The organism is Teichococcus vastitatis, from assembly GCF_003604215.1.
GTDB classification, from domain to species: domain Bacteria; phylum Pseudomonadota; class Alphaproteobacteria; order Acetobacterales; family Acetobacteraceae; genus Pseudoroseomonas; species Pseudoroseomonas vastitatis.
In genome coordinates this window covers 723,874-766,364 of sequence record NZ_QXGS01000001.1, presented here as the reverse complement: position 1 = coordinate 766,364, position 42,491 = coordinate 723,874, and the positions used below count along the sequence as shown (strand labels likewise).

Sequence of the window (42,491 nt, the reverse complement as noted above, 5' to 3'; positions counted from 1 at the left end):
GCGTGATTGAAAAAGGCTGGCCGGGTGACGTTCCGTCCCCACCGCCGGCACACGAGGCCTGAGGAAATCCCCATGAACCTGACACAGATCTTGGATGCCTCGGCGCTGGCGGTGCTAGCCGCCCAGGCGGGCTGGATTGGACTGCTGTACCGCCGAATGGGCCGGTTGCGCACCTCGCTGGAAAGCGCTGGTGCCGTGGTCGGCCAGCTCGACGCTGCCTCCCGCCGGCTGGATGACTCCGCTGGCGGCGTTGTGCAGAAGGTGCGCGATGGCCTCGCCGAGGTGGACAGCAAGATCGGCGCTTGTCGCCGCCTCTCCCAGGAGCTGACCACCGCCTCGCGCCATGCAGAGGAAGTGGCAACGCGGCTTGACCAGGCATTACGTCAGAACCGCAAGCTACAGAGCGCCCGTGCGGCGGCGCCGCCACGGGAGCTCGTGGAGCCGATTGGTCTGGCCGAGCGCTTGGCAGGGCGACCGGCCATTTCGCACGATGCCATACCCGATGCCCTAGCCGCAGCGTTGCCTACGCCAGCCATGTTCCCCATTCTCGATATCGTTGCCGAGCCCGAGCCCGAGCCAGAGCCCAAGCTGGTCGCTGCGAGCTCTAGCGAGTCCGAAACGGAGGTTACCATGGCAGAGCCGGTGTCACTCCTGAGGACACTGGTTTCGATGGAACCGCCGCTTGGCAGCTTGCCGCCGCCTCTTGGCAACGTTTTAGCGGCCGAGCTTTTGTTTGCAGAGCGGCCAGTCAGGCCTTTTCAGGAACCGGGTTCTGACGGTGGGCCACGCACCATTCGCGTCAAGCTGGACTGAATCATGACGAGGCCAATTGCTTCTTTATCTATAACAGCCCCACGTAGTCTGGGTCGAGCTTTCGGCCCACGGCTGGGCCTGCCAGTGATGCTGCTAGGGCTCATTGCCCTAGTGCCCGGCCGGCTGGAGTCCCTGATGTCAACCGAGGTGTCCGCCTCAGCGATGACGGCGCCGGGTGATATTCATTTCCAACCGGTAACGCTTCGCGAGGGCATGGTAGCGCGGCCGGTCGTGGCACCGGTCCTGGCCGGTCCGCTGACCACCTCGGCTCCCGTCATACCCGTGCGCGCTAGCCCAATTGGTGACGAACGACCTGGCGACGGCCGCCTACTGCTAGAGGTGGCGCGCCGCCAAGCGGAAATGGATCGTCGTGAGCGGGCTTTGGAGGCGCGCGAGGCACAGTTGCAAGCGGCAGAAGCTATGACCCGCGGCCAAATCAGTGAACTGACTCGCCTGCGCGAAGAAATTGAACGGCTGGTTAGCAAAGAAAGCGTTAGCGCCGACAGCGATCTCGATGCGCTGGTGTCACTCTATGTCAACATGCGGCCGCAGCAGGCAGCTAAAGTGCTGGAGCGACTTGAAGCGCCGCGTGCTGCAGTCATCCTGCTGAAGATCCCTGAGCGTATGGCTGGGCCAATCCTGGCACAGATGGAGCCGCCAGCCGCCCTGGCTGTGACACAGGAGATCGCCGGACGTCGCGAGGCTTTCCGCAATCCGGTCCCCTAAATTATCTCCTGTGACATGAAGAAGGGGAGGAGCCTTCGGCTCCTCCCCTTTCTCGTATCGATTACACTGTTATCAGCCAGCTGCGTTGTGGAGCCGCCCAGCTTCATCCAACAGGGCATCAACCGTGGGCGGCGACAAGGCCCGGCACCCGGTTTCGTCATGCAGGGCATATCCCCCTTCGGCCAGAGCAGTGATTCGTTGCTGCAATCCAGGCAAAGAAAACTCCATATCGCAGCCTAGCAGTCGTGCTGCCTCGCGCAGCGCCAGATCTGTGCCAGCCTCAGCACTCTCTCGAGTGGCATAAAGTCGACGGGAGGCAGTCAACGCCGCATCGAAGCTCGCCGCATGTGCCAGCGATAGCGAAGGCTCCCGCCATTGCGCATGACGCACTTCCAGCCGCCAAGGCAGATCAGCTGGCCCTGATGCATCAATCTCTAGGCACCATTCACCGCGTCGGGCACACCAAGCCAATGGCGCGGCACTCATGAAGTGCAACACATCGTCCAGCGTCTGCGGATCTGGCAGAGGCCGCAGCGTCAGACTAAGAGCAGGCGGGCAGCGTGCTGCCCTGCGCCAGAGCGCCCAGGTCGATCCTGCTGCTCCTAGCAGTGCCATGACGCCCCAGCCGGACGGCGTGGACAATTCAGGGAAAGCACCCAGGTGGACGCCCAATCCGGCACTGGCCATCACTGCTACGGCAGGCAAGCGATTAAAGGGGAAACGCGGCATAATGGGTTCTCCCAAGCTTCAGCGGGATACCCAACTTAGCGACTAAGTAATAATTTTTCGCAAAGCCGTCATTGGGCATGGAACTGCGGGCAACGCTTAGTTTTTCAGAGCCATGCGAAAAATTCTTGATCTCAAAAGGCTAGATTCGCCATTATGGCGTTGAAGCTTCCCCCTGCTTCTTCTTTATGGATTGGATCTATCATGAGCTTTCCCCCCGTCGCCGATCCTGTGAGCTTCGATGAGTCCACTCTAGACCGTGCCACGGCACTGGGCCGCCGCGACGGTCTCGTCGGGCAGCGGCGCGACATTGTTTTAGAAGGGTTTGTTCAGGATGTTCTGGGGCAGCAAATCTCCCCTGCCGACCACATCCTTGGCGCCGCATTTCGCCATTGTTATGCCGCCGGCCATCGGCATGGTGCTGAGGTTCGGCGCGAGAATGAGGCGCGTCGACGCCGGGCAGAGGCGCCGATTCTAAGTTTGGTTCCCGGTTCGCAGAACCCTATTCCTTTCCGACTGCTGCCGAGCGCATCTGCCTGGACTAGGCACCCAGTCCAGGCTGCGTTGGCTCAGGCTGCGCCGTAAGCCTTGCGGGCCTCAGCGCCGCTGTCAGTCTGCCGAAGGGCTTCTAATACCCCGGTCGGCAGGGCATGGCCTTCTTCACCTAGGCTGCGCTGCGCCCCTGCCTTGTTCATGCGGGTGAAGACCTCCATGAGCGTCGATAGCATCGCCTGCTCCGGCACATGCGCCACACGTGCCGGCGCGCCGCTGCCCCACCACATGGGCTCACTGCTGGCCACAGCCTCGCCAGATTTCGGCGCCTGTAGTGCGGCGTTTAGCGTGACCGGTCCGTTAGGAGGCGTCAGGCCAAGCTGCGCATAGGTCTGGTTGACCCGACCGCGCAGCTTGTCCATCACTTGCTTGATTGAGAGTGGAGCACCATCGCTCCCGCGAAAAATAGATGGATTGGCACGGGCAGCTTCGGGCAGCACTTGGCTCGCGGCCATCTCTGGATCACTTGATCCCTTCGCTATCAGTGCCTTAGCGCCACCAAGTCCCAGAAAATGTCCTAGATACAATTCCGTGGCGTCAGGGCGGTGGCCAATCGCAGTAGTCAAAGAGTCTGACAGGTCACGCAAATGCTCAGCACCCAAGCGGGCTGAGATATCCGGGTTATCACGCAGTGCCAGGATTCGATTTCGCATTGCAGGATCAGAGACGGACAAGCGGCTGCCGGTACGGGTGATCGCTGCCGCCTCATCGGCTAGGCCATGTTGCGCACCATGCTCTTGCACTACACTGAGCCAAGTCTGGTCAATAAACTGGAATAGGCCACGGGCAGAAGAGGTAGAGGCCTGCGCATCGGCCCGGAAGCCACTTTCCATCGCAGCCTTAGCAGCCAAAACATCAAAACTAACCCCGGTGGCCTCTGCAGCGTTACGCAACGCTCCCGTAACCGAGGCATCCACCGTGTAGCGGCCTAGTGTCTCAGCTCGGCTGCGAAGACTAGCAGCGGCTTGGCCGGCTGCGGTGGTGGCTTTGTCCACAGCGGTGGCCAGTTTTAGGGGGGCTGGCATGGCAACTCCGTCGCTTTGCGAAAAATGCTCGTAGCACATCGCCATGCGAAATGGTAAGAGAATGGCATGGCCGGAGTTCTGGCCCTTTGTCGCAACAGCGGGACTGCGCCACGCAATGATCCAGATCGCCGGAATCTTCGGAGTCTTCTTGGCCGTTTTCGGCGGGTACCTGATCGCCGGTGGCAAGATGGGCGTGATCCTGCATGCCCTTGGGCCAGAGATGATGATCATTGGCGGCAGCGGCTTCATGACCCTGCTGATTGCCGGCGATGGCGCACTGCTGAGCAAGACGCTCAAGGCTTTCGGCAAGGTGTTCAAGGGGTCGAGCTGGAACAAGACGGATTTCAGCGATCTGCTCTGCCTGCTCTACCTTCTGCTGCGCACCCATCAGAAGGAAGGTGCGGCGAAGCTCGAAAAACATATTGAGACGCCGGAAAGCTCACCGATCTTCTCTCGCTATCCACGATTGATCCAGGATCCCGCACTGCGGAGCCTAGTCTGCGACACGCTGCGCTCGGTGACACTGAACAACAAGGATCCGCATCGCATCGGTGAGATGATGGAAACCACCATCGATAAGCGCCATGCGGAAAACCTGAAGCCTGCCAAGGCAATCCAAACGATGGCCGATGCCTTCCCGGCGCTTGGCATCGTGGCCGCGGTGCTCGGAGTCATCAAGGCCATGGGCGCGATCAGCGAAAGCCCCGAGGTACTGGGCCGGATGATTGGTTCGGCACTGGTTGGCACCTTTCTTGGCGTGTTCCTGTCCTATGGGCTGGTTGGCCCGATGGCTGGCCGCCTCAAGGCGATCTTCGAGGAAGAGAAGCGGATGGCTGATGTCGCCCGCTCCGTGATCACCAGCTACCTCGAGAACCTGTCGCCGCAGATTTGCGTCGAGATCGGTCGTCAGGCAATTCCCACCAAGTTGCAGCCCAGCTTCGATGATATGGAAACGCAGCTGCGCGATGCCGGCCGCATGAAGACTGAGGGTGGGGAGTAACTTCAATGCGCCGCGCCCTGCTGCTGGCCGGCCTCGCCCTGCCGCCGCTGCTAACGCAGCCGGCGATAGCGCAACGGCCGGATAATGCTTCCCCTGCTTTACAGACTGCCGCGCCGATTGGTGACGGCGCTGTGCGTGTGCGCACCGGGCAGCACAATGACCGTGGCCGCGTGGTGCTGCATCTCGGCACGCTGCCAGCCTATGAGCTGCGCCGTAGTGGCCAGGACCATGAACTGTGGTTGCGTGGCCGCTATCAGCTGAACCTCACCGGACAGCGCCCGTTGTCTGAGTTAACTGGCATGGAGGTGCGGCAGGAAGGCGCCTTCACTGTGCTGCGCCTGCGCCCTGCTTGTGACTGTGTGGCTGAAACCGGCGCCTTTGATGGCATGCTGTACGTGGATCTGCGCCCGTCCCGCACCGCGCGTGAGCCTGCTAGCCCTGCACAGTTGGCTGCCGCTCGGCGACGCCTTTTGGATGACGCCGTACGGCTTGGTCTACTGGGGCAGGAACAAGCTATTGCCTTGCTGCGCGGCGGCCGTTTACCGGAGCCTGCTGCGGAAGCTTCTCCGGCAGTCGCGTCCAGTCCAATGCCAAACCCGGCTCCTTCGCCTTCAGTGCCTATGGCAGCCGCCATGCCGCTTAAACTACCTTCTGAGCCGGTCGTTTCATCCCGGATTACCTCTGCGGTCCCTTCGACCAGCGAGCCACCGCGGGATGAAATGGCGCGCCTGCGGGAAACGCTGGTCAGCCGACTGGCCATCCTCAATGGCACTTCAGCGCCCCCCGCCGTCGGTTCGCCTGTGCTTTCTTCACCTGGTCCTGCTGCTGCAGCACCTCAGCCTATTGCTGCTACTGCTACTGCTGCTGCCGCGCCGCCGTTACCCAATCCGAGCTTTCCGCCTCCGCCAGAAACGGCCCACAAACCGGTTTGCACCGCATCAAGCTTCAGCTTAGCTGGGTGGGCTGGCACCCAATCCTTTACCGAAGACTTGGTAGCAGTGCGCAACCTGCTGGCAGAATCGGATCAAGGCGCTCTTGAGACAGCCGCCCTGGCAGAGTTCTATGTTGGGCGCGAACTGCCACGCGAGGCCTTGGAGGTCCTATCGAACCGGCCTTCAGAGTGGCCGGCTGGCGAGGTGCGCGAGCGGCTGGAGCGCGTTCGCGACGTAGCACGCCTGCTCGGTCGCCAGCCAGTGGATGTCAGCTCCCCCTTGCTCATGGATGCCGCCGATTGCGCCCGGCCAGATCTGCCGCTCTGGCGCGGCCTGCAAGCTGCCGTGCAGGGCAATGCCACGATGCTGGCACAGATTGCTCCGCGCATCCGGGCTGCGCTGCGCGAGGTGCCCGCCGAGCTGCGCCTAGCCTTTGTCGGTATTCTCGCTGATGCAGTGGATGAAGATGCCGAAAGCATGCGCACCCTGCTGGGTGCGCTACGTGGCCCAGGCGGCGCGATCACCCAGCCACGTCCCGACCAGTTGGCAGCGCGCGCGCTGCTGCTGGCGCGGTTGGCGCGTACGGAGGGCAACCGGGCCGAAGAGCTGCAGCAGCTCGAGGCCGCCGTGGCACAGGGCGGCCACTCCTTGCCTGCATTGCAGGCCCGCATCCGCTTGGCGGCCCTACAGTTCGGCCGCCCTGGGACAGAAGGTCGTCAAGCCGAGCTGACGCTGCTGGATGCCAGCCGCACCTATCGCTTTGACAGCCTGGGTGAGGAAGCCGCCGTGCTCTACGCGCAGCGCCTACTGGAGCGGGGCGACGCGGCCAGTGCACTTGCGGTTGCTGACGGTGCTAGCCAAGCGGCACTGCGCCCTAGCACCGAAAGCCGTGGCGCCCGGTTGGCTGCGCAGGCACTGCGCCTGCTGTTAGTCGACGCCAAAGGTATGGCGCTGCCACCACCTGGTGAGCGGCTGGCGCTGTTTTGGCAGTACGAGGGCTATGCCACGCCAGGAGAGCGCGGCGATGACATCAGGCAGGGCATGGTGCGGCTGCTGTTGTCGGAAGGATTGTCTGATGCCGCGTTGGATGTTGCGCGCCAGCTTACCCCCGCGACGCTGCAACAACCTGCCGGCGCGCTGCTAGTCGCACGTGCCGAAGCGCTAGCGCAAGAAGGCGATGCGCGTCGCGCCATGGCGCTGCTACGCAGCCTACCCCCCTCACCCGAAATGCACCGCGCCGCCAGCGTGGCCTTGGCCCGACTTGGCCAGCCCCGCGAGGCAGCCCAGGAACTCTCCGGCCTTGACGTCCTGGCTGACCGACAGCGCCGCGCTGGACTGCTGTTCCAGGCTCAGGCCTGGTCAGAGGCCGCATCCGCTTATGCTGAGTTGCTGCGCGATCCAACCTTGGAATCAGCGGTGCGCACCGAGGCGACACATCGCCTAGCCGCCGCGGCCGCTCTGGCAGGTGGCAAGCCGGATGTACCGGCCGACCTTCTGGCGGCCGACCCTGGCATCAAGGCATTGCTACAGCTGAGTGGGAACGCTCAAGCCTCACCCCGTGGCGTCACCGGTGCCCGCGCTGCTATCGCGCGCAGCCGTGAAGTAGAAAAGCTTCTTTCAGCTACGGGGAGCAATTGAAATGGACAGCCCCAGCATTGTGGGTCTTTCGGGCCAGCTCGCACTGCGCCAACAAATGGATGTCACTGCCAACAACCTCGCAAATACCAACACCACGGGCTTTCGTGGTGACCGCACCTTGTTCCAGAGCCACGTTAGCCGCTTGGCCGTACCGGGACGCGAAATCGCCTTCGTGCAGGATCGCGCGACCTATCTCGATGTGCGTCAGGGCTCACTCAGCACAACAGGGAATCCGCTCGACATCGCCATCGATGGTGAAGCGTTTCTTGCCGTCGAACGGCCGAATGGTGGCCGCGGCTATACACGTGATGGTCGGCTGCGTGTCGATGCCGGCAGCACATTGGTCGATGCAAGTGGTCGTGCCGTGCTGGACGAGGGTGGCGGCCGAATGCAGTTGCCGGACCGAGTGACAGCGGTCGAAATTCGCGGCGATGGCACACTGGTTGCAACCGTAGATGGTCGAGCGGAACAAGTAGGCCGCATTGGCCTGTTTCGCGGCGGCGATTTGCGCGCCATCCGCAAGGGTGGTGATGGACTTCTGGAAATTCCAGCAGCCGATGTACAGCCGGTACCGCCCAACACACCGGGTGTTCGAATGGTTCAGGGCTCACTGGAAGCCTCTACTGTGCAGCCTGTGCTGGAACTCACCAACATGACCACCGTACAGCGGGCTTATGAAAATTTGCAGCGCATCGTATCGGATGATGATTCCAGAGTGCGGAAGATGATCGACGCACTCGGTCGACCGAACTGATTTTCTTCTGCTGACGACATTTTTGACTGGCCTTCCCCGCTCTAGAAAGGACCCCCCTTATGCGCGCCATGAGCATCGCGGCCACCGGTATGCAGGCCCAGCAGACTAACGTCGAGGTGATCGCCAACAACATTGCCAACGTCTCAACCACTGCCTTTACGCGTCGCAAGGCAGAGTTCCAGGATCTGATCTACCAGTCTACCGAGCGCGTTGGTTCCGCCTCCTCGGAGGCGGGAACGCTGCTGCCGGTTGGTACCCAGATCGGACTCGGGGTGCGCAATTCCGCAGTGAACCGCATCACCTTGCAGGGCTCACTGACGGACACAGGCAATCGGTATGACTTGGCGCTTGAGGGGCGTGGCTATTTCGGTGTGACGCTGCCGGATGGCACCGTCTCCTACACTCGTGATGGCTCATTCAAGCTTTCTGCCGAGGGCCAGCTGGTGACCAGTGAAGGCTATCCGATCGAGCCCGCCATCAATGTTCCGGTGGATGCTAAAGACGTTACCATCAACCAAGCTGGTGAGGTGATCGTCACCCAGGCTAGTGGCCAACAGCAGAATGCCGGCCGACTAAACCTCTACATGTTCCCCAACGAGGCGGGCCTGGAGGCAATCGGTGGCAACAAGTTCCTAGAAACCGAGGGCTCAGGTCAGCCCAACACCGGCCTTCCATCCGATCCTGGCTTTGCCAAGATCCGTCAAGGCTACCTGGAAGCCTCGAATGTCAACGTGGTGCAGGAGATCACCCAACTGATCGCCGCTCAGCGTGCTTACGAGATGAACTCGAAGGTGATCGAGGCAACCGACCAGATGCTACAGACCGCTAACAACGTCCGCTGAGGCAGTCAGCTATGCGCACCTTGTCAGCCTTTTCCATGCTCGTTCCATTGCTCGCCTGCGGTCTGCCTGCTGCTCCCCTGTCGGCACGCGAGGTCTGGCATGCCGCGGCCACTTTGGAACCCGGCGACCGTTTGCGGCCGCAAGACGTCACCTCCGCTGTGCCACGCTATGATCGCCCCTTCTACGTCGACAGCACCGACAGTGTCGATGGCCTGGAGGTGCGGCGCCGCATCCGTGCCGATGCACCGATCAGCAGTCGCGACATTGGCCCGCCGCTCGCGGTACGACCAAGCCAAGCTGTGCGGGTAATATGGAAAAGCGCCGGCGCCACCCTGGAGATGGAGGGCCGCGCCATGGAAGGCGGAGCCCTAGGTGAGGAGATCCGGGTGCATAACCCGGCCAGCAGCCGCACTATTCGCGCCCGTGTGGTGGCAGAGGGCACGGCCGAAATTGGAGGCACACCATGAAGCGCACGAATCGCACGACTGCCGCGGCGCTGCTGCTACTCGGCCTAACCGGATGCGACACCTTCGGCCACATCCAGCGGCCGCCGCCGATCTCGGCTCCGGGAGAGTTGGACGGCATCCCGATCGGTGCCGAGGCCGCCAATCCCTTGGAAGTCGCCATGCAGCCACAGCTTGCTGGCACTGGCCCGGCCATGCCAGGTTCCCTATGGCGGCCGGGCAGCCGCACATTCTTTCGGGACCAGCGCGCCCGCGGCATTGGCGATCTGCTGACAGTAGAGATCGAGATCGACGACAGCGCTCAATTCGACAACAGAACCGAATTGGATCGCAAATCGAGCCAGGACTTCAAGGTGCCTTTCCTGTTTGGGCTCCAGGGCGTGCTCGGCAAGGCATTCGGCGGTGGTCTCGATCCAGCGCTGGAGCTGGGCGGCGACAGCACCAGCCAAGGTGCCGGCAGGATCCGCCGCAATGAGAAGATCCGCCTCCAGGTAGCGGCCACCGTAGTGCGCGTGCTACCGAGCGGTAACCTGGAGATTGCCGGCTCCCAGGAGATCCGCGTCAACAACGAGTTGCGCGAGCTGCAGTTGCGCGGGCTGGTGCGGCCAGAGGATATCCGCCCCAACAATCGTATTGCTTCGGAGAAGATTGCCGAGGCGCGCATTGCTTATGGCGGACGCGGTGTATCGAGTGACCTGCAACGGCCGCGCTGGGGTCAGCAAATCTTCGATCGGGTGTTACCCTACTAAGGCAGGGCTTCTGACGTCAGAACATCGCCGGCACTGCGCGGTGCATGCTGTAACAATGCCTTGCGCAGCGACTCGGCCACTTCGGCGCCAAGCGCCGGCGTCAGCGCCAGGGCTGCACTGCCGTCGGAGGGTTCCAGCAGCAACCTAGCAGACACGGCGCCCTGCTGCGCAGCAATGCCGGCTGCCAAGCCATAGATACCAGCTGTTGCCTGAGTGGATTTCGGTTTCTCTAGCCGCAGCTTCCGGATAGCGCTCCAGGGCAATGCTCCACCGGTCCAGGACAGGCCGTCCGAACTAACACGGATCTGCTGAACATGGCGTGCGTGCCGTGCGCGCAGGAAAGCCGCTCCGGCGAGAGCCGCAATCAAGAGCCCTGCCACCGCTGCAGCTAGAGAAGCGGAATCGTGACGCTTAGGCGACAGCAGCACTGCCAACGTTGGTAAACCAAACAACATCCCTAGCAGCAGAGATGCAGCAAGATAGGCAAGGGCGGCCTGTGCTGGCCGAATGTAGAACACTGCCACATCTTGTTGCTGCGATACCGTGAAAGCGCCAGGATCTGGCATGCGGATCTCCCGGCGGGTGCCGAAGCATACTGGATGCCCTATGCCTTGGAAGCACAGGGACACTCGGCCGTAGATTAGCGCCGTTTCTACATGGCTTCCACAACATCACGAATGTGGAAGAGAAGCTTAAACTTCGTGGCTAAGGAAAGGAGCAGAGAGCAGCCTGTAGACTATCTCTGTGTCCTCTTCTTCATCATTCTCTTCTGCATCTAGGGAAGCGCGCATGCGCTGCACGACCTCTTCGAGTGTTTCGGCTTTCCAATCGGAGATGTTGCGCAGCCAGGTTCCGTTCAGGAAGGCCCGGGCGCGGCATTCACCCTGCAGCACAAAGGTCTTGATAGTGTAGGGACCATGGTTGAACTCGGCTGATCGCATGGTGCGGTCCGGCAGTTAGAGACAAGAGAGAAAAGAAAGCATCAGGCCGCCAGACGAGACATTGGCAGGCCGACTCTGCTGCACCAGGGCATCTCTGGCGTCTCGGCCCTGACATCCCGCAGCAAGTAGCCACGGCCCCAAATCGTGCTGACCAGATCACTGGCGCCAGCATCAGCGAGCTTCTTGCGCAGCTTGCAAACAAAGACGTCGATGATCTTAGCGTCGGGTTCGTCAATACCGCCGTAGAGATGGTTAAGAAAGGCTTCCTTGCTCACGGCCTGTCCTTTGCGTAGGGTCATCAGCTCCAGAATGGCGTATTCCTTGCGCGTCAGGTGCAGCGCCTGGTCGTGAATGCGGGCCTCCTGGACACTGATGTCGAGGCTCAGCGGCCCGACCAGCAGGACGGATTTGCTAAAGCCCCGGGCGCGCCGAACAATGGCTTGCACGCGGGCCACCAGCTCCTGCTGGTCAAAGGGCTTGGTGATGACGTCATCGGCGCCCGTGGCCAGCGCCTGGATCCGGGGCTGCGCGCCGGCCAAGCCGGAGAGCACCAAAACGGGTGTTTCGATGCGGGCACCGCGTAGACGACGGAGGACGTCATAGCCCTCCATGTCCGGCAGCATGAGGTTGAGCAGCACGATGTCGTAATCGTAGAGGGCAGCGAGTTCCAGCGCCTCTTCACCCCTGGTCGTGGCATCCGTGACGATGCCGCTCGCGCGCAGCATCATACTAATGTCATGGGTGGTGCGAGCGTCATCCTCGACCAGAAGAACGCGCATGGGGGGAAATCCTGCGGAAAGGAGAAAAGGGGAAGGCAGTCAAGCAACAACGGATGTGTATCGGCGCCGCGTCTTCACCACTCGCTTATCATCTTCACGCATAAAGCCATGGATCATGAGTTTGGCAGAAGCCATTGCCTGGAGATGGGGCATGCAGCTGACCGAGATCGATCTCGAATACCTGGCAGAAGTGCTGGCGACCACGGCCACCATGCCTCTAAACCTGGCACGGCAGTACCGGAGCGTGCTGTGCCAGGCTGTGCTGCGAAACACTGATGACGCCTGGCTGCGGGAGGTGGAGCAGCATTTCCGGCCCACAGAGGAAGCGGTGCATGGGCAGGTCGTGCGGCTGCGCCGTGGCGAGTGGCTGGCGGAGGAGCAACAGTTCTGCCGTGCCTTGCTGACATCGACCCAGCCGGCGGCTGCATGACCCTTCTGGCGCATCCGCTGTTCTGCCGCAGCCCTGGGGGCTGAGCTGCGGCAGACAGAAGCAGCTGGAGATGAGCAAAGGGTCACCGGGGGGAGCAGCGCCGGGGAATGATGGATCAGGAATGCAGAACTAGGCCTTCTTCGCCCATCAGGTTGCCGAGATCCGACATCATGGCGTCGTAGGCTGCGTGGTCCTCAGCATCAGTACCGACCGCCCCCAACTCGGGAGAGGAGTCGAGCACGTCCTGCAGATAATCAGCCGCCATGAACAGGACCTTGGAGCAGGGCTCTCCCTCGTAGGCGGCCACAGCACCAAGATGCTGCAGCAGATTGATGGCGGCTTCGACTTTGGACGAGGACCGAGGGGCGCGCAGAAGCATCGGGGGGATCCATCAGAGAGCGTCGATCACGATACCGTGAACACCGCGGTTTTGAACCAGAAGAACGCTCTGTAGCAACATGATTTTGCAGGAGATTTTCTAGGTGCAGCGGCGGCTTTGTTCGCGGCGTACATCAAGCAAAAGTTACTCGTGGTTGAAAATGAACGATTCAGATGAATCTTTTGGTTATCTCTTCTGCCGATTCATGGAGAATAATTAATCTTTAGGTGCAGCAGCTCAATGGATGCCTCGAAGTACCCGGCGTGGGGCAGCCTCCGCGAGCAGGATTGCCGCCTCAGGTCGTGACGCGCCCCTGCTGATGGGGTCGGATGATCGGACGCCTCGAATTACCGGCTGCTGCGCGGCCCGGCGAGCAGGACCATTGCCTCAGGCTGTGACGTGCCTTTGCTGACAGGGTCGGATCAGCGGCTTTGAGCGACGGGTGCGGCTTTTTGCGGGCGCCGAGGGGTTATGCGGGCGCAGCTCGGGCGCTGAGCCAGGCGAGGCGGGTGAAGTTATAGGCCAGGTTGGCCATGCCGATCTTCACCTGCGCCCTGTCCAGGCCGATGGTGCGGACGAACAGCGCCATGCGGTGCTTCTGGACGGCAAAAACATGCTCGATGCCCGAGCGGATCCGGGCGCGGGTAGCATTGGCCTTGGCCTGCGGCTCAGAGAGTTCGCGCCGCGGAGCTCTGCGGAACTGGATGCGCTCGCTCAGCCCGCGGCGTTCCAGGACCTCCAGATTGCGCTTTGTCCGGTAGGCGGTGTCAGCCCAGACGCGGCTGGCCGTGTTCTCGGGATCCAGCAGGCCAGCAAAGCTGCGGCTATCATGCTGGGCGGCATCGGTGACCGTCGAGCGGCGGATCAACCCATGCCGCCGATCGATGCCGATGTGGCTCTTGTAGCCGAAAATGGGCACCGCGATCTGGATGGCTTGGCACTGATTACCCTCGGGCTTGGGTTTGGCTCTGCCGCGCTTGAGCGTCCAGCGGGCATCCCGGTCCTTCTGCACCCGCTTGGCCGGGGACCAGTTTTCTGGCGTGTCGCCATCGCGGATGGTGGCCTTCTCCTCGAGGGTGAACTTCTGGCGCGGTGCGGCGATGATCGTCGCGTCGATGATCTGCCCGCCCATGGCAAGGAAGCCTTTGCTGACCAGCATTTAGTCGAAGCGGCGGAACAGGCCCTCGATGGCACCCGCCTGCTTGAGCTGTTCGCGATAAAGCCAGATCGTCTTGGCATCGGGCACCGCCTGGTGCAGGGCGAGACCAGCAAAGCGCATGAACGATAACCGATCCCGCAATTGGAACTCCGCCTGCTCATCCGAGAGGCTGTGGAGCGCCTGCAGCACCAGGATGCGAAACATCAGCACCGCGTCATAGGGCGGGCGTCCGCCGCGGCTGCGATCCGACCGCGCCAGGGCTGCATCCAGCACCGGGCGGAAGATCTCGAAGTCGACCAAGGCTGCAAGCCGCTCAAGTGGGTCGCCCGCGGCGGACAGGGCCGCATACCGCTCCTCGACATCGAAGAAGCCAGGCTGTCCCGCCCTGATCGCCGCCTCCGCTGCCGGGGGTCAGTGAATCAGGTCAACGCCTCAGCCGCGAGGTTTTTCGAAGTGTCCAGCCGGTAGTTTGAGATGCCCACGTGGCCCTGCCCTGCAAGAAAGACCTACTTGCAGAAAATACTAGATTGTGCCTTATAGTTGTATGGATGAATAACTTTCAATTTCTAGGCTTGGCCATGTTCATTACGTAGACTTTTCATAGGGGATAGCAATGGAGCAGTGTGCTCGTGCAGATTATTCCTATGTTGTCGGATGCCTGACGCAGGTCATGCTGGATAAGATATCAGAAATTATCTGCGCGAGTGCAGTACGGCATCACGCTTTCCTCAAGATAGATATCCTTCATCGAGCTAGTGTTCGGATTGAAGCGCCTCTTGCTCCAACAGGCCGGCTTTCTGCTCTTGTAGAGCACAGCCTTATGCTGTGCCGTCCAGCCCCTCCAACAGTCGATTTGGGGGATACTATCCTGCTCCTTAGCAGGCAGCGAGATCGACCTCTTGATTGACGTCATGCTAGCTGGCCCTCGGATCGATCCTATAGCAAATGTACCGCAGGGCAGGCTCACGCCTTGCGCGGAGCAGGTGACAACAAGGTTCTCCGCATCCTCAGTCATATGCCACCCAGTCAGTTCCTTGAGGAATTCATTTTACAACCTGAGCGCCGCTTCCGCGGTCATCTTTGGGCCCAACTGGGCTACTCTACGCTTCATAAAGGATCGTAAAATGCCAAAAGGCACCTCAAACCCAATAGCCCGTAATTTTCCGAATCTTATTTGCATGACTTCGTTCTGCATTATTCCGGCCGTCGCTGAGGCTCAGACGCGTTTCGACGGGTTCCGCACCGGCATTGAAGTTGTGTACTCTGAAACTACTCTCGAAACGGACATCTCTGCGCCTAGGCAACAGGCTCTTGATGCTGCAAATCAAAGGCTAACTCAGGGAGAGGCTGAGCTCTCGTCTGCCTCACAGCGGCTTAGTGAGGAGCGCCAGAGGCTAGACACTGCTCAATCAGAACTCCTAACTTATCGCTCTCAGCTCTCGCAGCTGGAACAATCAGCGGCAGCTAACCCAGCCTTCGCTGCTGCACTAGCGCCAGAAATCGCTTCACGAAGGCAAGCTATCAACGGAGTTGAGCTGGCGCTGAGTCAAAGGGAGTTAGAGCTACAGTACGCTTCCGCATCAGTTCAATCTGGCTACAGCCTTTTGGATGCCGGTCGTGCTGACTATGCTGCACAGAGTAACACTCCAAGCCTTTCAACTTTGACCCTTGATGGCGTCACGGCCCGCTTCAGTTTGGGTTGGGGCACAAGCTTTCAAACTGCCATTGCTCCCCTGCACATCGGCATTGAGATTGACGGTGCACCAGGCACTGGTGAAGGACTTCTTGTTGTCCCTGGAAGATACGATACGCGCATAAAAGGTGGAGCAGTTTTCGGTGCGTCAGTGAAGCTAGGCATCGTGCCGATCCGGTGGCTGATGCCCTACATTAGTGCGGGCGTAGAGACACAAGAATTTTCTATTCTGCGGAGAGGTGACCGCGAAACCTATCAGGCCACAGGCTTCCGCGGAGGTGTAGGATTTGAATTTTCGGTGACAGATAACAACATCATCCGGCTTGGTTATGAGCGTACAATTTTGCCTGATATTACCTTCGCAGGAGCGAGGATAGAGCCATCGAGAGATGCCTTTAAGGTTGGCTACATTCGACGTTTCTAAACCTGCTCGCATATTTCGATGGCTGCTTGGAGGATGACTGTGGATGGGCGATTCGCCTACAGACATCACTCAGCCTCCGCTCCCGCAGAGGCCAAGTGAATCACCTCAGCCCATAATCCGCAACTGTAGTACTAGGTTGAAAACCCAATCAGGAATGGCGGCTGCGGCTCAGGCGGATATCCACCTCGCGGTCCACAAAGGCCCATTCGGTGCTCTGCCGCAACCGGCGGACCAGCTCCTCAAAATCCGCCGCGTGCTCTGGCGCGTACTCGAACCAGGTTAGAAAGTCGAAAGGTTCGCCTAGCTCACGGCTGTGGTGCAGGCGGCGGGCAACGGCCGGCAGGTATTCCAGACCAATGCTGATATGCCGCGACTGCTCCTCCAAGATCGCCCGGCGCTCATCCTGCGCCAGCGCCCACCAAGCCTCGGTCTTACGGATCGGGATCAGCGCGGCGCGGGTCGCTTGCGGTCGCAGCAGTCCCTGCTGCGCCGCACCCAGTGCGTTTAGCTCTGCCCGGTTGGTGTAACGCGGATTGCTGGTCACGCCGCGCAGAGCCCAGACGAACTCTGGTCGCAATGCGGCGTCGGCGCCTTCCAGCACGGCCAGCCGGGCAGTCATGGGCAGCATCTCGCCGATGACTGGGCTGACGCGATCGACCTGCCACGTGCCGGTGGTGCCGGCAATGAAGGTGACGAGAAGTGGTGGCGGCATGGAGCATGCCTATTGTCGCCCCTTGCTGCGCGTCAAGCAGTAACCGGCAATACCGTGCAGACCGGACGACGATCCTGCACAGCTAAAGGTAATTCTAAGAACCTTTAAGCGGTAACGCACTGACAACAACGAGGGTAGGAGTTTACCAGGGGAGGTCTGCTTCCACCCAACTCGGCCATTCCTGATTGGGTTTTCACCCTAGTCGTCGGTGTTCATGAGCACATGAGCTTCGGTAGCGCGGCACTGCTCTTCCTCGGCCTCATTGCGCTGGCGCAGCTCGCGCAGCACTTCCTCGAACTCAGCGCCGGTCATCCAGCTAACTGAGCTTTTCAGCACTTCATCTGAACACATGCAGCGGGTTTCGACGAGAACTTGCAGCATCGGGCGATCTCCTGTTTCGCCCGCTCTTAGAAGACATCAAGCACACCAGAAGTCATCCAAAATCCCACCAAAGAACCACTTGATTTGGTGCCACACAAATACGACAACAACCGTGTTCTGCTTGCGACACCAGAAAGAACACCAGAGTAGCCACTCTTCGGTTGCTCTATGGATCAACTGACGCTCGATTGAGTCAGGCGTAGGAGTGCTGCGCTCGTTCTTTAAAAAGGCAGATCGGATGCTTACTGGACTCAAAATCGCAACCGTTGCGCGTCCTCAGGTGGGTGCGAATAGCCCCGTGGGGCGTGTGCGTGCCAAGCTGCTCAGCAGCATCAACACGCAGATCGAGAGCGTCACAGCGCTGCTTGAGGGCAAGAAAGACCCCCATGCGGATAAGCGCAACAAGCCCTGGTTCTTCGCAGCAAACGGGCTGCACTACACTGTGCTCAAGTACGGCACGTCCCCGATCCCGCTGGGCGAGGGCAACGTCATTGAGGCGGGCAAGGAACTGAAAGACCTGCTGCCCGTGTATGAGGCGGTCAAGCAGGGGGTTAACTCCGGCGAGCTTGACGAGGTGCTGCTCAAGCTGAGCGTCGAGCGGGGCCGCAGTCGGAAGGGCAAGTCAGATGATCAACAAGAGTTGATCGAGCCTAACACTCAGCCGGACACTGCGCAACCGGCCTCAGCTAGGCCACGTTCCCGGCGCTGAAATGGTCAACTGACCATCTTTCCGGCGAGGGGTCGCACTACGGTGCGGCCCTTTTTCCGTTCAGCTACACCCGAGCCAACTTTGGTGCACCAAGTGCTCAAGCTTGGGCAAAAAAGAAGGGGGCCGAAGAACGGCCCCCTTTTTGAGTTATCGACGCAAGAACGTCGAGTTCAGGGAGAGAGAACGGACATGCAAAGTTGCACAACACGTTCTTAGTTCAACTGAGCTAATCACGCAACCGTGATCTTCCTTAAGAAAGCCGAAAATGCGCCTGCCCTGATCGCCGTTGGGCTGGTGTCTTCACACTCTGGTTGAGCACTCCATCAGATCAGTCGCACGTCTGTTCTTGTTCCTCATTCGTTCTCTAGGTTAGCTCATGAGGAGTAAGCCTATGGAGGAGTCGGTGAGCAGCACTACAGCCATGTCAGCCAAGGAATTTCGGATCTGCCTTGAGACACTCAGGTGGACTCAGGCTGAGTTGGCGCGCGTGGTCGATCAGGACGTTGTGCGAATTCGCCGCATGGCGCGAGGCGAAGCTGTGATCCCGGAGAAGCTGGGTGCATGGCTCGTGGCACTTACCGCCGAAGTAGCAGAGGTCTATTCGCGCCATAGGCCACCCGGTGTCTAAGCAGCCACGTGAAGGTACCTTCGCCCACAATGCTGCCGATGGGCTGTTCTACAGCGTGCAGTGCAGGAAGTGCCGCAATCACAGATACGTGAGCGCTAAGTGCCTAGTTGAAGCTGGGTTTGGCCATCAGCAGGTAGTGGGCAGTCAGGACCGCTGGCGCTGTCCGCAGTGCAACAACAGAGGTGCGTCACTCACCATCCATGGATCGTGGACTGCCATCGAGAGCCTGCGACCTGCCGACTACGCGGACACGGTGGAGGACCGGATACCCAAACTGCCGCCCGAATAGGGTCTGCTAGGGGCCGCAGCGGGTTCTAGACCGAAACAGCAGTTACAGCGCTCTAGCGCTCTGTCCCTGTGTGACCTTTGTAGGGTGTCCGGTTTAGCAGCTCTGCTTCTATAAACTGCATACAACAAGGTGGTGGAGCTGGTGTTGAAGAACGCCTCCATCGCCGTGACCGGCATCTGGCAGGCTGAGGATGACGGCGTGCTGAACCCGGCCACGGTGCGGCTGGTTCCCGGCGCCATCATCCCCAAGGCGCCGGGCTCCGCCGGACTGACGCCGCTGGCAGCGCCAGGCAATTTCGATGTGTCGCAGTTGATGCTGGACGACCTGCGCGGCCGCATCCGGCATGCGCTGCTGGCGGACCGGCTGGCGGCCCCGCGCGGCGGACAGATGACGGCGACCGAGGTGCTGGAGCGCAGCGCCGAGACGGCACGGCTGCTCGGCGCCACCTATGGCCGGTTGCAATCCGAATTGCTGACGCCGCTGATCGGCCGCTGTCTGGCCATTCTGCGGCGCCGCGGCGAAGTGCCGCCGATCCTGCTCGACGGGCGCGAGGTCCGGCTGACCTACCAGTCGCCACTCGCGCGCGTCCAGGGGCGCGCCGATGCCGCCAACACCCTGCTGTTCCTGCAGGCGGTGGCGGCGCTCGGCCCGCAGGCTGCGGCGCAGCTCGATATTCCGGCCGCCACGCAATACCTGGCCCGCGCGCTGTCCGCGCCGGCCGGAATCCTGAACCCGATCCAGGAGTCATGATCCCGCATGTCCGAGAACCTGCTGGACGCCGCGATGGAACCGGTGGCGTCATCCGCCGACGACATCCCCGAGAAGTTCCGGGATGTCGAGACGGGCAAGCTGCGCGTTGACGCGTTGCTGAAATCCTATCGCGAACTGGAAAAGCGCCTATCGCAGCGCTTCGCCCCGCCGGGCGCCGACGCGCCGGAGGAGGAGCGCATACGATTCCGCCGCGCCATCGGCGTGCCCGACAGTCCCGAAGAATACGCTGTCGAGGCCAAGCATGAGATGTGCGGCGCCGATCCCGCCATTAACGCGAAGCTGCACGCGGCCGGATTCACCTGCGAGCAGGTGCAGCTGGTGTACGACCTGGCCGCCGAGCGGCTGCTTCCGCTGATCGCCGAGGCCGCGGCCGATTACGAGGCGCAGAAGCAGGTGGCGAAGCTGGCACAAGAATTCGGCGGGGACGAGCAGTTCCGCCGCATCGCGCCGCAGATCGCCGCCTGGGGCCGCGCCAATCTGGCGCCGCCGGTGTATGAGGCACTGTCCACCACGGCCGAAGGCGTGCTGGCCCTGCACCGCATGATGGCCAAGGGTGAGCCCAGCCTGGTGCGCGAGGCCGATGCGCCGGACGCCGTGGACGAGGCGGCGCTGCGCAAGATGATGCGCGACCCGCGCTACTGGCGTTCCCGCGAGCCGGAATACGTCAAGCGCGTCACCGACGGCTTCAAGCGGCTGTTCGGCCAGGGCTGAGCCCCGGCCGCTTCCGACAGGTTTCCGCCCAGGACCAACCCGGCCCGCCCGACGCGCGCCGGGCGCCTCGGCGTGCCCGCCTTTCCGGCCCCGCGCGGCAAACCGGTGAGGTGGGCGGCTTCCCTCCTTTCCTGATCTCTTGCTTGAGGAATTCGGCATGTCCGCTTCCATCGACCAGGTCTTCGCGAAGCAGTTCCAGTCCGAAGTGCACGATGCCTATCAGCGGCAAGGCAGCAAGCTTCGCCCGACGGTGCGCAGCAAGAGCGGCGTGCGCGGCGCCTCCACCGTGTTTCCGATCGTCGGCCGCGGCATCGCGGCGGCGAAGGCCCGCAACGGTTCCGTGCCCGTGATGAACCTGTCGCATTCCAATGTCGAATGCTACCTGCAGGATTACTATGCGGGCGAGTGGATCGACCGCCTGGACGAGCTGAAGACCAACATCGACGAGCGCCAGGTTGTCGCGAATGCGGGTGCCTATGCGCTCGGCCGCAAGACCGACGAACTGATCATCGCGGCGCTCGACACGGCCACCAATGAGGCGGTCGGCACCGCCGCCGGCACCGGCGACACCGATGGCCTGACCAAGGCGAAGGTGCTGAAGGCGTTCGAGATGCTGGGCGCCGCCGACGTGCCGGATGACGGCAATCGCTTCGCCATTGTCGGATGGAAGCAGTGGAGCGACCTGCTGCAGATCCAGGAGTTTGCCAACTCCAACTATGTCGGCGATGACGAGCTGCCCTGGAAGGGCACGCAGGTGAAGCGCTGGTTGGGTGCGACCTGGATGCCGCATTCGGGTCTCACCAAGAGCGGCAGCTTGCGCTTCTGCTACTTCTATCACAAGACGGCCATCGGCCATGCCGTGGCTCAGGATGTCTCCTCCGACATCACTTGGCATGGCGATCGTGCCGCCTTCTTTGTCAACAACATGATGAGCCAGGGTGCATCGCTGATCGACCCGGCCGGCGTCGTGCGCATGCGCGCCGCGGAATAAGGCGCATCGCAGGGGGAGGGAACTCCTCCTGCAACCCCCTTCCTCCTTCTGCCTGTTCGTGGCAGCGCCTCGATTTCCCGCAGGCAGACGGATGATGGGGGCCTGACAACAGCGCTTTCCCGCTTTCTCCTTTCACGCAATCCGGGAGTCCCCCATGGCGCTCTCCGCCCTTGTGCTTTGCTCGCGCGCATTGCTGAAGATCGGCGCCCAGCCCATCGCTTCCTTGGACGAAGGAACCGCCGAGGCCGAGGTGGCGGTGCATCTTTACCCGGCGGTGCGCGACGCGCTGCTGTCGGCGCATCCCTGGTCCTTCGCCACGGGGCAGATGGAGCTGCCGCGGCTGCTCGCAACGCCGCGTGCCGATTACGCCCATGCATTCCAGCTGCCCGCGGATTTCCTTCGGGTTCTTTCGGCCGGGGGCGCCCGCCGCGGGCAGGGGCTGAACTACCGGATCCATGAGAGTCGGCTGCACGCCGACGCGGCGCAAGTCACCCTGACCTATCTGTTCCGTCCTTCGGAGAGTGCCTTTCCTGCCTTCTTCGCCAGCGCGCTCGTGGCGCGGCTCGCCGCGGAATTCTGCATCCCGCTGACCGAGAGCACCTCGCGGGCCGACATGCTTCAGCGCTTAGCCGACAGCGAATTCCGCCATGCACGGCTGGTCGACAGCCAGCAGGACACGCCGCGTGCGTTGACCGACTTTCCGTTGATCACCGCGAGGGGATGAGATCATGGCCGGTGGCCGCAGCACCAAGACCAGCTTCACCGCGGGCGAACTCGGCGACCATCTGCTGGGACGCGGCGACCTGCGTGCTTACGAGAATGGCGCGCGGCGCCTGCGCAACGTCTTCATCCAACCCACCGGTGGCGTCACGCGTCGCCCCGGCCTGCGCCACGTCGCGATGCTGCCGGGCGCTGCGAAGCTGATCGGCTTCGAGTTCAACACCGAGCAGACCTACCTTCTGGTGCTGACGGATCGACGGCTGCAGGTTTTCATGGGGGATGCGGAGGTCGCAAGCCTCCCTGCGCCCTGGACGGCGGCGATGCTGGACCAGATCGCCTGGACACAGAGCGCCGATACGCTGCTGTTGCTGCACCCCGCCATGCCGCCGCAGCGCGTGACGCGCAGCAGCCACGTCGCCTGGTCGATCGGTGCCTGGAACTGGGTGGCCGAGCCGTTCCACCGCTTCGCTTCGCCGGACGTCACGCTGGTCGCCAGCGCCACCAGCGGCAGCGTGACATTGACCAGCAATGCGTCGGTTTTCGCCGCCGGCCATGTCGGTGCCCGCTTCCGCATCGGATTGAAGCGGGTGGTGGTCACCGCCGTGATCTCCGCGACGAGTGCGAGGGCGCAGGTGGAGGAGACACTGCCCGGCACCGTCGCCACGACGGATTGGGATGAGGCCGCGTTCGGCGCCGCCCATGGATGGCCGGTTTGCGCTTGCTTTCACCAGGATCGCTTGGTGCTGGGCGGTTCCCGTGACCTGCCGAACCACCTCTGGCTGTCACGCTCGGGAGATCTGTTCAACTTCGACCTGGGCAGTGGCCTGGACGATCAGGCGATCGAGTTCGGCCTGCTCTCCGATCAGGTCAACGCCATCCGCGCGGTGTTCTCGGGCCGTCACCTACAGGTGTTCACCTCCGGCGCGGAATGGATGGTGACCGGCGATCCGATGACCCCGGCCTCGATCCAGCTGCACCGGCAGACCCGCATCGGCTCGCCAGTGGATCGCGTGCTGCAGCCCGTCGACGTGGATGGCAGCACCATTTTCGTCGGGCGGACAGGACAGGCGGTGTTCGAATACGCCTATACGGATGTGCAGCAGGCCTACCAGGCCGATGACCTGGCGCTGGTGGCGCGGCATCTGATCAGCCATCCGGTATCTCTGGCCTATGACCCGTTGCGGCGGTTGCTGCATGCGGCGATGCGTGACGGCTCGATCGCGACGCTGACGCTGTACCGCACCGAGCAGGTGACCGCCTGGACCCGTCAGGAAACCGACGGCGCTTTTCGCGCCCTGGCCGAGGTCGACGGCACCATCTGGTGCGTCGTGGAGCGTGACGGCACGGTGCGGCTTGAACGTTTCGACGACATGTTGTGGGTGGATGCCGGGCTGAGCGGCGGCGACGTGGTGGAGCGCCTTCACTGGAGCGGGCTGCAGCACCTGCATGATCGCATCGTGCAGGTGGTCGCCGGTGGCGCGCCGCGAGGCACGCTGCCCGTGCGGAATGGCGCGGTGGAGCTGCAGGAGGGTGCCAGGACGGTGCAGGTGGGCCTTGGCTTCCGGCACTCGATCGAGCCGCTGCCGCCGCAGATCGCCGCGGCCGGCGGCGCACCGGACGCACCGTTGCGGCTGGTGCGTGTGACCTATCGCCTGCTGCAGACGGCGGCTCTGGAGGTAGATCTAGGCCGCGGCGCGCAGCCGGTACCCTTCCGTCGCTTGGACACTCCGCTGCTGGATGCCGGTCCGCCGGTGTTCACCGGTGACGTTGCGCTGCGCGGACTCGGCTGGCGGCGCGACACGCTGGCGCCGTTGTGGCGCATCACGGGCGACACGCCGCTACCCCTGACCCTGCTTTCCGTGACCACCGAAACGAGGATGACCAACTGATGGCCCAGCTTGCCCCCATCGCCACGCTGGTCGGCACCGGCGCCTCGCTCTATGGCACGGTGCGCCAGGGGCAGGCGCAGGCGGCGCAGGCCAAGGCGCAGCAGCAGCAGGAGGCTGCCAATCTTGCGGCACGGCAGCAGCAGTTGGCCGCGGCTCAGCAGGCTGATGCGAGAGGCCGCCAGGACCAGCTCGACCGCACCATGGCCTCGACCCGTGCCCGCCTGGCGGCATCCGGCGTAAACCCTGACCAGGGTTCGGCGGGCGCCATCACCGCCGGCCTGCAACAGGACGCCGCCGAAGCGGCAGCCACCAGCGGAGACACCTACGCCGCGCGCATGGCGGCGGGCCGTTCCTCCCTGCTCAACAGCGATGGATCGCTGACCACCTGGCTGCGGGCCGGCAACAGTTTTGGCGGCGCCATCCGCTCCCTGCTGGACTGACGCCAACCGCCATCACCCGTCGCAAGGCGGCGCGTGGCCATTCCGTTCCCCCTTCGCATGAGAGATCCGCATGGCCGAGCACATCCGCATCGGCGACGTCGCGCCGCGTGCCCATTACGCGGCGGATGGCGCGCAGACCGCCTTCATCTTTCCCTTTCCGATCTTCGAGAATGACGATCTGGAAGTCCGTCTGGACGGCCTGGTGCAGTCGGAGGGCTTCACCATCCAGGGTGCGGGCGAGTCCGGCGGCGGCGTGGTGCTGTTCAGCGTACCGCCGGCCGCTGGCCGGCAGGTGCTGTTGCGCCGCGTCATGGTTATCGAACGTGTGACCGACTTCCAAGCCAACGGCGTGCTGCGCGCCCGCACGCTGAACGATGAACTGGATCGCCAGGTCGCGTCGCTTCAGGAAGTGCGCGAGGAATTGCGCGGTGCCGTCCGCGCCGACCCGGGCGACGTGCCGGCCGCACTGACACTGCCTCTGCGCGACGGGCGCGCGAACCGCCTGCTCGCCTTCGACAGCGTCGGCGCGATCACCACCGTGTCCCGCGATCCCGTGCTTCTGGCACCATTCGGCGGCGCCATCCCGCGTACCATCGAGGACAAGCTGGCGGAGCGGCTGTCGGCGCGCGACTTCGGTGCCACCGGCAATGGCGTTGCCGATGACGGCCCCGCGCTGCAGGCGGCGATGAACGCGGCTGCCGCATCAGGCAAGCATCTGGAGATCGGGGAGGGTACGCATCGCACGGCCATTCCGCTGGTGCTCCCGGGCGCGGCCTCTGGCCTGACGATGCGCGGCAGCATCCTGTATGCCGGTCCCGCGGGCGAGACGGCACTGACGGTGGGGGAGGGGGCCGCAGCCCGCAACCAGGCCAAGACCTATCAGGGGCTGCGGGTGCTGCGGGCCACCGTATCGGATTGGCTGGACGAGCGCGACATCGGCATCGCGCTGCGCAATCTCGATGCCTGTCAGGTGGAGATCCGCCAGGTGGAAGGCTTCACCATCGGCGTGCGCACGATGGGTGTGGAACTCGGCTTTGAGGACAGCACGCTGGTGCTCGGCCGCTTCGTGAACAACCGCATCGGCCTCGACATCTACACGGCTACCTCGGCGGCATGGAACAACTCGGTCCGCTACATCGGTGGCCACTTCGCCAACAGCAGCGGCACCAACACGGCCATGGACCGGTTCGGCGTGCGCTTCTCCTGCGCGGCTGGCGCCTACAACCGGCACAATGCGCATGTCTTCATGGGTCCCGCCTTCGAGTTGCAGCGCCAGGGAAGCCCCGGCACCGTCGCCGCCATCCCGTTTCTACTGCAGGCCGGCGATGAACGCGGCATCATCGCCCGCGGAGTGCGCATGGAGCAGTGCAGTCCCTTCGTGGCACGTCACGCCGGTGGCGCCAATGATTGCCTCTACGAGGTGGCTTATATCGGCACCTATGCCTTCACCGGGGCTGGAATCGACTACACCGCCTCCGCCACGCGGGCCGGCGGCACGGTGATCCCGCTGCACCAGTCCACGGCCGCCCAGGGCTCGCCGCGATTGGTGGCATCAGCCGAGAATCTGCGCCGCCGCGCCTTCCGGCAGACGATCGACAGCACCGACGGCGTCGGCTTCGATCAGATGGCGGTGCTGTCGGGCAACCCCTCCGGTCCGCCGACAAACCTAACGGGATTCGCATTTGCCGGCCTGTCCCACTTCACCCTGAACGCCGACACAGTCGGCATACCGACCAGTCGCGCACTGGCTTTCATCGTCGATGCCTCCACCTGCAAGGAGTTCTTCATCGCCGCCGAAGGCAGCGAACTGCGCCCCGTCGTGATGCAGTTCGATGCGGCCGAGAATGTACTGGACAATACCAGCCCGGCGCTGTTCTCAAACATGAATGCCGCCTGGGCCGGCAGCCCGTCCTTCTTCTGGGAAGGCAACGCCGATCTTGACAGCGTGGTCGGCGGCGTCGGCATCAACAGTCTGCAGCGCGTCACGCTGCACGGCAATGCCCGCTTCGCCGCGATCGGTGTGCGTGGCGGCACCGCCGCCGCCGCGCTGAAGGCGCTTCGGCTGTATTGCTCGCCGTTGCACGCACCGGCGCTGATCTATGGCGGCAGCCGCAGATGGGGCGTGCGCGAGTACAGCGTCAGCGATACCGGGTGGACCGTGCCCGCGCTGGCGGCCGGCGCCACCGCCACGCGCGATGTTGCCCTGCACGGCGTCCGGCAGGGGGATTTCGTGCAGGCCAGCTTCGCCAAGGCCAGTGGCTTTCAGAATGGTGGCGTGGTGTTCCAGGCCAGCGTCGGCGGCACGGCCTCGGCCGATGCGGTACGGGTCACGGCGCAGAACATCAGCGGCAGCAGCGTCACGGTGGATGCTGGGACCCTGTTCGTCCGCGCCGTCAAGCCGAGGATCTGAGAATGACTCGCCGCGAAGACGTCGCGCCGGAGGCGCTGCAGCGCGCCATCCGCCGCGTGGTCGACGATTACAACGCATTCCTGGAGCGCGGTCCGGCTCCCGGCACGCATGACGATGCCAAGGCTTTCGCGGCGCACCATGCCGCCGCGAAATCGGCGCTCGCGCATCTGGAGCATCTGCTGAAGTTGGCGCGCGGCCACGCCGCCGAGGCAGGGCCATCCGACATCAGCCAGGCGACCGACCTCCTGCAGCAGGCCCGCGTTGCCCTGGCCGGGGTGCGGGATGACGAGGAGGATGCGGATGCCGGGCCTTCCGGCTGATCTCACCGAATTCGTCTGGGTCTGGAACAGCGTCGCCGGGCAGGGAATGCCGGGCGTGCACCGGCGCATCCTGCGCTGGCTGGAGGAACGCCGCGGGTGCGGCGATGGCCGGCTGCTGCTGATGGCATTCCGGGGCTGCGGCAAGTCGACCCTGGTGGGGCTGTATTGCGCCTGGCTGCTGGCGCGCCGGCCCGAAACCCGGATCCTGGTGGTGGCGGCCGACCACATGCTGGCGACCAAGATGGTCGCCACGGTGCGGCGCGTCGTGGAGCGCCATCCGTTCTGCCGCCATCTCATCCCGCAATCACCGGAAGCCTGGGCCGTGGACCGCTTCACAGTGCAGCGAAGCGGCGCGCTGCGCGACCCCTCCATGCTGGCGGCCGGGCTAATGGGCAACATTACCGGCACCCGAGCGGATGTCATCATCTGCGATGACGTGGAGGTCGCCGGCAATTGCGATACGGCGGGCAAGCGTGCCGAGCTGCGCGAGCGGCTCGCGGAAACCGAGTTCATCCTGACGCCGGGCGGCACCATCCTGTATGTCGGAACACCGCATTGCGCCGATAGCCTGTACCGGGATCCCTCGGAAGGCGAGGCCTTTCTGGCCGGCTACCGGCGGCTGGTGGTGCCGCTGCTGGATTCGGCGGGGCGCAGCGCCTGGCCGCAGCGCTTTTCCGCCGCCATGGTGGCCCAGCTGCGCGAGCGGGTCGGCCCGATCCATTTCGGCCGGCAGATGATGCTCCAGGCGATGGCAGGCGGCGCGGCGCGTCTCGATCGCGCAATGATCCTCCGTTATGCGGAGGACACCATGTATGCCGAGGTGCAGCAACGACCGGTGCTTTCGCTGCTGGGGCGGCGCATGGTGTCGGGCGGCGGCTTCTGGGATCCGGCCTATGGCCGTCCGGGCAGCGGCGACGGCAGCGTGCTCGCGGCCACCTATGCCGATGCCGAGGGCAATCACTACCTGCATCGCCTGGCCTATCTCACGCATGAGCCAGATGCGGCGGATGACCCGGCGACGCAGCAATGCCGTCAGGTGGCGGCCATCGCGCGGGACCTGCTGCTGCCGGTGCTGCGGGTCGAGACCAACGGCATCGGCCGCTTCCTGCCGGCGTTGCTGAAGCGGGAGATGGCCCGCGCCGGCGCCGCCTGCGCGGTCGTGGAGCAGCACAGCCGGCGGGCCAAGCAGGAGCGCATCCTGTCGGCCCTCGATCCGGTGCTGGCCGCCCGCCGCCTGTATGCACATGAACGTGTGTTCCGTACGCCCTTTCCGGTGGAGATGGCGGAATGGAAGCCCGACGTGGCCGGAGCCCGCGACGATGCGCTGGATGCGCTCGCCGGTTGCATCCTTGCCGAGCCGGTGCGGCTGCCTGGGGCCCCGCCGGTGCAGCGTGTGGCAGGGTGGCGCGGCTCCTGAGAAGGCACCTCTATCAACGCGGGAAAACCTCGGCAGGATATGTTCACTTTTTGTTTGCTTTGCGCGTGCCGTCGCGATAAGCATGCCGTTGTCAGCGGGCGAGGTGCGCCCGCTGGCACCGGCATCCTCCAATCTCCGATGGTCTCGTGATCGCCCGCCCCCGTCCCCCGGGGGCGGGCGTTTTCACGTGGCCCATGATCGTCGCGCCGCCCCGGCGCCCTGCCGTTGCGGCGCATCAACTGTCCACTGGCCGAGGAGGGCCGGATGAACCCGCTCGATCTGGAACCCCAGACGCTGGCTACCGCCGTGCAGACGCCGATGCTGGCGTTGCTGTTCTGGATGCTGCACGGGCTGCGCCGCGGTCTCCCCGGCCCGTCCTGTGAGGGCCCCGAGCCACCGCGTGCCGAAGCATCGGTTCCTACCGATGCGCTGGCGCGCACCCGCGACGAGCTGGCGGCCTTCAAGCTGGAGGTCGCCCGCACCTACGTCCCGCTGTCACTGATCCGCGATGTGGACCAGCGCCTCAGCCAGCACCTGTTGCGCATTGAGGAGAAGCTGGACGCCGCCACCCGTGCCGCGACCGCGACCGCCGCCATCCAGGCCGCGCAGCTCGGCCGCCGCCCTGACGACCGCGCCTGATCCCGCACAAAAGGCTTGCCCGACCATGCCGATCGCTTTCCCCTCCGCTTCCGCCGGCACCCAGGCCGCCAAGGCCATCGCACCGCAGGAGGTGCTGGCCATGACCCTGTGGGCCGAGGCCGGCACCCGCCCGGTCCGCGCCATCGAGGCCCTGGCCGCCACCGTCATGAATCGCGTCCGGCTGGCGGACAGCGGTGCGGTGGCGCATTGGGTCAGGGCCTGTCCGGTGTTTGCCGTGCGCCATTCCAGTTCTCCTGCTGGAACCGCAACCACCTGCGGCACCTGCTGATGCTGTCCATCCCGCCGGGCGACCCGGGCATGGCGATCTGCCGGCGCATTGCTGCCCGCGCCGCCTCGGGCACGCTGATGGATCCGACTGGCGGCGCCACCCATGCCCATGGCATCGACGAATTGCCGCCCTGGGCGCTGGGCCAGGCTCCGGTGAACGAGATCGGCGGCCTGCTGTTCTATCAGCTCGCCGGACGCTAGAGTGGCGGCATGGAGCCCATCATCTACACCATGGTCCGGGACGAGGACTGGCAGGAAGCCCGCGCCGCCGGCGCCTATCGCGGCAGCGCCGAGGATGCGCGGGATGGCTTTCTGCACTTTTCCACCGCCACGCAGTTGCGCACCAGTGCCGCCAAGCACCGCGCCGGCCAGCCCGATCTCTGGCTGGTGGCGGCGGATGCGGCGGCGCTCGGCGTCACCCTACGCTGGGAGCCGGCCGGCGGCGGCTCGCGCCCCGGCCTGTTTCCGCATCTTTATGGACCCTTGCCGCTGGCGGCCGTGAAATGGGCCATGCCGTTGCCGCTGCAGGCGGACGGCACGCATCTGTTTCCCGGGGAAATCCCCTGAGCCCCAGCTCATTCCACCTTCAGCGCGGCGCGCAGTTCCATCGCGCCGGCTGGATCGATCAGCCCTTGCAGCCGGCCTGCCGCCAGCCGGGCATATCGCAGCAACAGGGATTTCCGGCGCGCCGGTGCGACCTTGTGGTCGGCCGGATGGCGCAGAATGGCGGCTTCCCCATCATCGGCCACGATCAGCCCGACATCCTCGGGCAGCAAGGCCTGCGGAAAATCCAGATCCACCGCGAAAAACAGCCGGTCGCACCATTCCCGATATTCCGGCCATTTGCCATCGGACTGGAAGTCCCGTGCACAGCTCTTAACCTCGATCGCGGTCAGGCAACCATCAGCGTCCAGCGCCAGGATATCGAGGCGCCGGCCGCTCGGCAGCGGCACCTCCAGCAGGGGCGCCCAGCCCAGCCTGGCGCACAGCCGCGTCGCTGCCCGGCAGACGCGCAAGGTTCGTTCCGGTGTTGAGAGTTCCAGCATCCGTGCTCTATGTTCGCTCTCCGTTCCCTCCCGCGTCAAGCCCACCGGCCCTAGGATAAGCAGCGATGGGTGCCGATCTGCCGTTCTGGAAGCGCAAAACCCTCGGTGCGATGACCCGCGCCGAATGGGAAAGCCTGTGCGACGGCTGCGGCCGCTGCTGCCTGCACAAGCTGCGCGACGAAGACACCGAGGAACTGGCCTTCACCGCCGTGGCCTGCCGGCTGCTCGACACCGAGAGCTGCCGATGCCGCGATTACGCCAATCGGCGCGACCACGTGCCGGATTGCGTGCGGCTGACACCGAAGCGCCTGGCGCAGATCGACTGGCTGCCGCCATCCTGTGCCTATCGTCTGGTGGCGGAGGGCAAGGACCTGCCGGATTGGCATCCGCTGGTGTCCGGCCGGGCCGAGACGGTGCATGAATCCGGCGCCTCCGTGCGGGGCCGCGCGGTGCCGGAGCGGCAGGCACGCGACCTCGAGGATCACGTGGTGCACTGGCCCGGCGAATGGCCGTTTCCGCCACCGGAAGGGAATTGAGCGATGGGCGATACGAGGCTGGGTGGCGGCAAGCCGATCACGGAACCCCTGCGCTGCCGCCCGCCGGCCACGGCGACGCTGCAACTCGACACCGACACGCTGCGAACGACCCGTTGGGATTTCCCGCCAGGCGCGGAGACCGGTTGGCACCGCCATGGCTGGGCCTATGTGGTGGTGCCCTTGCATGAGGGGCGCATGATGCTGGAGTTGCCCGGCGGAGCCACCGCCGACGTCGCCATTTCTCCCGGAATCTCTTATGAACGCCCTCCCGGCGCCGAGCACAACGTGGTCAATGCCGGGGATACCGCCTTCAGCTTCATCGAAATCGAGCTGAAGGCTTATCCAGGCTGAGGGGCGCGACGCCTGCCGCTCCGGCCACCGCAGGAACCGTGCCGATGGACTTCAAGGCGTTGCTGGATGCGGCCCCGCACAATTACGTGGTGATGGATGCTTCGCTGACCCTGCTCTGGGCCAATCGTGCCTACCTGGCTGCAACCGGGCGCCGTGCCGAGGACATCATCGGCCGCAACATGTTCGACGCTTTCCCGGGCGGTCCGCACGATCCGGAAGGACTGGGAACGTGGCAGCTGCGGCGCTCGCTGGGCGCGGTGCTGGCTACTCGGAAGCCCGACACGATCGCGCTGATCCGCTACGCCATTCCCCTCCGCCAGGGCTTCGAGGAGCGGTTCTGGAGCGCCACGCACACGCCGATCCTCGACGAGGCCGGCCGGGTCTCGCTGATCCTGCAGCAGACCGACGACGTGACCGAGATGCAGCGGCTGCGGCAGGAAGCCGGCGACGCCGGCCCGGTGCCGTCATTGGCGCTGGAGGGGAACCTGTTTCGTCGCGCCGAAACGGTGTCGCGCACCAACCTTCTGCTGGATGCCGAGCGTTCGCATCTGCGCCGGCTGGTGGAGCAGGCACCGGCCTTCGCGGCTTTCCTGCGCGGTCCGGATCATGTGTTCGAGATCGCCAACGCCGCCTATATGCGGCTGGTCGGGCGCGAGGACATGCTGGGGCGGCCGGTCCGCGAGGCACTGCCCGAACTGGACGGGCAGCCTTTCTTCGACCTGCTGGACAAGGCCTATGCCACCGGCCAGGCCTTCCAGGCAGAAGCCATGTCCGCCCTGCTGCGGACCTCCGGGCAGGAGGCGCTCAGCGAACGCTTCCTGAATTTCGTCTACCAGCCGATCATCAATTCCGATGGGCAGGTCTTCGGCGTCTTCGTGCTCGGCTACGACGTCACCGATTCCAAGCGCAACGCGGACGAGCTACGTCGCTACAAGGACCAGTTGGAGGAGATGGTGCGCGTGCGCACCGCTGCCCTGGAAGCTAGCGAGGCGGAGCGGCAGCGTGCCGAGGCGGCGCTGCGGCAGTCGCAGAAGATGGAGGCCATCGGCCAGCTTACCGGTGGCGTCGCCCACGACTTCAACAACATCTTGCAGGTGCTCAGCGGCAATCTCCAGATGCTGCAATTCTCCATGGTATCGGCGGAGGATCAGCGCCGGCTGGCCACCGCGATGAGCGCGGTGGAGCGCGGCGGCAAGCTGGCATCGCAGCTGCTGGCCTTTGCCCGCCGTCAGCCGCTGGAGCCACGCACGGTACATCTCGGCCGGCTGGTACGGGAAATGGACGAATTGCTGCGCCGCGCCCTGGGCGAGGCGATCGAGCTGGAAACCGCGATCGCCGGCGGCCTGTGGAACACCCTGGCCGATCCGGACCAGTTGCAGAACGCGCTGCTCAACCTCGCCGTCAACGCACGCGACGCGATGGATGGCGCGGGCCGCCTGACCATCGAGGCCGGCAACGCCATCCTGGACGAGACCTATGCCGGCCGGCACGAGGATGTGGAGCCGGGGCAATACGTCATGCTGGCGGTCTCCGATACCGGCAGCGGCATGTCGCCCGAAATCTTGGAAAAGGTATTCGAGCCGTTCTTCACCACCAAGCGGGAAGGGCGCGGCACCGGCCTCGGGCTGTCCATGGTGTACGGCTTCGTCAAGCAGAGCCGCGGCCACATCAAGATCTACTCGGAGCCGGGACAGGGCACCACGGTGCGCCTCTACCTGCCGCGCACGCATGGGGCCGAGGATATCGAGCCGGTGGTTGCCGCCATGCCTGTGGAGGGGGGCAGGGAAACCGTGCTGGTGGTGGAGGACGACCCGGTGGTGCAGGAGGTGGTGGTCGATCTCCTGACCGACCTCGGCTACACCGTGCTGCGCGCCTCGGAAGGGCAGGGGGCGCTGGACATCGTTCGCAGCGGCATCGCCATCGACCTGTTGTTCACCGATGTGGTGATGCCGGGACCGCTGCGGTCCCCCGACCTCGCGCGCCAGGTGCAGGCCCTGCAACCGCATGCCGCCGTGCTGTTCACCTCCGGCTATACCGAGAACGCCATCGTGCATGGCGGGCGCCTCGATCCCGGCGTGAACCTGCTGTCGAAGCCGTACCGGCGCGAGGATCTGGCCCGCAAGGTCCGCCACACGCTGAACAACCGGCGCCAGGAATTGCAGGCGCTGGCGCGGACCCGGCTGCCCGGGCCGCTGGCGGAGCCGGCGCCGGCGGCGCCGCTGCCGTCATCGCGCATCCTGCTGGTGGAGGATGATCCGCTGATCCTGATGGACAGCGAGGACCTGCTGGCCGGCCTCGGTTTCACCGTTGTCAGTGCCCGCGACAGCCGGGCCGCGCTGCGTGCGCTGGAGCGGCAGGCATTCGACGTGCTGTTCACCGATATCGGCCTGCCGGGCCTATCCGGCATCGCCCTGGCACAGCAGGCGCGGCAGCTTCAGCCCTCGCTGCGGGTGGTTTTCGCATCGGGCTTCGGGGCTGCGGAAGCAGCGCAGGTGGTGCCCGATTCGGTGTTCCTGACCAAGCCTTATCGCACCCAGACCTTGGAAGCAGCCATGCGGCGCGCGCTCGACGCGGGCTGAGGCGGTTGGAGGGCCTGACGGAAACCGTGCTGCTGCGGCCGCCTCCGGATGCGACACCCTGGCCCTGTTCGCTGCGCTGGCGCCGTTCCTCCAGGGCGAGGCAGGTTTCGCTGCGCATCGATGCGGTGGCGGCGGAAGCGGTGCTGACCTTGCCGCCCGGGGTCGCACGGCAGGCCGGGCTGGTTCTGCTGCATCAGCATGCCGGCTGGGTCGTGTCGCGGTTGCGGGCCCTGCCGCCAGTGCTGTGCCTGGCGGATGGCACCTCGATCCGCCTGGGCGACGTGCCGCACGTGATCCGGCACCAGCCCGGCCATCGCGGACCGGCGGTGTTGGAGAACGGCGCGATCCTGGTGGGTGGCTCCGCCGAGGCGGTGCCCCGGCGCGTGTTGGCGCTGCTGCGGCTGGAAGCGGCGCGTCGCATCGCGCCGCGTGCTCGCCATCACGCGGCGGAGCTGGCGGTGCGTCCGCGCGCCATCCGGCTGAAGGACACCCGCACGCGCTGGGCAAGCTGCGCGGCGGATGGCACGCTGGCCTTCTCCTGGCGGCTGGTGATGGCTCCCGCCTGGGTACTGGATTACGTGGTGGCGCACGAGGTCGCGCATCTGCGCGAGATGAATCATTCGCCCCGCTTCTGGGCGCATCTTGCGGGGCTCAGCCCGCACCGGATCGCGGCGCAGAACTGGCTGAAGGCCAACGGGCCGGCCTTGCTCCGCGTCGGCTGAGCGGGGTGGCCGGGCTTTCCGCCGATGCGGACGGCTGCCATACCGGCCGCTCGATCCACGCATCCAGGGATTTCGCCGCATGATCGTCCTTGTCACCGGCGCCACCGCCGGATTCGGCGCCGCCATCGCCCGCCGCTTCGCCGCCGATGGTGCGCGGATCATCGCCGTCGGCCGGCGTGCCGAGCGGCTGGACGCTCTGGCCCAGGAGCTGGGCCCGGAGCGCCTGCACCCCGTGGCCCTGGATGTGCGCGACACCACCGCCATCGCATCCGCCATCGCCGACCTCCCGGCGGAATGGTCGGAGGTCGAGCTCCTGGTCAACAATGCGGGCCTGGCGCTGGGGTTGGAGCCGGCGCAGCGCGCCACCTTGTCCGACTGGGAAACCATGATCGACACCAACACCAAGGGGCTGGTGGCGATGACGCACGCCGTTTTGCCCGGCATGGTGGCGCGCAACCGCGGGCATGTGGTGAACATCGGCTCCACGGCGGCCGAATGGCCTTACCCCGGGGGCAATGTTTATGGCGCCACCAAGGCCTTCGTGCACCAGTTCAGCCTGAACCTGCGGGCTGACCTCGCCGGCACGGCGGTGCGTGTGACGGATATTCAGCCAGGGCTGGTTGGCGGCACCGAATTCTCCAATGTCCGCTTCCGCGACGATGCCAGGGCGGCCGCTGTTTACCAGGGAACCGAGGCGTTGACGCCGGACGACATCGCCGATGCCGTTCACTGGGTGGCGACGCGTCCGGCACGGGTCAACGTCAACAGCCTCCAGGTGATGCCCGTCTGCCAGAGCTTTGGACCGCTGGTGGTGAAGCGCGGCTGATCCTCAGGCCGCAGCGGCCGGCGCGGCGAGGTCCAGCGCCGTCAGCGGCGCCGGGCGGCCGAACAGGTAGCCCTGCATCTCGGCGCAGCCCTCGTCGCGCAGGCAGGCCAACTCCGAGGCGGATTCGACTCCTTCCGCCAGCACCGGAATGCCAAGCCCGCGGCCGATGCCGACCACCGCGCGCAGGATGGCGCGCGCCTGCGGATTGCTGTCGACCTCCGGCACGAAGGAGCGATCCAGCTTGATCTTGTCGAAGGAAAAGGCGCGCAGCGTCGCCAGCGAGGAATGGCCCGTTCCGAAATCATCCATCGCCACGCTGACGCCCAGTGCCTTGATTTCCCGCAGCACCTCCAGCGTGCGGACCGGATCCTGCATCAGCGAGGATTCGGTGATCTCCAGTTCCAGCCGCCGCGCGGGCAGACCCGTTTCCGCCAGCACGGTCGCCACCAGGGCGGCCAGCCCGGCCTGACGGAACTGCACCGGCGACAGGTTCACCGCCACCTTGCCCAGACGTGGCTCGGCTTTCGCGTCGGCGCAGGCCGTGCGCAGCGCCCACTCGCCGAGCGGCAGGATCAGGCCGGTTTCCTCCGCCAGGGGAATGAAGTCGGCCGGCGGAACCCAGCCGCGTTCCGGGTGGTGCCAGCGCATCAGGGCCTCGTGGCCGCACAGCCGGCCACTGCCGGCAGTGACCTGGCGCTGGTAGAATAAGCTGATCTGCCCGTCCTCCAGGGCGTGCCGCAGCGCGCTGCTCAGCCGCCGCCGCTCCCGCACGGCCGCATCCATGTTGGCCTGGTAGAAGCAGGCGCCACCGCCGTGCTGTGCCTTGGCCCGCCGCATCGCCAAGTCCGCATTGGCCAGCAGGGCCTCGGCATCGGCGGCGTCGTCGGGAAACAGGGCGATGCCGATGGCGGCCGAAACCGACATCGGCTCCGGCAGGGCGAAGCCGCGCACGGCCTGCGCCAGCCCCTCGACCTCGTGCAACTCGGCGAAGGACAGCAGCAGCGCGAATTCATCGCCGCCGATCCGCGCCGGCACCGCCGCGGGCGGCGCCAGCTGTCGCAACGCCGCGGCGTAATGCTTCAGGGCCGCGTCCCCCGCATCGTGCCCCAGCAGGTCGTTCACTTCCTTGAAGCAGTTCAGGCCGAGATGCAGCAGGGCGAGGCGCCGGTTGCCGGCCGCCGCCTCATGCAATTGCCGGGCGATCTGTTCCCCGAAGCCGGTGCGGTTGGCCAATCCGGTCAGGCCGTCATGGGCCGCCAGGTGGCGCAGCCGGCGTTCCTGGTCGCGCCGTTCCCGCAGGTCGCGCAGGGCGAAAACCCGCTTGCCGGGTCGGGGAACATTGTCGCGCACCACCAGCTCCACATCCATCAGGCTGCCATCGGCGCGACGCAGCTGGGTTTCCACCATCACCTCGCCCAGCATGTCCGGCAGCTGCAATGTCGGCAGCAGCTCACCCAGCATGGCGCGGCCCAGCAGCTCCGGGCGATCCAGCCCGACCATCGCCTGCAGCCTGCCATTCGCCTCCTCGATGCGGCCACCCTGGGTGACGGCCAGCCCCTCGAAGGTGGCGTCCACCAGTTTGCGCAGGCGCCGGAGGCTTTCCTCATGGCCATGGTGATCGATCAGCCAAGCGGCGGCGGTGGCGGCCACCACCATCAACGCGACGAGGCCGATGGCCAGCGCCAGTACGCCCTGGCCGGCGTCCGCTGCCTGCTGCGCGACCGGCGCCGGCAGCATGAGCACGGCGCCCATACCGGTGAAATGCAGCGACACCACGCTGAGGCAGAACACCGCCACCCCGGCCAGCCGTCCTGGCCACGTTCTGGCGTGCAGCACCAGCGGCAACGCCGCCATGCCGAGCAGCATCGCCATCAGCACCGAGGCACCCACCAGCACCGGATCGTAGACCGGGATGCCGTTCTGGCCAAAGGCCGCCATCCCAAGATAATGCATGCTGCTGACGCCGCTGCCGAGCAGCCCGCCGCCGAGCCAGGCCGCCGCCGGTGCCCGGCTCACCGCAAGGCCGAAGGCCAGGGTCGCCATGGTGACCGCCACCATCAGCGACACCAGGGTCAGCAGGGGCTGGAAGCCGAGCTGGGCGGCGGGGGTATAGGCCAGCATGGCAACAAAGTGCGTGCACCAGATGGTGGCGCCGGCGCTGAGCCCGGACATCATCAGCCAGCCCGTGCGGCTGTGCGAGGTGGCGCCGGCGGCGCGGCGCAGCACGCTCAGCCCGACCACCGCGCCCGCCAGGCAGATCAGGGCCGCGAGCGCCACCAGCCTCCGATCATGCTCCTCCGTCAGGCAAGTCCAGACTGCAACCATATGGCCCCCCCTCAAGACCGCCCGACAGATACCCTTCCGTGCAGACCATCCTGTGCGGTGTGATGCCGCTGAGCGTCGCGTTGTTTCATAAACTCCTTGCCGAACCCTTTGCCGGATGCCGCCAGCCATCGCCGGGCAGAATCCCGACTAAACTGAACTTGGCGGGATTCAGGGAATTGCAGCAAGGGATAATAACGTCCAGGTAACGTTATCGGCCGTCTTCGCGCGGCGGAGGGTGATCCGCGAGCGTTTGGAGGGCGGCCAATGTATCGACCGTGCAGGTTTCGATCCGCCGGGCCAGCTCCCCCATCTCCACCAAGCCATCCGGCTGCAGCGCACGGCGGGCGAGACCCTCCAGCTGCACCGCGCCAATCGAGGCGGAGGCGCCGGCCAGGGCGTGCGCGGCCTGGCGGAACCGGTCCGGCTGGCGGGCGGTGGCGGCCTGCTGCAGGTCGCGGCACAATGTGCCCAGATCGCTGCAATAGGCTTCCAGGATCTCCCGGAAGGCGCTTTCCGGAACTTCCATAGCCAGCTGCCTGGCGGCCCGATGGTCGATGACGCTCACGCAATGAGGGTGCCGCAGCGGATCGGTGGGGTCAATCGACGCGGTTGCTTCAGCTGGAGCGCCGGGCCCCGCGCATGGCCAGTTGGGCGCCCAGCGCGCAACCGGCCATGGCGGCGGCAGTGCCGATGCCGGCGCCGAATTCCAGCGCCGAGGTGAGCAGCGTCATCGCCGCGCCGAAGCCCATCTGCAAGGCACCCACCAGCCCGGAGGCGGTGCCGGCCAGCTGCGGCCGCACGCTCACGGCCGCGGCCACGGCCGAAGGCTGCGACATGCCGTTCCCGATCGCCACCAAGGCCATAGGCAGAAAAAAGCTGGCCAGCATCAGCGGCAGGCTGAGCTGGATCGCAACGCCGAGCAGGGTGGCCACAGTGGCGAGGAGCAGCCCATGCCACAGCATCCGCTCCAGCCCCCAGCGGGCCGAGAAGCGGCCGGCGATAAAGGAACCCAACGCGTAGGTGACCGACACCGCCATGAAGGCGATGGCGTAGCTGCGTGCCGAATGGCCCATGCCGTCCATCACCACGCGTGGTGCCCCGGCCATGAAGGCGAAGAAGGTGCCGGTGGTGCAGGCGGTGATCGCGGTGTAGCAGCGGAAGGAGCGCAGCCGCGCCAGCTGCCAATAGGCCTGCACCATGCCGGTGAGGCCGGGCAGCGGCTGCGGCGCCGCCAGCGTTTCCGGCAGGCGCAGCCCGAGCAGCAGCATCACCACCCCAAAGCCGGTGCAGGCCACCATGATGGCGCGCCAGCCGAAGGCGGCGGACAGCTCGGCCCCCAGCAGCGGCGCCATCATCGGTGCCACCGTCATGCCCATCATCACGAAGCCGATCTTGCTGGCCGCCTGGTCGCGCGGGAATACGTCGCGGATGATGGCGCGGGACAGCACCATGCCGGCGCAGCCGCCGGCCGCCTGCGCCGCCCGCGCTGCCACCAGCCAGCCCACCTCCGGCGCCAGCAGCGCCGCCACCGAGCCCACCAGATAGATCGCCAGCCCCGCCAGCAGCACCGGCCGCCGCCCGAAATGATCCGACAGCGGCCCGTAGATCAGCTGCCCGATAGCGATGCCGGCCAGGTACACGGTCAGCGTCATCTGTGCCGTGGCGTAGGGCACGGCAAAGGCTGCGGCGACGGTGGGCAGGGCGGGAATGATGATCTGCATGCTGAAGGGCCCAAGGCCCATCAGCACCGTGAGCAGCCAGGTGGCCGGCACGCGGCGCGGCGTGCCGGGCGGCTGCTCGGAGGTATAATGCGGCTCGGTGGGACCTTCTTGCGGGACGTCTCTCGGGCTCATGCCCGGCAGCCTAGGGTGCGAAGGCGCCCGGAGGCCAGCACAGGTCGCGCTGGAGCATGCGCGGGGCTGGCCCGCGCCGGGTGCGGGTCTGCCGCCTACCAGCGCAAGGAGCGCAGCGCCGCCACCGGCCGCACGCCTTCGCGCGCGGCTTCCGCATCAAGCGCGTCGGGCGAAGGATCAGGGCCGAAATGGTCGCCCGCCAGGCCGGTCAGCGCCCAGATGGCGTCCACGCCCACGGCCGCGGCCCCGGCCAGGTCGGTGTGCGGCGTGTCGCCCACTGCAGCGATGCGGGACGGCGGCAGGCCGAGCGTTGCCAGCACCGTCTCATAGACCATGGGATCGGGCTTGCCGATCTCCATCACCTCGCCGCCGAGGCCCATGTACACATCGGCGAAGGCGCCGGCGCAGATCAGCCGCTGCCCGGCCACCATCACGGCGCGGTCGGGATTGGTGCAGACCATGGGCAGGCGCTTCGCCGCCGCGCCCTCCAGCATCGCCTGATAGGGCGCCGTGCTCTGTCGCCCATGCTCGAGATCCGGGCCGGTGTTGAGCACGAATTCGGCCTCGGCCGGGTCGCGCGTCACCCGGATGTCCAGCCCCTCGATCACCGACAGATCGCGCTCCGGCCCGATATGGAAGGCGCGGTTCCCGAGCTTGGCGAAGAAGGGGTGCGTGCGGTCGCGCAGCAGGGTCCAGGCGACCTCGCCCGAAGTCACGATGCCGTCGAACAGCGGGGCGGGCAGCCCCATGGCGGCCAGCGCCTCGGCCACCGTCCAGGCGCGGCGCGGCGCATTGGACAGCAGCACGATGCGCTTGCCGCGCGCGCGCAGCTCGCGCAGTGCCTCGGGCACGCCCGGATAGGGCTTCTCGCCGTCATGCAGCACGCCCCAGATGTCCAAAATGAAACCGTCATGGCTGTCGGCGAGGGGTGCGACGGATTCCAGAATGTTCATTGGGCATCGACTCCTACGGCTTGGTGGACATGCTGGAAGCCGTCGCGCTTCAGCAGTGCGGCGAGGCCCTGCTTCAGCTGTGGAACCAGGGCCGGGCCGGCCAGGGCGAAGCCGGCATAGAGCTGCACCAAGTCGGCGCCGGCGCGGATCTTCGCATAGGCCTGCTCCGGCGTGGCGATGCCGCCGCAGCCGATCAGCGCGAGGCGCCCGCGGGCGATCCGGTAGACCTGCCGCAGCAACTCCGTGGATGGGCCGAACAGGGGCTGGCCGGACAACCCGCCGGTTTCTGCGCGATGCGGGCTGCGCAGCGTATCCGGCCGGACGATGGTGGTGTTGGACACGATCAGCCCGGCGATGCCGGCGCCGATGCAGGTTTCCACCAGTGGCGCCACCGCTTCCGGCGCCAGGTCGGGGGCGATCTTCACCAGCACCGGCGGCTGGCGGGGTGCCGCGGCGCGCACCTCGGCCACGGCATTGAGGATGGCGGCCAGCTTCGCCTCCCCCTGAAGGTCGCGCAGGCCCGGCGTGTTGGGGGAGGACACGTTGATGGCGACGTAGTCGGCTTGCGGCGCCACGGCGGCATACAGCGACGGATAATCGTGCTCCGGGTCGGCGCCTTCCTTGTTGATGCCGACATTGGCGCCGAGCACCGCCGGCAGTGGGCGCCGCAGCGCGGCGAGGCGCACCACGAATGCGGCCACACCCTCGTTGTTCATGCCCATGCGGTTGATCACCGCCGCATCCTCCAGCAGGCGGAACAAGCGCGGCTGCGGGTTGCCCGCCTGCGGGCGCGGCGTGGTGGTGCCCGGCTCGACGAAGCCGAAGCCCAGCCGCATCAGCGGCCGCACCGCCACCGCGTCCTTGTCGAAGCCGGCGGACAGGCCGATCGGGTTGCGGAAGCGCAGGCCCAGCACCTCGGTGGCGAGCAGCGGGTCGTCCGGCGCGCGGTCCCGCCCGGCGAGGCCCAGACGCAGGGCCTTCAGTGCGAGGTTGTGCGCATGTTCGGGATCCATGCCGCGCATCAGCGGCATCAGGGCGGAAGCCAGGGCAGGGGTCATGACAGGGCCGCTTGTGCCCCGGCGCGGCGCGTAAGGAAAGCCGCCATTTCCGGCCGGCCTGCCGGGATGGACAAGCCGCCGCCCGCGCGGGAGAAGCCGCGGGGATCTCGCTGGGAGGAATTGACCGTGCGTTTCGGTGGACCGGCGGCGATGCTGGCAGCGCTGGGCCTGTTCGCCGCGCTGGATGCCAACAGCAAGCTGCTGTCCGGCGCCTATCCGGTGGCGCAGGTGGTGCTGATCCGGCAGGTGGTGATCCTGGGCCTGCTCGGCGCGGCGCGGCTGCTGCGCGACGGCGCGGGAGGAGAACTGGGCACCCGCCATCCCGGGCTGCACCTGCTGCGTGCCCTGGCCATGCTGGGCTCGGCCTTCGGCTTCTTCCAGGCCTTGCGCGAGATCCCGCTGGCCGAAGGCTATCTGGTTTATTTCACCGCGCCGTTCATGACGCTGGGCCTCGCTGCGCTGGTGCTGGGGGAGCGGCTGCCGCGCACGGTGTGGCTGTGGAGCGGGGTCGGCTTTCTCGGCGTGCTGGTGGCCATGGCGCCGGGGTTGCGGGCCGGCGGCAGCCTGCTGGCCTATGGCTACGCGCTGCTCGGCACCGTGTCCTACGCGCTGGTGCTGACGGTGAACCGCGGCCTGCGGCACGAGGCGGGGATCGCCCGGCTGGTGCTGTGGTCGGCGCTGCCTGGTGGGCTGGTGCTGCTGCCCTTCGCCGCCTCGGACTGGGTGCCGCCGCAGGGCTGGGACTGGCTGGCGCTGGGGATCAACGGCATCTTCGCCGGCGCGGCCACCATCTGCCTGGCCGTGGCCTTCCGCCATTCCAGCGCGGCGCGGCTGGCGCCGCTGGAATTTTCCGCCCTGCTGTGGGCGGTGCTGGCCGACCTGTTGATCTGGCAGGCGCTGC

General features: G+C 65.4%; 45 protein-coding genes and 1 pseudogene (1 of these 46 running past the window's edge). 31 read left to right on the top strand and 15 right to left on the bottom strand.

Going from position 1 to position 42,491, the window contains the following annotated elements; all coding sequences use genetic code 11:
- Positions 1-72: 72 nt before the first annotated feature.
- Both D2K64_RS03615 and D2K64_RS24215 read left to right on the top strand, forming a co-directional pair.
- Positions 73-813, top strand: coding sequence for a hypothetical protein (locus D2K64_RS03615; protein WP_120006674.1), 741 nt, complete (start codon positions 73-75; stop codon positions 811-813).
- 135 nt (positions 814-948) lie between these two features.
- Positions 949-1,539 (top strand): MotE family protein, encoded by a 591-nt coding sequence (locus D2K64_RS24215; protein WP_157985705.1) that lies wholly within the window; start codon positions 949-951, stop codon positions 1,537-1,539.
- 72 nt (positions 1,540-1,611) lie between these two features.
- On the opposite strand, the gene D2K64_RS24210 is transcribed toward D2K64_RS24215, so the two are convergent.
- Positions 1,612-2,268 (bottom strand): hypothetical protein, encoded by a 657-nt coding sequence (locus D2K64_RS24210; RefSeq protein ID WP_157985704.1) that lies wholly within the window; start codon positions 2,266-2,268, stop codon positions 1,612-1,614.
- 201 nt (positions 2,269-2,469) lie between these two features.
- On the opposite strand from D2K64_RS24210, the gene D2K64_RS24205 reads away from it, so the two are divergent.
- Complete coding sequence (locus D2K64_RS24205; RefSeq protein ID WP_157985703.1) at positions 2,470-2,850, top strand: hypothetical protein; 381 nt, start codon at positions 2,470-2,472, stop codon at positions 2,848-2,850.
- On the opposite strand, the gene D2K64_RS24200 is transcribed toward D2K64_RS24205, so the two are convergent.
- Positions 2,835-4,028, bottom strand: a complete 1,194-nt coding sequence (locus D2K64_RS24200) for a lysozyme family protein (protein ID WP_162306131.1) — start codon at positions 4,026-4,028, stop codon at positions 2,835-2,837. The genes D2K64_RS24205 and D2K64_RS24200 overlap by 16 nt on opposite strands.
- Here D2K64_RS24200 and motA point away from each other — a divergent pair.
- Genes motA through D2K64_RS03575 form a run of 6 tightly spaced genes read left to right on the top strand, consistent with a single transcriptional unit; the run spans position 3,991 to position 10,221 of the window.
- Positions 3,991-4,842 (top strand): flagellar motor stator protein MotA, encoded by an 852-nt coding sequence (gene motA / locus D2K64_RS03600; RefSeq protein ID WP_238383988.1) that lies wholly within the window; start codon positions 3,991-3,993, stop codon positions 4,840-4,842. The two genes, D2K64_RS24200 and motA, sit on opposite strands and share 38 nt — an antisense overlap.
- A gap of 5 nt (positions 4,843-4,847) precedes the next feature.
- Complete coding sequence (locus D2K64_RS24195; RefSeq protein WP_157985701.1) at positions 4,848-7,412, top strand: hypothetical protein; 2,565 nt, start codon at positions 4,848-4,850, stop codon at positions 7,410-7,412.
- Between the two features lies 1 nt (position 7,413).
- Positions 7,414-8,166 (top strand): flagellar basal-body rod protein FlgF, encoded by a 753-nt coding sequence (flgF, locus tag D2K64_RS03590; protein WP_120006664.1) that lies wholly within the window; start codon positions 7,414-7,416, stop codon positions 8,164-8,166.
- A 59-nt stretch (positions 8,167-8,225) separates the two neighbouring features.
- Entirely contained in the window at positions 8,226-9,008 is a 783-nt protein-coding gene (gene flgG / locus D2K64_RS03585) for a flagellar basal-body rod protein FlgG (RefSeq protein WP_120006662.1), read from the top strand.
- Between the two features lie 11 nt (positions 9,009-9,019).
- On the top strand, positions 9,020-9,475 hold the full coding sequence (gene flgA, locus D2K64_RS03580; protein WP_120006660.1) for a flagellar basal body P-ring formation chaperone FlgA: 456 nt from the start codon (positions 9,020-9,022) through the stop codon (positions 9,473-9,475).
- The gene (locus D2K64_RS03575; RefSeq protein WP_120006658.1) at positions 9,472-10,221 is read left to right on the top strand and encodes a flagellar basal body L-ring protein FlgH; all 750 of its coding nucleotides are present in this window, start codon (positions 9,472-9,474) and stop codon (positions 10,219-10,221) included. The genes flgA and D2K64_RS03575 overlap by 4 nt, the downstream gene beginning before the upstream one ends.
- Here the strand turns inward: D2K64_RS03575 and D2K64_RS24190 are convergent.
- The 3 genes from D2K64_RS24190 to D2K64_RS03570 form a co-directional block, all read right to left on the bottom strand.
- Entirely contained in the window at positions 10,218-10,787 is a 570-nt protein-coding gene (locus tag D2K64_RS24190; RefSeq protein ID WP_157985700.1) for a hypothetical protein, read from the bottom strand. The genes D2K64_RS03575 and D2K64_RS24190 overlap by 4 nt on opposite strands.
- Before the next feature lie 126 nt (positions 10,788-10,913).
- Entirely contained in the window at positions 10,914-11,162 is a 249-nt protein-coding gene (locus D2K64_RS24185) for a hypothetical protein (RefSeq protein ID WP_157985699.1), read from the bottom strand.
- Positions 11,163-11,203: 41 nt separating this feature from the next.
- On the bottom strand, positions 11,204-11,941 hold the full coding sequence (locus tag D2K64_RS03570; RefSeq protein ID WP_120006656.1) for a response regulator transcription factor: 738 nt from the start codon (positions 11,939-11,941) through the stop codon (positions 11,204-11,206).
- Between the two features lie 151 nt (positions 11,942-12,092).
- Between D2K64_RS03570 and D2K64_RS03565 the strand changes: the two genes are divergently transcribed.
- The gene (locus D2K64_RS03565; protein WP_120006654.1) at positions 12,093-12,371 is read left to right on the top strand and encodes a hypothetical protein; all 279 of its coding nucleotides are present in this window, start codon (positions 12,093-12,095) and stop codon (positions 12,369-12,371) included.
- 115 nt (positions 12,372-12,486) lie between these two features.
- Here the strand turns inward: D2K64_RS03565 and D2K64_RS03560 are convergent, their stop codons facing one another.
- A complete protein-coding gene (locus D2K64_RS03560) occupies positions 12,487-12,750 on the bottom strand; it encodes a hypothetical protein (RefSeq protein WP_120006652.1) in 264 nt (87 codons plus the stop codon).
- Between the two features lie 469 nt (positions 12,751-13,219).
- Positions 13,220-14,299, bottom strand: a pseudogene (locus D2K64_RS03555) (IS5 family transposase).
- Between the two features lie 734 nt (positions 14,300-15,033).
- Between D2K64_RS03555 and D2K64_RS24180 the strand changes: the two are divergent.
- The gene (locus tag D2K64_RS24180; RefSeq protein ID WP_157985698.1) at positions 15,034-16,026 is read left to right on the top strand and encodes a hypothetical protein; all 993 of its coding nucleotides are present in this window, start codon (positions 15,034-15,036) and stop codon (positions 16,024-16,026) included.
- A 148-nt stretch (positions 16,027-16,174) separates the two neighbouring features.
- Here D2K64_RS24180 and D2K64_RS03550 read toward each other — a convergent pair whose 3' ends face one another.
- Together D2K64_RS03550 and D2K64_RS24175 are read right to left on the bottom strand one after the other, a co-directional pair.
- A complete protein-coding gene (locus D2K64_RS03550) occupies positions 16,175-16,738 on the bottom strand; it encodes a chlorite dismutase family protein (protein WP_120006650.1) in 564 nt (187 codons plus the stop codon).
- A gap of 198 nt (positions 16,739-16,936) precedes the next feature.
- Entirely contained in the window at positions 16,937-17,119 is a 183-nt protein-coding gene (locus D2K64_RS24175) for a hypothetical protein (RefSeq protein ID WP_157985697.1), read from the bottom strand.
- Positions 17,120-17,324: 205 nt separating this feature from the next.
- Between D2K64_RS24175 and D2K64_RS03545 the strand changes: the two genes are divergently transcribed.
- From D2K64_RS03545 to D2K64_RS03480, 14 genes are all read left to right on the top strand, one after another.
- Positions 17,325-17,828 carry a hypothetical protein gene (locus D2K64_RS03545; protein ID WP_157985696.1) on the top strand — a complete coding sequence of 168 codons (504 nt, stop codon included), beginning with the start codon at positions 17,325-17,327 and terminating at the stop codon, positions 17,826-17,828.
- Between the two features lie 1,046 nt (positions 17,829-18,874).
- Positions 18,875-19,495: a portal protein gene (locus D2K64_RS03535; protein ID WP_456316362.1), complete on the top strand. Its 621-nt coding sequence runs from the start codon at positions 18,875-18,877 to the stop codon at positions 19,493-19,495.
- Positions 19,496-19,501: 6 nt separating this feature from the next.
- A complete protein-coding gene (locus D2K64_RS03530; protein WP_120006643.1) occupies positions 19,502-20,227 on the top strand; it encodes a capsid assembly protein in 726 nt (241 codons plus the stop codon).
- A 157-nt stretch (positions 20,228-20,384) separates the two neighbouring features.
- Positions 20,385-21,218, top strand: a complete 834-nt coding sequence (locus tag D2K64_RS03525; RefSeq protein ID WP_120006641.1) for a phage capsid protein — start codon at positions 20,385-20,387, stop codon at positions 21,216-21,218.
- 154 nt (positions 21,219-21,372) lie between these two features.
- Positions 21,373-21,942, top strand: coding sequence for a hypothetical protein (locus D2K64_RS03520; RefSeq protein ID WP_120006639.1), 570 nt, complete (start codon positions 21,373-21,375; stop codon positions 21,940-21,942).
- A 4-nt stretch (positions 21,943-21,946) separates the two neighbouring features.
- Positions 21,947-23,827: a hypothetical protein gene (locus tag D2K64_RS03515; protein ID WP_120006636.1), complete on the top strand. Its 1,881-nt coding sequence runs from the start codon at positions 21,947-21,949 to the stop codon at positions 23,825-23,827.
- A complete protein-coding gene (locus tag D2K64_RS03510; protein ID WP_120006634.1) occupies positions 23,827-24,267 on the top strand; it encodes a hypothetical protein in 441 nt (146 codons plus the stop codon). Before D2K64_RS03515 ends, D2K64_RS03510 begins: the two co-directional genes overlap by 1 nt.
- A gap of 70 nt (positions 24,268-24,337) precedes the next feature.
- On the top strand, positions 24,338-26,677 hold the full coding sequence (locus D2K64_RS03505; RefSeq protein WP_120006632.1) for a hydrolase: 2,340 nt from the start codon (positions 24,338-24,340) through the stop codon (positions 26,675-26,677).
- 2 nt (positions 26,678-26,679) lie between these two features.
- Entirely contained in the window at positions 26,680-26,997 is a 318-nt protein-coding gene (locus tag D2K64_RS03500) for a hypothetical protein (protein ID WP_120006630.1), read from the top strand.
- The gene (gene terL, locus D2K64_RS03495) at positions 26,978-28,414 is read left to right on the top strand and encodes a phage terminase large subunit (protein WP_120006628.1); all 1,437 of its coding nucleotides are present in this window, start codon (positions 26,978-26,980) and stop codon (positions 28,412-28,414) included. The genes D2K64_RS03500 and terL overlap by 20 nt, the downstream gene beginning before the upstream one ends.
- A 264-nt stretch (positions 28,415-28,678) precedes the next feature.
- On the top strand, positions 28,679-29,053 hold the full coding sequence (locus D2K64_RS03490; RefSeq protein ID WP_120006626.1) for a hypothetical protein: 375 nt from the start codon (positions 28,679-28,681) through the stop codon (positions 29,051-29,053).
- A gap of 25 nt (positions 29,054-29,078) precedes the next feature.
- A complete protein-coding gene (locus tag D2K64_RS25335; RefSeq protein WP_238383987.1) occupies positions 29,079-29,342 on the top strand; it encodes a hypothetical protein in 264 nt (87 codons plus the stop codon).
- Positions 29,342-29,542: a hypothetical protein gene (locus D2K64_RS25330; protein ID WP_306418931.1), complete on the top strand. Its 201-nt coding sequence runs from the start codon at positions 29,342-29,344 to the stop codon at positions 29,540-29,542. Before D2K64_RS25335 ends, D2K64_RS25330 begins: the two co-directional genes overlap by 1 nt.
- A 9-nt stretch (positions 29,543-29,551) precedes the next feature.
- Positions 29,552-29,908 carry a DUF952 domain-containing protein gene (locus D2K64_RS03480; RefSeq protein WP_120006624.1) on the top strand — a complete coding sequence of 119 codons (357 nt, stop codon included), beginning with the start codon at positions 29,552-29,554 and terminating at the stop codon, positions 29,906-29,908.
- Positions 29,909-29,916: 8 nt separating this feature from the next.
- Here the strand turns inward: D2K64_RS03480 and D2K64_RS03475 are convergent, their stop codons facing one another.
- Positions 29,917-30,387 carry an MmcB family DNA repair protein gene (locus D2K64_RS03475; protein WP_120006622.1) on the bottom strand — a complete coding sequence of 157 codons (471 nt, stop codon included), beginning with the start codon at positions 30,385-30,387 and terminating at the stop codon, positions 29,917-29,919.
- A 65-nt stretch (positions 30,388-30,452) separates the two neighbouring features.
- Here D2K64_RS03475 and D2K64_RS03470 point away from each other — a divergent pair, with 65 nt between their 5' ends.
- The 5 genes from D2K64_RS03470 (at position 30,453) to D2K64_RS03450 (ending at position 35,401) form a co-directional block, all read left to right on the top strand.
- On the top strand, positions 30,453-30,923 hold the full coding sequence (locus tag D2K64_RS03470; RefSeq protein WP_120006620.1) for a YcgN family cysteine cluster protein: 471 nt from the start codon (positions 30,453-30,455) through the stop codon (positions 30,921-30,923).
- 3 nt (positions 30,924-30,926) lie between these two features.
- A complete protein-coding gene (locus D2K64_RS03465) occupies positions 30,927-31,274 on the top strand; it encodes a cupin domain-containing protein (protein WP_120006618.1) in 348 nt (115 codons plus the stop codon).
- A gap of 44 nt (positions 31,275-31,318) precedes the next feature.
- Positions 31,319-33,853, top strand: coding sequence for a response regulator (locus D2K64_RS03460; protein ID WP_120006616.1), 2,535 nt, complete (start codon positions 31,319-31,321; stop codon positions 33,851-33,853).
- A gap of 5 nt (positions 33,854-33,858) precedes the next feature.
- Positions 33,859-34,575 (top strand): M48 family metallopeptidase, encoded by a 717-nt coding sequence (locus D2K64_RS03455; RefSeq protein WP_238383985.1) that lies wholly within the window; start codon positions 33,859-33,861, stop codon positions 34,573-34,575.
- Positions 34,576-34,654: 79 nt separating this feature from the next.
- Positions 34,655-35,401 carry an SDR family NAD(P)-dependent oxidoreductase gene (locus tag D2K64_RS03450; RefSeq protein ID WP_120006614.1) on the top strand — a complete coding sequence of 249 codons (747 nt, stop codon included), beginning with the start codon at positions 34,655-34,657 and terminating at the stop codon, positions 35,399-35,401.
- A gap of 3 nt (positions 35,402-35,404) precedes the next feature.
- On the opposite strand, the gene D2K64_RS03445 is transcribed toward D2K64_RS03450, so the two are convergent.
- The 5 genes from D2K64_RS03445 to D2K64_RS03425 all read right to left on the bottom strand — a co-directional run bounded on the left by D2K64_RS03445 (position 35,405) and on the right by D2K64_RS03425 (position 41,590).
- Positions 35,405-37,678 carry a bifunctional diguanylate cyclase/phosphodiesterase gene (locus D2K64_RS03445; RefSeq protein ID WP_162306139.1) on the bottom strand — a complete coding sequence of 758 codons (2,274 nt, stop codon included), beginning with the start codon at positions 37,676-37,678 and terminating at the stop codon, positions 35,405-35,407.
- 256 nt (positions 37,679-37,934) lie between these two features.
- On the bottom strand, positions 37,935-38,252 hold the full coding sequence (locus tag D2K64_RS03440) for an Hpt domain-containing protein (protein WP_120006609.1): 318 nt from the start codon (positions 38,250-38,252) through the stop codon (positions 37,935-37,937).
- A gap of 88 nt (positions 38,253-38,340) precedes the next feature.
- Complete coding sequence (locus tag D2K64_RS03435; protein WP_120006606.1) at positions 38,341-39,579, bottom strand: multidrug effflux MFS transporter; 1,239 nt, start codon at positions 39,577-39,579, stop codon at positions 38,341-38,343.
- A 95-nt stretch (positions 39,580-39,674) separates the two neighbouring features.
- Positions 39,675-40,532: a TIGR01459 family HAD-type hydrolase gene (locus D2K64_RS03430; protein WP_120006604.1), complete on the bottom strand. Its 858-nt coding sequence runs from the start codon at positions 40,530-40,532 to the stop codon at positions 39,675-39,677.
- Positions 40,529-41,590 carry a quinone-dependent dihydroorotate dehydrogenase gene (locus tag D2K64_RS03425; RefSeq protein WP_120006602.1) on the bottom strand — a complete coding sequence of 354 codons (1,062 nt, stop codon included), beginning with the start codon at positions 41,588-41,590 and terminating at the stop codon, positions 40,529-40,531. The genes D2K64_RS03430 and D2K64_RS03425 overlap by 4 nt, the downstream gene beginning before the upstream one ends.
- A 126-nt stretch (positions 41,591-41,716) precedes the next feature.
- Here D2K64_RS03425 and D2K64_RS03420 point away from each other — a divergent pair, with 126 nt between their 5' ends.
- Positions 41,717-42,491, top strand: the 5' portion of a protein-coding gene (locus D2K64_RS03420; protein WP_238383984.1) for a DMT family transporter. The gene runs 83 nt beyond the window's last position; only the first 775 of its 858 coding nucleotides appear in the window; its start codon is at positions 41,717-41,719; its stop codon lies off the right edge, out of view.

Excerpts from the sequence above, each read along its gene's own strand:
- D2K64_RS03615 (WP_120006674.1), top strand. The coding sequence starts at position 73 with ATGAACCTGACACAGATCTTGGATGCCTCGGCGCTGGCGGTGCTAGCC.
- D2K64_RS24215 (WP_157985705.1), top strand. The coding sequence starts at position 949 with ATGTCAACCGAGGTGTCCGCCTCAGCGATGACGGCGCCGGGTGATATT.
- D2K64_RS24210 (WP_157985704.1), bottom strand. The coding sequence starts at position 2,268 with ATGCCGCGTTTCCCCTTTAATCGCTTGCCTGCCGTAGCAGTGATGGCC.
- D2K64_RS24205 (WP_157985703.1), top strand. The coding sequence starts at position 2,470 with ATGAGCTTTCCCCCCGTCGCCGATCCTGTGAGCTTCGATGAGTCCACT.
- D2K64_RS24195 (WP_157985701.1), top strand. The coding sequence starts at position 4,848 with ATGCGCCGCGCCCTGCTGCTGGCCGGCCTCGCCCTGCCGCCGCTGCTA.
- flgF (WP_120006664.1), top strand. The coding sequence starts at position 7,414 with ATGGACAGCCCCAGCATTGTGGGTCTTTCGGGCCAGCTCGCACTGCGC.
- flgG (WP_120006662.1), top strand. The coding sequence starts at position 8,226 with ATGCGCGCCATGAGCATCGCGGCCACCGGTATGCAGGCCCAGCAGACT.
- flgA (WP_120006660.1), top strand. The coding sequence starts at position 9,020 with ATGCGCACCTTGTCAGCCTTTTCCATGCTCGTTCCATTGCTCGCCTGC.
- D2K64_RS03575 (WP_120006658.1), top strand. The coding sequence starts at position 9,472 with ATGAAGCGCACGAATCGCACGACTGCCGCGGCGCTGCTGCTACTCGGC.
- D2K64_RS24190 (WP_157985700.1), bottom strand. The coding sequence starts at position 10,787 with ATGCCAGATCCTGGCGCTTTCACGGTATCGCAGCAACAAGATGTGGCA.
- D2K64_RS24185 (WP_157985699.1), bottom strand. The coding sequence starts at position 11,162 with ATGCGATCAGCCGAGTTCAACCATGGTCCCTACACTATCAAGACCTTT.
- D2K64_RS03570 (WP_120006656.1), bottom strand. The coding sequence starts at position 11,941 with ATGCGCGTTCTTCTGGTCGAGGATGACGCTCGCACCACCCATGACATT.
- D2K64_RS03565 (WP_120006654.1), top strand. The coding sequence starts at position 12,093 with ATGCAGCTGACCGAGATCGATCTCGAATACCTGGCAGAAGTGCTGGCG.
- D2K64_RS03560 (WP_120006652.1), bottom strand. The coding sequence starts at position 12,750 with ATGCTTCTGCGCGCCCCTCGGTCCTCGTCCAAAGTCGAAGCCGCCATC.
- D2K64_RS24180 (WP_157985698.1), top strand. The coding sequence starts at position 15,034 with ATGCCAAAAGGCACCTCAAACCCAATAGCCCGTAATTTTCCGAATCTT.
- D2K64_RS03550 (WP_120006650.1), bottom strand. The coding sequence starts at position 16,738 with ATGCCGCCACCACTTCTCGTCACCTTCATTGCCGGCACCACCGGCACG.
- D2K64_RS24175 (WP_157985697.1), bottom strand. The coding sequence starts at position 17,119 with ATGCTGCAAGTTCTCGTCGAAACCCGCTGCATGTGTTCAGATGAAGTG.
- D2K64_RS03530 (WP_120006643.1), top strand. The coding sequence starts at position 19,502 with ATGTCCGAGAACCTGCTGGACGCCGCGATGGAACCGGTGGCGTCATCC.
- D2K64_RS03525 (WP_120006641.1), top strand. The coding sequence starts at position 20,385 with ATGTCCGCTTCCATCGACCAGGTCTTCGCGAAGCAGTTCCAGTCCGAA.
- D2K64_RS03520 (WP_120006639.1), top strand. The coding sequence starts at position 21,373 with ATGGCGCTCTCCGCCCTTGTGCTTTGCTCGCGCGCATTGCTGAAGATC.
- D2K64_RS03515 (WP_120006636.1), top strand. The coding sequence starts at position 21,947 with ATGGCCGGTGGCCGCAGCACCAAGACCAGCTTCACCGCGGGCGAACTC.
- D2K64_RS03510 (WP_120006634.1), top strand. The coding sequence starts at position 23,827 with ATGGCCCAGCTTGCCCCCATCGCCACGCTGGTCGGCACCGGCGCCTCG.
- D2K64_RS03505 (WP_120006632.1), top strand. The coding sequence starts at position 24,338 with ATGGCCGAGCACATCCGCATCGGCGACGTCGCGCCGCGTGCCCATTAC.
- D2K64_RS03500 (WP_120006630.1), top strand. The coding sequence starts at position 26,680 with ATGACTCGCCGCGAAGACGTCGCGCCGGAGGCGCTGCAGCGCGCCATC.
- terL (WP_120006628.1), top strand. The coding sequence starts at position 26,978 with ATGCCGGGCCTTCCGGCTGATCTCACCGAATTCGTCTGGGTCTGGAAC.
- D2K64_RS03490 (WP_120006626.1), top strand. The coding sequence starts at position 28,679 with ATGAACCCGCTCGATCTGGAACCCCAGACGCTGGCTACCGCCGTGCAG.
- D2K64_RS25335 (WP_238383987.1), top strand. The coding sequence starts at position 29,079 with ATGCCGATCGCTTTCCCCTCCGCTTCCGCCGGCACCCAGGCCGCCAAG.
- D2K64_RS25330 (WP_306418931.1), top strand. The coding sequence starts at position 29,342 with ATGCTGTCCATCCCGCCGGGCGACCCGGGCATGGCGATCTGCCGGCGC.
- D2K64_RS03480 (WP_120006624.1), top strand. The coding sequence starts at position 29,552 with ATGGAGCCCATCATCTACACCATGGTCCGGGACGAGGACTGGCAGGAA.
- D2K64_RS03475 (WP_120006622.1), bottom strand. The coding sequence starts at position 30,387 with ATGCTGGAACTCTCAACACCGGAACGAACCTTGCGCGTCTGCCGGGCA.
- D2K64_RS03470 (WP_120006620.1), top strand. The coding sequence starts at position 30,453 with ATGGGTGCCGATCTGCCGTTCTGGAAGCGCAAAACCCTCGGTGCGATG.
- D2K64_RS03465 (WP_120006618.1), top strand. The coding sequence starts at position 30,927 with ATGGGCGATACGAGGCTGGGTGGCGGCAAGCCGATCACGGAACCCCTG.
- D2K64_RS03460 (WP_120006616.1), top strand. The coding sequence starts at position 31,319 with ATGGACTTCAAGGCGTTGCTGGATGCGGCCCCGCACAATTACGTGGTG.
- D2K64_RS03450 (WP_120006614.1), top strand. The coding sequence starts at position 34,655 with ATGATCGTCCTTGTCACCGGCGCCACCGCCGGATTCGGCGCCGCCATC.
- D2K64_RS03440 (WP_120006609.1), bottom strand. The coding sequence starts at position 38,252 with ATGGAAGTTCCGGAAAGCGCCTTCCGGGAGATCCTGGAAGCCTATTGC.
- D2K64_RS03435 (WP_120006606.1), bottom strand. The coding sequence starts at position 39,579 with ATGAGCCCGAGAGACGTCCCGCAAGAAGGTCCCACCGAGCCGCATTAT.
- D2K64_RS03430 (WP_120006604.1), bottom strand. The coding sequence starts at position 40,532 with ATGAACATTCTGGAATCCGTCGCACCCCTCGCCGACAGCCATGACGGT.
- D2K64_RS03425 (WP_120006602.1), bottom strand. The coding sequence starts at position 41,590 with ATGACCCCTGCCCTGGCTTCCGCCCTGATGCCGCTGATGCGCGGCATG.